At 70.4% G+C, this 56072-nt stretch carries 54 protein-coding genes and 2 riboswitches (2 of these 56 only partly in view); of the genes, 18 read left to right on the top strand and 36 right to left on the bottom strand.

The features are described from left to right. The 3 genes from ABT009_RS21210 to ABT009_RS21220 form a co-directional block, all read left to right on the top strand. Window positions 1–1816, top strand: the 3' portion of a protein-coding gene (locus ABT009_RS21210) for a YhgE/Pip family protein (protein ID WP_351296832.1). It extends 293 nt beyond the left edge of the window; only the last 1816 of its 2109 coding nucleotides appear in the window; the start codon falls outside the window, past its left edge; the stop codon is at window positions 1814–1816. 11 nt (window positions 1817–1827) lie between these two features. Then, on the top strand, window positions 1828–2511 hold the full coding sequence (locus tag ABT009_RS21215) for a TetR/AcrR family transcriptional regulator (protein WP_351296834.1): 684 nt from the start codon (window positions 1828–1830) through the stop codon (window positions 2509–2511). Window positions 2512–2989: 478 nt separating this feature from the next. Beyond that, window positions 2990–4489, top strand: a complete 1500-nt coding sequence (locus ABT009_RS21220) for a phytoene desaturase family protein (RefSeq protein ID WP_351296837.1) — start codon at window positions 2990–2992, stop codon at window positions 4487–4489. Between the two features lie 46 nt (window positions 4490–4535). On the opposite strand, the gene ABT009_RS21225 is transcribed toward ABT009_RS21220, so the two are convergent. From ABT009_RS21225 to ABT009_RS21250, 6 genes are all read right to left on the bottom strand, one after another. After that, window positions 4536–5465, bottom strand: a complete 930-nt coding sequence (locus ABT009_RS21225) for an SCO2102 family sporulation regulator (protein WP_351296840.1) — start codon at window positions 5463–5465, stop codon at window positions 4536–4538. A 46-nt stretch (window positions 5466–5511) separates the two neighbouring features. Further along, window positions 5512–6432: a methylenetetrahydrofolate reductase [NAD(P)H] gene (gene metF, locus ABT009_RS21230; RefSeq protein ID WP_351296843.1), complete on the bottom strand. Its 921-nt coding sequence runs from the start codon at window positions 6430–6432 to the stop codon at window positions 5512–5514. Window positions 6433–6530: 98 nt separating this feature from the next. Then, on the bottom strand, window positions 6531–7208 hold the full coding sequence (thiE, locus tag ABT009_RS21235) for a thiamine phosphate synthase (protein WP_351296846.1): 678 nt from the start codon (window positions 7206–7208) through the stop codon (window positions 6531–6533). 120 nt (window positions 7209–7328) lie between these two features. Further along, window positions 7329–7694 carry an Rv2175c family DNA-binding protein gene (locus ABT009_RS21240; RefSeq protein WP_067272589.1) on the bottom strand — a complete coding sequence of 122 codons (366 nt, stop codon included), beginning with the start codon at window positions 7692–7694 and terminating at the stop codon, window positions 7329–7331. Between the two features lie 264 nt (window positions 7695–7958). Then, window positions 7959–9122 (bottom strand): NAD(P)/FAD-dependent oxidoreductase, encoded by a 1164-nt coding sequence (locus tag ABT009_RS21245; RefSeq protein ID WP_351297075.1) that lies wholly within the window; start codon window positions 9120–9122, stop codon window positions 7959–7961. Between the two features lie 131 nt (window positions 9123–9253). Next, window positions 9254–9631, bottom strand: coding sequence for an avidin-fold protein (locus tag ABT009_RS21250; protein ID WP_351296850.1), 378 nt, complete (start codon window positions 9629–9631; stop codon window positions 9254–9256). Between the two features lie 47 nt (window positions 9632–9678). Then, a riboswitch (TPP riboswitch) is annotated at window positions 9679–9791 on the top strand. On the opposite strand from ABT009_RS21250, the gene thiO reads away from it, so the two are divergent. The 5 genes from thiO (at window position 9789) to ABT009_RS21275 (ending at window position 15136) form a co-directional block, all read left to right on the top strand. Beyond that, the gene (thiO, locus tag ABT009_RS21255; RefSeq protein ID WP_351296853.1) at window positions 9789–11087 is read left to right on the top strand and encodes a glycine oxidase ThiO; all 1299 of its coding nucleotides are present in this window, start codon (window positions 9789–9791) and stop codon (window positions 11085–11087) included. Its footprint overlaps the riboswitch before it by 3 nt. Further along, window positions 11084–11308, top strand: a complete 225-nt coding sequence (gene thiS, locus ABT009_RS21260; RefSeq protein ID WP_351296856.1) for a sulfur carrier protein ThiS — start codon at window positions 11084–11086, stop codon at window positions 11306–11308. The genes thiO and thiS overlap by 4 nt, the downstream gene beginning before the upstream one ends. 8 nt (window positions 11309–11316) lie before the next feature. Further along, window positions 11317–12111, top strand: a complete 795-nt coding sequence (locus ABT009_RS21265; RefSeq protein ID WP_351296859.1) for a thiazole synthase — start codon at window positions 11317–11319, stop codon at window positions 12109–12111. A 117-nt stretch (window positions 12112–12228) separates the two neighbouring features. Next, complete coding sequence (pknB, locus tag ABT009_RS21270; protein ID WP_351296862.1) at window positions 12229–14172, top strand: Stk1 family PASTA domain-containing Ser/Thr kinase; 1944 nt, start codon at window positions 12229–12231, stop codon at window positions 14170–14172. Window positions 14173–14266: 94 nt separating this feature from the next. Then, on the top strand, window positions 14267–15136 hold the full coding sequence (locus ABT009_RS21275) for a deoxyribonuclease IV (protein ID WP_351296865.1): 870 nt from the start codon (window positions 14267–14269) through the stop codon (window positions 15134–15136). A 22-nt stretch (window positions 15137–15158) separates the two neighbouring features. Here the strand turns inward: ABT009_RS21275 and ABT009_RS21280 are convergent, their stop codons facing one another. After that, window positions 15159–15791: a sulfite oxidase-like oxidoreductase gene (locus tag ABT009_RS21280; RefSeq protein ID WP_351296868.1), complete on the bottom strand. Its 633-nt coding sequence runs from the start codon at window positions 15789–15791 to the stop codon at window positions 15159–15161. A 155-nt stretch (window positions 15792–15946) separates the two neighbouring features. Between ABT009_RS21280 and bfr the strand changes: the two genes are divergently transcribed. Continuing rightward, on the top strand, window positions 15947–16426 hold the full coding sequence (bfr, locus tag ABT009_RS21285; protein ID WP_351296871.1) for a bacterioferritin: 480 nt from the start codon (window positions 15947–15949) through the stop codon (window positions 16424–16426). Between the two features lie 111 nt (window positions 16427–16537). Here bfr and ABT009_RS21290 read toward each other — a convergent pair whose 3' ends face one another. Together ABT009_RS21290 and ABT009_RS21295 are read right to left on the bottom strand one after the other, a co-directional pair. Next, entirely contained in the window at window positions 16538–16807 is a 270-nt protein-coding gene (locus ABT009_RS21290) for a (2Fe-2S)-binding protein (RefSeq protein WP_351297078.1), read from the bottom strand. A gap of 157 nt (window positions 16808–16964) precedes the next feature. Beyond that, the gene (locus ABT009_RS21295; protein ID WP_351296874.1) at window positions 16965–18317 is read right to left on the bottom strand and encodes a class II 3-deoxy-7-phosphoheptulonate synthase; all 1353 of its coding nucleotides are present in this window, start codon (window positions 18315–18317) and stop codon (window positions 16965–16967) included. 357 nt (window positions 18318–18674) lie between these two features. Between ABT009_RS21295 and ABT009_RS21305 the strand changes: the two genes are divergently transcribed. Further along, on the top strand, window positions 18675–20579 hold the full coding sequence (locus ABT009_RS21305) for an anthranilate synthase family protein (protein WP_351296877.1): 1905 nt from the start codon (window positions 18675–18677) through the stop codon (window positions 20577–20579). Here ABT009_RS21305 and ABT009_RS21310 read toward each other — a convergent pair. From ABT009_RS21310 to ABT009_RS21330, 5 genes are all read right to left on the bottom strand, one after another. Continuing rightward, complete coding sequence (locus ABT009_RS21310; RefSeq protein WP_351296880.1) at window positions 20522–21526, bottom strand: 2-hydroxyacid dehydrogenase; 1005 nt, start codon at window positions 21524–21526, stop codon at window positions 20522–20524. The genes ABT009_RS21305 and ABT009_RS21310 overlap by 58 nt on opposite strands. A gap of 90 nt (window positions 21527–21616) precedes the next feature. Continuing rightward, window positions 21617–22645, bottom strand: a complete 1029-nt coding sequence (locus tag ABT009_RS21315) for a 6-phosphofructokinase (RefSeq protein ID WP_351296883.1) — start codon at window positions 22643–22645, stop codon at window positions 21617–21619. Between the two features lie 166 nt (window positions 22646–22811). Then, the gene (locus ABT009_RS21320) at window positions 22812–23459 is read right to left on the bottom strand and encodes a response regulator (protein WP_351297084.1); all 648 of its coding nucleotides are present in this window, start codon (window positions 23457–23459) and stop codon (window positions 22812–22814) included. 77 nt (window positions 23460–23536) lie between these two features. Beyond that, window positions 23537–24763 (bottom strand): MacS family sensor histidine kinase, encoded by a 1227-nt coding sequence (gene macS, locus ABT009_RS21325; RefSeq protein ID WP_351296886.1) that lies wholly within the window; start codon window positions 24761–24763, stop codon window positions 23537–23539. Between the two features lie 40 nt (window positions 24764–24803). After that, on the bottom strand, window positions 24804–25574 hold the full coding sequence (locus ABT009_RS21330) for a lysophospholipid acyltransferase family protein (protein ID WP_351297087.1): 771 nt from the start codon (window positions 25572–25574) through the stop codon (window positions 24804–24806). 225 nt (window positions 25575–25799) lie between these two features. On the opposite strand from ABT009_RS21330, the gene ABT009_RS21335 reads away from it, so the two are divergent. After that, window positions 25800–26642 (top strand): alpha/beta hydrolase, encoded by an 843-nt coding sequence (locus ABT009_RS21335; protein ID WP_351296889.1) that lies wholly within the window; start codon window positions 25800–25802, stop codon window positions 26640–26642. Beyond that, on the top strand, window positions 26635–27270 hold the full coding sequence (locus tag ABT009_RS21340) for a hypothetical protein (protein WP_351296892.1): 636 nt from the start codon (window positions 26635–26637) through the stop codon (window positions 27268–27270). The genes ABT009_RS21335 and ABT009_RS21340 overlap by 8 nt, the downstream gene beginning before the upstream one ends. A gap of 12 nt (window positions 27271–27282) precedes the next feature. Here ABT009_RS21340 and ABT009_RS21345 read toward each other — a convergent pair whose 3' ends face one another. The 6 genes from ABT009_RS21345 to ABT009_RS21370 form a co-directional block, all read right to left on the bottom strand. Further along, window positions 27283–28056: an endonuclease/exonuclease/phosphatase family protein gene (locus tag ABT009_RS21345; RefSeq protein WP_351296895.1), complete on the bottom strand. Its 774-nt coding sequence runs from the start codon at window positions 28054–28056 to the stop codon at window positions 27283–27285. A gap of 97 nt (window positions 28057–28153) precedes the next feature. After that, window positions 28154–29107, bottom strand: a complete 954-nt coding sequence (locus ABT009_RS21350; protein ID WP_351296898.1) for an ROK family glucokinase — start codon at window positions 29105–29107, stop codon at window positions 28154–28156. A gap of 143 nt (window positions 29108–29250) precedes the next feature. After that, a complete protein-coding gene (locus tag ABT009_RS21355) occupies window positions 29251–29757 on the bottom strand; it encodes a DUF5304 domain-containing protein (protein ID WP_502989935.1) in 507 nt (168 codons plus the stop codon). A 24-nt stretch (window positions 29758–29781) separates the two neighbouring features. Beyond that, window positions 29782–30969 (bottom strand): ArsA family ATPase, encoded by a 1188-nt coding sequence (locus ABT009_RS21360; RefSeq protein ID WP_351296904.1) that lies wholly within the window; start codon window positions 30967–30969, stop codon window positions 29782–29784. Window positions 30970–31111: 142 nt separating this feature from the next. Further along, complete coding sequence (locus ABT009_RS21365; RefSeq protein ID WP_351296907.1) at window positions 31112–31549, bottom strand: SRPBCC family protein; 438 nt, start codon at window positions 31547–31549, stop codon at window positions 31112–31114. 130 nt (window positions 31550–31679) lie between these two features. Beyond that, the gene (locus tag ABT009_RS21370; protein WP_351296910.1) at window positions 31680–32477 is read right to left on the bottom strand and encodes a metallophosphoesterase family protein; all 798 of its coding nucleotides are present in this window, start codon (window positions 32475–32477) and stop codon (window positions 31680–31682) included. Window positions 32478–32779: 302 nt separating this feature from the next. Between ABT009_RS21370 and ABT009_RS21375 the strand changes: the two genes are divergently transcribed. Then, window positions 32780–34576, top strand: coding sequence for an AMP-dependent synthetase/ligase (locus ABT009_RS21375; RefSeq protein ID WP_351296913.1), 1797 nt, complete (start codon window positions 32780–32782; stop codon window positions 34574–34576). Window positions 34577–34618: 42 nt separating this feature from the next. On the opposite strand, the gene ABT009_RS21380 is transcribed toward ABT009_RS21375, so the two are convergent. Then, window positions 34619–35761, bottom strand: coding sequence for a glycosyltransferase family 4 protein (locus tag ABT009_RS21380; RefSeq protein ID WP_351296916.1), 1143 nt, complete (start codon window positions 35759–35761; stop codon window positions 34619–34621). 98 nt (window positions 35762–35859) lie between these two features. On the opposite strand from ABT009_RS21380, the gene ABT009_RS21385 reads away from it, so the two are divergent. Continuing rightward, the gene (locus tag ABT009_RS21385; protein ID WP_351297090.1) at window positions 35860–37146 is read left to right on the top strand and encodes a glycosyltransferase 87 family protein; all 1287 of its coding nucleotides are present in this window, start codon (window positions 35860–35862) and stop codon (window positions 37144–37146) included. Between the two features lie 44 nt (window positions 37147–37190). On the opposite strand, the gene ABT009_RS21390 is transcribed toward ABT009_RS21385, so the two are convergent. From ABT009_RS21390 to ABT009_RS21410, 5 genes are all read right to left on the bottom strand, one after another. After that, window positions 37191–38399 carry a hypothetical protein gene (locus tag ABT009_RS21390; protein WP_351296919.1) on the bottom strand — a complete coding sequence of 403 codons (1209 nt, stop codon included), beginning with the start codon at window positions 38397–38399 and terminating at the stop codon, window positions 37191–37193. 63 nt (window positions 38400–38462) lie between these two features. Continuing rightward, a complete protein-coding gene (locus ABT009_RS21395; protein ID WP_351296922.1) occupies window positions 38463–39506 on the bottom strand; it encodes a C40 family peptidase in 1044 nt (347 codons plus the stop codon). Window positions 39507–39750: 244 nt separating this feature from the next. After that, entirely contained in the window at window positions 39751–40782 is a 1032-nt protein-coding gene (locus ABT009_RS21400; protein WP_351296925.1) for a C40 family peptidase, read from the bottom strand. Between the two features lie 314 nt (window positions 40783–41096). Beyond that, window positions 41097–42446: an NYN domain-containing protein gene (locus ABT009_RS21405; RefSeq protein WP_351296928.1), complete on the bottom strand. Its 1350-nt coding sequence runs from the start codon at window positions 42444–42446 to the stop codon at window positions 41097–41099. A 35-nt stretch (window positions 42447–42481) separates the two neighbouring features. Next, a complete protein-coding gene (locus tag ABT009_RS21410; RefSeq protein WP_351296931.1) occupies window positions 42482–42721 on the bottom strand; it encodes a hypothetical protein in 240 nt (79 codons plus the stop codon). Between the two features lie 174 nt (window positions 42722–42895). Here ABT009_RS21410 and ABT009_RS21415 point away from each other — a divergent pair, with 174 nt between their 5' ends. The 3 genes from ABT009_RS21415 (at window position 42896) to ABT009_RS21425 (ending at window position 44421) form a co-directional block, all read left to right on the top strand. Further along, window positions 42896–43657 carry a rhomboid family intramembrane serine protease gene (locus ABT009_RS21415; RefSeq protein WP_351296934.1) on the top strand — a complete coding sequence of 254 codons (762 nt, stop codon included), beginning with the start codon at window positions 42896–42898 and terminating at the stop codon, window positions 43655–43657. After that, a complete protein-coding gene (locus tag ABT009_RS21420) occupies window positions 43654–43935 on the top strand; it encodes an Lrp/AsnC family transcriptional regulator (RefSeq protein WP_351296937.1) in 282 nt (93 codons plus the stop codon). The genes ABT009_RS21415 and ABT009_RS21420 overlap by 4 nt, the downstream gene beginning before the upstream one ends. A gap of 105 nt (window positions 43936–44040) precedes the next feature. Next, on the top strand, window positions 44041–44421 hold the full coding sequence (locus ABT009_RS21425; protein WP_351296939.1) for a hypothetical protein: 381 nt from the start codon (window positions 44041–44043) through the stop codon (window positions 44419–44421). A 42-nt stretch (window positions 44422–44463) separates the two neighbouring features. Here the strand turns inward: ABT009_RS21425 and ABT009_RS21430 are convergent, their stop codons facing one another. From ABT009_RS21430 to ctaE, 6 genes are all read right to left on the bottom strand, one after another. After that, window positions 44464–45843 carry an aminotransferase class V-fold PLP-dependent enzyme gene (locus ABT009_RS21430; RefSeq protein WP_351296942.1) on the bottom strand — a complete coding sequence of 460 codons (1380 nt, stop codon included), beginning with the start codon at window positions 45841–45843 and terminating at the stop codon, window positions 44464–44466. Between the two features lie 174 nt (window positions 45844–46017). After that, a riboswitch (SAM riboswitch) is annotated at window positions 46018–46134 on the bottom strand. 131 nt (window positions 46135–46265) lie between these two features. Then, on the bottom strand, window positions 46266–47330 hold the full coding sequence (gene trpD / locus ABT009_RS21435) for an anthranilate phosphoribosyltransferase (protein WP_351296945.1): 1065 nt from the start codon (window positions 47328–47330) through the stop codon (window positions 46266–46268). A 205-nt stretch (window positions 47331–47535) separates the two neighbouring features. Then, the gene (gene qcrB, locus ABT009_RS21440) at window positions 47536–49167 is read right to left on the bottom strand and encodes a cytochrome bc1 complex cytochrome b subunit (protein WP_351296948.1); all 1632 of its coding nucleotides are present in this window, start codon (window positions 49165–49167) and stop codon (window positions 47536–47538) included. After that, on the bottom strand, window positions 49164–50222 hold the full coding sequence (qcrA, locus tag ABT009_RS21445; RefSeq protein WP_351296951.1) for a cytochrome bc1 complex Rieske iron-sulfur subunit: 1059 nt from the start codon (window positions 50220–50222) through the stop codon (window positions 49164–49166). Before qcrA ends, qcrB begins: the two co-directional genes overlap by 4 nt. Beyond that, a complete protein-coding gene (gene qcrC / locus ABT009_RS21450) occupies window positions 50219–51028 on the bottom strand; it encodes a cytochrome bc1 complex diheme cytochrome c subunit (RefSeq protein ID WP_351296954.1) in 810 nt (269 codons plus the stop codon). The genes qcrA and qcrC overlap by 4 nt, the downstream gene beginning before the upstream one ends. 69 nt (window positions 51029–51097) lie before the next feature. Beyond that, entirely contained in the window at window positions 51098–51718 is a 621-nt protein-coding gene (gene ctaE, locus ABT009_RS21455; protein WP_351296957.1) for an aa3-type cytochrome oxidase subunit III, read from the bottom strand. A gap of 203 nt (window positions 51719–51921) precedes the next feature. Here ctaE and ABT009_RS21460 point away from each other — a divergent pair, with 203 nt between their 5' ends. Then, entirely contained in the window at window positions 51922–52323 is a 402-nt protein-coding gene (locus tag ABT009_RS21460) for a hypothetical protein (RefSeq protein ID WP_351296960.1), read from the top strand. Window positions 52324–52371: 48 nt separating this feature from the next. On the opposite strand, the gene ABT009_RS21465 is transcribed toward ABT009_RS21460, so the two are convergent. The 4 genes from ABT009_RS21465 to ctaC form a co-directional block, all read right to left on the bottom strand. Continuing rightward, the gene (locus tag ABT009_RS21465; RefSeq protein ID WP_351296963.1) at window positions 52372–53628 is read right to left on the bottom strand and encodes a L,D-transpeptidase; all 1257 of its coding nucleotides are present in this window, start codon (window positions 53626–53628) and stop codon (window positions 52372–52374) included. Window positions 53629–53757: 129 nt separating this feature from the next. Further along, a complete protein-coding gene (locus ABT009_RS21470) occupies window positions 53758–54156 on the bottom strand; it encodes a cytochrome c oxidase subunit 4 (RefSeq protein WP_351296966.1) in 399 nt (132 codons plus the stop codon). Continuing rightward, window positions 54153–55883 (bottom strand): aa3-type cytochrome oxidase subunit I, encoded by a 1731-nt coding sequence (ctaD, locus tag ABT009_RS21475; protein WP_351296969.1) that lies wholly within the window; start codon window positions 55881–55883, stop codon window positions 54153–54155. Before ctaD ends, ABT009_RS21470 begins: the two co-directional genes overlap by 4 nt. Continuing rightward, window positions 55880–56072, bottom strand: partial view of an aa3-type cytochrome oxidase subunit II gene (ctaC, locus tag ABT009_RS21480; protein ID WP_351296970.1) — the end only. It continues 767 nt past the right edge of the window; the window shows 193 of its 960 coding nt (coding positions 768–960); its start codon lies beyond the right edge, outside the window — the gene reads right to left on this strand; it ends in the stop codon at window positions 55880–55882. Before ctaC ends, ctaD begins: the two co-directional genes overlap by 4 nt.

Below are 56072 nucleotides of genomic sequence, written 5' to 3' on the forward strand. Positions count from 1 at the left end.
GGGTGTCGAGGACGGGACGTACTACCTGTCGCTGACGATGCCGTCCGACTTCAGCCGGCGCATCGCCTCCAGCGCCGACACCGACTCCGGCTCCCGTTCCGGTACCGGCCCTGAGACCGGCGCGCTGCAGGTGCGCACGAACGACGCGAACAACTACATCGTCGGGCAGATCTCCCGGACGGTCTTCTCCGAGGTGCGCTCGGCGGCCTCCACCAGCGCCTCGCGGACGTTTCTCGACGGGATCTTCATCTCGTTCTCGGACATCCATGACGCGACCGAGAAGGCCGCCGAGGGAGCCGACGACCTGGAAAGCGGCATCGGCAAGGCCAAGAAGGGTGCGAAGGATCTCGCGGACGGGCTGAAGGACGCCAAGGACGGCAGCTCCAGGCTGGCCAAGGGCATCAAGAAGCTCGACAAGGGCGCGGGCGATCTCGAGGACGGCTCGAAGCAGGTCGCTGCGGGTACCCGGAGGCTCGCCGACAAGGTCGACACGGCCGCGGACCAGGTCCGCCCGTTCCTCAAGGCCAACGGAATGACCATCGCGGACACCGCCCGGATCGTCGCGGACTCGGCGGGCGTGGTCCGCGGTCACCTCGACACGTTCGTCAAGACCGCGCCGCTCGCGGAGCAGGGCACCCGTCAGGCGTCCGCGACCCTGAACGCCGTCTACGAGAGGCGCTGCGAGAAGGCGCTGGTCGCCGACCCGGCCTGCGGGGACCTCAAGAAGGCGAACGACGCGGCCGCCGACGCCGCGAAGCTCGCCAAGGACGTCAACACGGTGGTGCAGGGCTACGACGGCGACGTCGCCGCCCTCGACAAGGACCTCGCGACGCTGCAGAAGCAGGCGGACGCCCTCGCCAAGGCCGCACCGCACCTCAGCGAGGACCTCGACACGGCTGTGTCCAAGATCAACCAGCTCAACCGAGGGGCCGCCCGGGTCGCCAAGGGCGCCGCGGCGCTGCACTCCGGTCTGACCACCGCGAAGTCCGGCTCCGCCGATCTCGACACGGGCGTAGGCGAGCTGAAGACGGGCGCGAGCGACCTCGACGGCGGCCTGTTCAAGCTGGCCGACGGCTCCGGGGAACTCGCCGGCGGCCTCCACGACGGCGCCGACCAGATCCCCGACTACGACAAGAAGGACCGCGCCCAGCGCACCGCGGTCATGGCCGACCCGGTCCAGCTCGCCTCCCAGTCGCTCCACAAGGCGCCCAACTACGGCACGGGCTTCGCCCCGTACTTCATCCCGCTGTCCCTCTGGGTCGGCGCGATGGTGGCGTACATGCTGATCCAGCCCCTCAACCGGCGCGCGCTCGCCGCGGGCGCCTCCGCGTGGCGCATCACGCTGGCGGGCTGGCTGCCGGTGGCCGCGCTGGGGGTCCTGCAGACGGCCGCCCTGATGTCGGTCCTGCACTGGGGGCTGGGTCTGGAGATGGTACGGGCGGCCGCGACCGTCGGCTTCCTGTGCCTGGTGACGGCGTGCTTCGCGGCGATCGTGCAGTGGCTCAACGCCCGCTTCGGGCCGGCCGGGCGCATCCTCGTACTGGCGTTCCTGATGCTGCAGCTGACGTCGGCGGGCGGCACGTACCCCGTACAGACCAGCCCGCACTTCTTCAACGCGATCCACCCCTTCCTGCCCATGAGCTACGTCGTCGAGGCGCTCAGAAGACTCATCACGGGTGGCGGCCTCGGCCCCGTCTGGGAGGCCTGCGCCGTGCTCGCCGCCTTCACGGCGGGCGCCCTCGCGCTCACCGCGGTCGCCGCGCGACGCAAGCAGGTCTGGACGCTGGACCGGCTGCACCCGGAGCTGAGCCTGTGAGAATCAAGGTCATGGAAAGCAGCAAGGCCATGGAGGGCGGCAGCGCGGTGGACGTCAGCAGAGCCCCGGGGGGCGGCAAGGCCGCGGACAGCAGCGGGACGCGGCGCCAGGCCACCCGGCAGAAGCTCTACGAGGCGGCCGTGGGCCTCATCGCCGAGCAGGGCTTCTCGGCCACCACCGTGGACGAGATCGCCGAGCGGGCCGGGGTCGCCAAGGGCACGGTCTACTACAACTTCGCGAGCAAGTCGGTCCTCTTCGAGGAGTTGCTGCGGCACGGCGTGGGTCTCCTCACCGCCTCCCTTCGGGAGGCGGCCGAGAAGACCGCGCAGGGCGGCGGCAACAAGGTCGACGCACTGGACGCGATGGTCCGCGCAGGGCTCGTCTTCATCGACCGTTATCCGGCCTTCACCCAGCTGTACGTCGCCGAACTGTGGCGCACCAACCGGGCCTGGCAGTCCACGCTCATGGTGCTCCGCCAGGAGGCCATCGCCGTCGTGGAACGCGTGCTGCGCGACGGCGTCGACAGCGGCGAGCTGAGCGAGGAGATCGACGTCCCGCTGACGGCGGCGGCACTGTTCGGGATGGTGCTGGTGGCGGCCCTGGACTGGAAGGCGTTCCAGCCCGAGCGCTCGCTCGACGATGTGCACGCCGCGCTGTCCCGGCTGCTGCAGGGGCGCGTGGCCGGAGGGCGCTGAACCGGGGTCAGCGCCGGCGGCCCGGCGTCGCCGGCGGCCCGGACATCGGACAGAAAAGCGCCGGTCCGGCGTGGCCTCATCCCCCCTGAGACCTCGCCGGACCGGCGCATCCCCCGTGCTTTCCCCCGTCCCCCGATCCCCCGTCTGTTCCCCCGTCGGTTTCCCTCCCCGTGCTCGCCCTGCCCTCGCAGGAGGGGCGGCCAAGGGCGCCGCACCGTTCCGCCGCCCCGTGTCGGCGGTACCGGCGCCGGCGCCCCTTTCCGTGCCCCCACTCTTCCGTCTGCGCCGGTCGCGCCCCATCCGCATACCTACTCAACTCGCCGACTAGGTACGGATACTCAGACATGTGTGCTCATCCTCAGGATGAACCGTGCCTGCTGGTGTCCATCGCGTCCGTTCCCGTACTCGCCCTCCGCGGGTCGGCGCCCTCCGCGGCCGCCGGTCGGGACTGTCGGTGGGGGCCGATAAAGTCCCTGACATGGCACGGATTGCGGTGATCGGCGCTGGGATGGGCGCCATGGCGGCGGCTGCCCGGCTGGCCGTCGCGGGCCACCGGGTGGTGGTGTACGAGCGCGCGGCGACGTACGGCGGGGCCCTGGGCCGCGTCGAGCGCGCCGGCTTCGCCTTCGACACGGGCCCGGGCCTGCTGCAGCTGCCCGCAGTGTTCCGCGATCTGTTCCTCAAGACGGGCAAGGAGCCCCTGGAGCAGTGCGTCGAGCTGTCCCAGGTCGAGCCTGCGGTGCGGCATGTCTTCGCGGACGGCACCGAGGTGTCCTTGCCGAACGCGTCACGCGCGGGTGTAGGCGAGGCGCTGGACGCCGCGCTGGGCGAGGGCGCGGGGGCCCGCTGGGCGGCGTTCATGAACCGTGCCCGGGAGGCCTGGGACCGCTCGCGCCGCCCGCTGCTCGAAGAGCCGCTGTGGCCGAACTGGCAGGTGCTGGCGGACCGCGAGCCGTATCCGGCAGCCGTGCAGCGTCGCCTGCTGCGCAGGGACCGGATGGCCACGACGCTCACCGAGGTCGCCGATCTGGAGCTGGGCGGCGAGCCGCGGCTGCGCGCACTGCTGGAGCACTACGCCCTGGCGTACGGCCTGGACCCGCGCACCGCACCTGCGAGCGCGGCCGTCCTGCCGTACATGGAGCAGACCTTCGGCGTCTCGTCCGTGCGCGGCGGCCTGAGAGCGCTGGCCGATGCGGTGTACGAGCGGTGTCTGGCCCGGCGGGTGGAGTTCCGCTTCGGCGCGGAGGTGGTCCGGGTCGTCGAGAAGGACGGCCGCGCGGCGGGCGTGGAGCTGTCGGACCGGTCGGCCGAGGACGCCGATTTCGTGGTTGCGGGCGTCGCGCCGGGTGTGCTCGACGGCCTGCTGCCAGGGCCTCCGATACGGGCGGCGGGCGAGGTCCCGCCGCAGACCGGGCTGCCGAGCCGGCTGACGGTGCTGCTCGCCCTTCGAGGCGGCCGTCCCGAGGACACTGCGTACCGGACGGTGGTGCACGCGGGTGACCGTCAGGACGAGCTCGACCGCCTCTTCGGATCGCGGCCCGGCCTCGCCGTCTCGCCGACCGTGACGGTGCTGCGCCCCGGCGACCCGGCGCTGGTGCCCGACGCGGAGCACGAGGCCGTGACGCTGACCGTCACGGTCCCGGCGCACGCGGAGGTCTCGGAGGCCGGCGTGGAGCGGATGCTGGTGGTCGCCGAGCGGGCGGTGCCCGGCCTGCGGGACCGGCTTCTGTGGCACGAAGTGCGCACCCCGGCCGACATCGCCGCGGCCACGGGCGCCGACGGCGGCTCCGTCCCGCCACCCGCACTCGCCTCGGCGGGCGGCCGCCTGCTGCACCCGTCGAACAGCACACGCATACCGGGGCTTTACGCGGTGGGCGGCTGGGCGCACCCGGGCGGCGGCCTGCCGCACGCGGGCATGTCGGGCGCGCTCGTCGCCGGACTCATCGTGGAGGGGCCGGAGTTCCGCGGTTCGCAGTGAGCCCGGGTGGCTTCGGGGCGGGGACGGCCGTCGGGAGCGCCGGAGCTCAGTAGCGGTACTGCTGGTTGTACCCGGTGTCGTAGCCGCCCTGGTCCTGCTGCGGATAGGCCTGCTCCGGCGGGAGTTCACCGCCGTACTGCTGCTGGTCGCCGTCGCGCTGCTGGGGCACCCACACTCCGCCGGGCGGCGTCTCCGTGCCGTATGCCGTAGCCGCGTACGGATCCTGGGTGTAACCGCCCTGGTACTGCTGGCCGTATGCGTCGTACTGCGGCTGGCCCCCGTACGTGCCCGTCGCGGCGTACGGGTCGGAGTACTCGGCGTACTGCTGCTGGTTTCCGTACGCGTCGTACTGCTGCTGGCCGTAGCCGTCGTAGCCGTAGCCCGCGTTCTGCTGCGCGGACGCGGCGGGCTCGTATGCCGAGTTCGGGTGGCCGTACACGCCGTACTGCCCGGTGTCGTCGGGCATCGGCTGCGGCTCGTACACGGGCGCGCCGTCGCCGCCCTGGCGGTACGTTCCGTCGCCCGGCTGCTGGTACGTTCCGTCGCCCGCGTACGCGTACGCGAAGGCGCCCTCGTCCGCCTGTGCGGGGGCCGGGGCATCGGCGTCCGTGTCCGCGTATCCGTAGCCGTGTTCAGCGTGCTCCTCGGCCTCGAGGCCGGTCACCTCGAGCGTCGGTTCCTGACGGGACGGCTCCCCCTTGCGGGACTTGCCGACGCCCGGTACGCCGCTGAGCGCCCAGCCGGTCGAGAAGCCGCGGCGGAACGAGAGCGTGACGTACGTCTGTCCGACGGCGAAGGCGGCCGCACCCACGCCGATGACGACAACCGAGGGCATCAGCACACCGAGGACGACCCCCAGGAAGCCGACGAAGGCGAGCAGCCGCCAGCGCAGCCGTGCCTTGTACTGCAGCAGCACCTCGCCGAGCAACCAGAGTGCGACGATGCCGAATGCGATGTAGAGGACCGTCCAGCCCATGTACGCCCCTCTCCCTGCGGCCGCCGCCCCGACGGGTGCGGCCGGTCTAGCCCTGTGGGTGGTGCAGGCCCAGATTCTCGTAGATTTCCAGCGTCGCCGTGGAGTTGTTGAGGGTAATGAAGTGCAGTCCTGGAACGCCCTCGCTCAACAGCCTCGCGCAGAACTCCGTTGCGAACTCGATGCCAATGGAGCGTACAGCGGCAGGATCGTCTTTTGCTGTGAGGATCCGCTCTTTCAGAGAGTCCGGGATGGCGGCGTTGCTGAGCTGGGGCAGTCGTTCGAGCTGCTTCACGCTGGTGACGGGCATGACCTCCGGGATGATCGGGGTCGTGCAGCCGGCTGCCTCGACCCGGTCCCGCAGGCGCAGATAGGACTCGGGCCGGAAGAACATCTGCGTGATCGCGTAGTCGGCGCCGGCGCGGCACTTGTCGATGAAGTGCTGCACGTCAGAGTCCTCGTCCGCCGAGCGTGGGTGCATCTCGGGGAAGGCGGCGACGCCCACGCAGAAGTCGCCGGACTCCTTGATCAGCCGCACCAGTTCGGCCGCGTAGGTCAGGCCCTGGGGGTGCGGGATCCAGTCGCCCATGGGGTCGCCGGGCGGGTCGCCGCGGACCGCGAGCATGTTCCGGATCCCGGCGTCCGCGTACTGCCCGATGATGTTGCGCAGCTCCGCGATGGAGTGACTGACCGCGGTGAGGTGGGCGACCGGGGTGAGCGTGGAGTCGGCGGCGATCTGCTCGGTCGCCTTCACGGTGCCGGCGCGCGTGGAGCCGCCCGCACCGTAGGTGACGGAGACGAAGCTGGGTGCGACGGCCTCGATCCTGCGCAGCGCGTTCCACAGGTTCCGCTCGCCCTTGGGGGTCTTCGGCGCCCAGAACTCGAACGAGTACGTGGTTTTGCCGGTGGCGAGCATGTCGCGCACGGTCCGTGCGCGATCAGTCCTGGTGGAAGCAGTTCCGAGGGCCATACCCGCAGGTTAGCCAGGCCCTGGCGGTCCCCCAACCGGAGCAGGGTAAATTGACCTTTTTGCCCGATTGTTGTCCACGTATCGGACGGACGGGAGGGTCAGGCCGCCCGCACCCGCTTCGCGAACGCCGCCGCGGCTTCCGCCGGGTCGTCGGCCTCGGTGATCGCGCGTACGACGACGACGCGGCGGGCTCCGGCTTCGAGCACCTCGTCCAGGTTGCCCAGGTCGATCCCGCCGATGGCGAACCACGGCCGGTCCGTGCCGAGCGACGCCGTGTACCGCACGAGGTCCAGGCCAGGTGCGCGCCGGCCCGGCTTGGTGGGCGTCGGCCAGCACGGGCCCGTGCAGAAGTAGTCCACGCCGTCCTGGACGGCGGCCGCCGCGGCCTCCGACTCGGCGTGCGTCGAGCGCCCGACGAGTACGCGGTCCCCGAGGATCGCGCGGGCCGCGGGGACGGGCAGGTCGCCCTGGCCCAGATGGAGCACGTCGGAGCCGATGGCGTGCGCGACGTCCGCACGGTCGTTCACAGCGAGGAGCCTCCCGTGCCGCTGGCACGCGTCGGCGAAGACGGCGAGGTGCTCCAGCTCCTCACCGGCCTCCATGCCCTTGTCGCGCAGCTGCACGATGTCGACGCCGTTCTCGAGGACGGCGTCGAGGAACTCCGGGAGGTCCCCCTGGCGCTTGCGCGCGTCGGTGCAGAGATAGACCCGGGCGTCGGCGAGCTGCGCCCGCAGGGCGGCCGCGGGGGCGGTGACTGGGCGAGAGGTGTCGTTCATGGGCGTACGTGTCCCCCGAGACGGCGGCGTGATGGCGTGGCGGCGATCAGGGTACGGGCCGCGGGCTCCCGGGCCTCGGGCGCGGTGGCACCGGGCTCGGGGCTCGGGAGCCCCCAGGGGTCAGACGGCGAGCGCCTGGGCGCGACGCTTCACCTCCGTGCCGCGGTTCTCACTCAGGGCCTGGGCGGGTGTGCCGGGCAGGCTCGGGTCGGGGGTGAACAGCCACTCCAGCATCTCTTCGTCGGTGAAGCCGTCGTCCCTCAGGAGCGTCAAGGTGCCGGTCAGGCCCTTGACGACCTTGTCGCCGTCGATGAAGGCGGCAGGCACGTGCAGTGCCCGGTTCTCACCGCGGCGCACCGCGATGAGCTGGCCCTCCTTGACCAGCTGCCGGACACGCGTCACCTCGACACCGATCCTTTCGGCGATGTCGGGGAGGGTGAGCCAGGCGGGGACGAGAGCATCGATCTTTGTGTCAATCTCGGTCACGGGACAAGCGTGCCATCCCCGACTGACACTCGGAAGCCAGACGCCTCCCTGCGGGGGGCCGTCGTGCCGGCGAGGGGTGCTTTTGACCGGGGCGTACGGTGCGCCATGCGCTGCCCGCGGACGTGGGCGCGTCGCCTGGCACGGGGCGGTCCGTACAACGCAATCGCACCGCCGTCGTGGGTTGTGCCCACCTCCCCCAAGCTCTGGGCTCCGCTCGAGCAGGGGACCCCACCGCCCTGCGGAACGCCTGCCCACAACGGGGGGTCAAGCCGTCGCGGCCTTGAGAGGCCGCGACGGGTCCGTCAGCAGTGTGGTGTTCATGCGGGTTCCCGACTCGATGAGTCTGCGGCCCTGGGCGAGGTCCCGTGGGCGGCCCACCGCGAGGAGGGCGACGAGGCGCTCGTCGCGGAGCCAGCACACCGTCCAGGCGGGCCCGGAGGGGTCGCCGCGCCACACCATCGCGTCCGCGGCGGCATGGTGGCCCGCGTACTGCACGAAACGGCCGAACTGCTCCGACCAGAAGTAGGGCACGGGGTCGTACGTCTCGGGGGTCTCCCCGATGATGTTGGCTGCCACCGTGCGCGGCCCCTGGAGGGCGTTGTCCCAGTGGTGGACCATGAGGCGCTCTCCGTACCTTCCCGAAGGGAAGGAGGAGCAGTCGCCGACCGCGTACACGTCGGCGGCCGAGGTCCGCAGACGGTCGTCCGTCACGATCTCCCGGTGGCTGCCGAGCTCGATCCCGGATCCCTCGAGCCACCGCGTGGCGGGCCGCGCGCCGATGCCGACGACGACGGCGCCGGCGGGCAGCCGGCTGCCGTCCGCAAGGACGACCGCTCCGGGTTCGATGTGCTCCACGCGCGCGTGGGTGCGCAGTTCCACGCCGGCGTCGGCATACCACGCCGTCATCGGCGCCGCGACCTCGGCGGGCAGCGCCCCCGCGAGCGGCCGGTCGGCGGCCTCGACCACGGTCACCGCGCAGCCCGCCTCGCGTGCGGCCGTGGCGAACTCCGCACCGATCCAGCCCGCACCGACGACGACGATGTCGTGCTGTTCGGCCAGTACGGGCCGCAGCCGCTCGGCGTCGTCCAGGGTGCGCAGCAGATGGACGCCAGGGACGCCCTCCGCGCCGGGCAGCTGGATCGGTTCTGCGCCGGTGGCCACGACCAGCACGTCGTACGGGACGGGCCCCTGCCGCGTGTCCAGTTCGTGCTCGGCCGGCCGCAGCCCGGTGACCTCGCGGCCCAGGTGCAGTTCGAGGCCGAGCGCCTCGAAGTCCACGTCGAAGGCGGATCCCTCTGCCGTCCCCAGCAGCACGGCCTTGGACAGCGGCGGCCGGTCGTACGGCTGGTGCGGCTCCGCGCCGATCAGCGTGATCTCGCCGCCGAATCCCTGCTCGCGGAGTGCGACGGCGGTCTGCACGCCGGCCATGCCCGCGCCGGCGATGACGACGTGGCGCTGCGCCTGCGCGGAGCGCCCGGCCGGGGCGTCCTGTGCTGTCCGGCTGCCCGCCGGGGTCTGCTCGTTCACCCGATCACCATAATCAACTGACGTTCTGTCAGTCAGCGGGCCTGCAGGGCGGCTTCCTCGGCCGGTATCTGCTCCACGACGCTGGTCCCGCTGCCGTCCTGCGACTCCCACTCCCAGGTCTCCTCCAGCCGCACCCTGCCGTCCGCCAGCTCGACGACGGCCGACACGCAGTGGCCCGAGGAGGTAGTGCCGTCCCGCTTCAGCTGCACGTACCGGAAGTCGAGGCGCTCGCCTTCACGCGTACCCACCAGATGGCCGCGCACGACATCGCCGCCCGCGTACTCCGCCCAGATCTCACCGTCCTTCTCGTGGTACGTGAACCGGGTCCGCGTACCGACCTGACCTGGGGCCTGGTCGGCGACCGGGGCGAGGACGAGACCGTCGAGGGACCGTACGGACGGGCGTGCCATGAGCGGAGGCTCCCTTACTGAGGTGCGGAACGAAGGGCTAGGGTGGCCACCGTACTCGCGGGAGCCCGGCGCACCGGGCTGAGAGGGAGGCTGCGACGGCCTCCGACCGTCCGAACCTGATCCGGGTCATGCCGGCGAAGGGAGGGGCTCGACGCCCATGCCAGCACGCGATGTGCGCAATTCACCCGAATCATCCGATCCCGGTTCCGCGCCCGACGTCCTTGTGGTCGGCGGCGGCATCATCGGGCTCGTCACGGCCTGGCGGGCCGCGCAGCGCGGGCTGTCCACCGCCGTCGTGGACCCCGAGCCGGGCGGCGGGGCCGCCCAGGTGGCCGCGGGCATGCTCGCCGCCGTCACCGAGCTGCACTACGGCGAGCAGACGCTGCTCGGCCTCAACCTCGAATCCGCCCGCCGCTACCCGGACTTCGCCGCGGAGCTCACCGAGGCGACCGGACAGGACCTCGGCTACCGCCGGTCGGGCACACTCGCCGTCGCGCTGGACGCCGACGACCGCGCCCACCTGCGGGAACTGCACGCCCTGCAGCGCCGGTGCGACCTCGAGTCGGAGTGGCTCACGGGGCGCGAGTGCCGCCGCCTGGAGCCGATGCTCGCGCCGGGCGTGCGCGGAGGGCTCAGGGTCGACGGCGACCACCAGGTCGATCCACGGCGCCTCGCCAAGGCCCTCGTGACGGCCTGCGAGCGGGCCGGGGTGATTTTCCACCGGCTCTGGGCGGAGCGGCTGACGGTGGTACGCGACCGGGCCACCGGAGTCGTCCTCGACGACGGCACCCGGATCGCCGCCGGTCAGGTGGTCCTCGCCGGGGGAAGCCTCAGCGGCAGGCTTGGTGGGGTCCCCGACGACGTCCTGCCGCCCGTGCGGCCGGTGAAGGGGCAGGTACTGCGGCTGACCGTGCCGGGGCAGTACGGGCCCTTTCTGAGCCGCACGGTGCGCGCCGTCGTCCGCGGCAGCCAGGTCTATCTCGTACCGCGCGAGAACGGCGAGCTGGTCGTGGGCGCGACCAGCGAGGAGCTCGGCTGGGACACGACGGTGACCGCGGGCGGCGTGTACGAGCTACTGCGCGACGCCCACGAGCTGATGCCCGGCATCACCGAGCTGCCGCTCACCGAGACCCGCGCCGGACTCCGGCCCGGCTCCCCCGACAATGCGCCGCTGCTCGGTCCGACGGACCTGCCCGGGCTGCTGCTGGCCACCGGCCACCACCGCAACGGCGTGCTGCTCACACCGGTGACCGGCGATGTGCTGGCGCACGCCCTGACGACCGGCGAACTGCCCGAAGAGGCACGCCCCTTCACACCCACCCGCTTCGGCCCGGCGCTCGCTGCCCGCACGGCCCTCACGGAGAGCACCGCACGCACGGACTTCACGGGGAGCACCGCACGCACGGACTTCACGGGGAGCACCGCACGCACCGACTTCACGGAGCAGCCCGCATGAACGGCCCGGTCACCACGCCGATCCGCATCTCCGTCAACGGTGAGCCGCGGGAGGTCCCCGCGGGCACCCCACTCGGCACGCTCGTCGCGACGCTCACCACCGCGCCGTCCGGCGTCGCCGCCGCCCTCAACGAAACCGTCGTCCCGCGCGCGGAGTGGCTCACGACCGCGCTCGCCGAGGGGGACCGCATCGAGGTCCTCACCGCAGTCCAGGGAGGTTGATCAGACTCATGGCAGACGATCCCTTCGTCATCGGCGGCCTGACCCTCTCATCGCGCCTGATCATGGGCACCGGCGGCGCGCCCAGCCTCGACGTGCTGGAGCGGGCCCTCGTCGCGTCCGGTACGGAGCTGACGACGGTCGCCATGCGCCGCGTCGACCCGGGCGTGCACGGCTCGGTGCTGTCCGTCCTCGACCGGCTCGGCATCCGCGTACTGCCGAACACGGCGGGCTGCTTCACCGCAGGGGAAGCCGTGCTGACCGCCCGCCTCGCCCGCGAGGCCCTCGGCACCGACCTGGTGAAACTCGAGGTCATCGCCGACGAGCGCACGCTGCTGCCCGACCCGGTCGAGCTCCTGGACGCCGCCGAGACGCTCGTCGACGACGGCTTCACCGTCCTGCCGTACACGAACGACGACCCGGTGCTCGCGCGGAAGCTCGAGGACGTCGGCTGCGCGGCGATCATGCCGCTCGGCTCGCCCATCGGGTCCGGCCTCGGCATCCGCAATCCGCACAACTTCCAGCTGATCATGGAGCACGCGCGCGTGCCGGTGATTCTGGACGCGGGGGCGGGTACGGCGTCGGACGCGGCACTGGCGATGGAGCTGGGGTGTGCGGGTGTGATGCTTGCCTCAGCCGTCACCCGTGCGCAGGAGCCGGTGCTCATGGCCGAGGCCATGCGGCATGCCGTAGAGGCGGGGCGGCTGGCGCGGCGGGCGGGGCGGATTCCCCGGCGGCACTTCGCTGAGGCGTCCTCTCCCACCGAGGGTCTGGCCCGGCTGGACCCGGAACGGCCGGCGTTCTAGCAACAGTGGACCAACAGTGGACAGAGTCCGGCGGGAACAGTCACAGCTGTGCTGCATTCCACGCTCGGAAATCGCGCAGCGGAGAGGGTTGACAGTACCGGCTCGTACACTCGCTCCGTGGACACGACCCTTCAGGACCCCCTCGTCGGGCAGGTGCTCGACGGCCGGTACCGCATCGACGCCCGTATCGCGGTCGGCGGGATGGCCACGGTCTACCGGGCCGTGGACACCCGCCTCGACCGCGTCCTCGCACTCAAGGTGATGCACCCGGCGCTGGCCGCCGACGGGTCGTTCGTCGAGCGCTTCATCCGTGAGGCGAAGTCGGTGGCACGTCTCTCGCACCCCAATGTGGTCGGCGTCTACGACCAGGGCACGGACGGCGGCTACGTCTACCTGGCCATGGAGTACGTCGCCGGGTGCACCCTGCGTGACGTGCTGCGCGAGCGCGGCGCGCTGCAGCCCCGCGCCGCGCTGGACATCCTGGAGCCGGTGCTGGCCGCGCTGGGCGCCGCGCACCGCGCCGGGTTCGTGCACCGCGACATGAAGCCGGAGAACGTCCTGATAGGGGACGACGGGCGGGTCAAGGTCGCCGACTTCGGTCTCGTACGGGCCGTGGACACCGTGACCAGCACCACCGGAGCCGTCCTCGGCACCGTCTCGTATCTCGCGCCCGAGCAGATCGAGCACGGCACCGCGGACCCGCGCGTCGACGTGTACGCGTGCGGTGTCGTCCTCTACGAGATGCTGACCGGCGGCAAGCCGCACTCCGGCGAGTCGCCGGCCCAGGTGCTCTACCAGCACCTCAACGAGGACGTGCCGCCGCCGTCGGCGACCGTGCCGGGCCTGCCCTTCGTGCTCGACGAGCTCGTCGCGTCCGCGACCGCCCGTACGCCCGATGTGCGCCCGCACGACGCGGTGGCGCTGCTGGCCGCCCTCAGGGAGGCACGGGCGGGGCTCACCGATGAACAACTGGACGCGGTGCCGCCGGGGGCCCGCGGCGAGGGGCAGGACGCGCGGAACATCTCCGGGGACCGTACGAGCGTGATTCCCCGTGGCCTCTCCGTGGCGCGGCCGCTGCCCGTCAACGACGACGACCCTGACGGCGGCGAAGCCGTGCTCAACCGCACGAGCCGGTTCGAGAGCCCGCCTCCGGCTGATCCGCGGCGTACGCGGCGCGGACGGCGCGGCATGTTCGCGGTGATCGCCGCGGTGCTGCTGGCGCTGGGGCTCGGTGCCGGCGTCTGGTACATCAACTCCGGCCAGTTCACGAAGGTGCCGCCGCTGCTGACGAAGACCGAGGCCCAGGCCAGGGAACGGCTCGCGGACGCCGGTCTCGACGTGAACGGCGTAAAGCGCAGCTACAGCGACACCGTCACGCGCGGCACCGTCATCAGCAGCGATCCCGCGCCCGGCGCACGCATCCGCAACAACGACGGCGTGACGCTGACGATCTCGCTGGGCCCGGAGACCGTGAAGGTCCCCGATCTGCAGGGCCTCCCACTGGCGAAGGCCAAGTCCGAGCTGAAGGACGCCGGGCTCGAGCCCGGCATGGTCACCCGGGCGTTCAGCGAGGAGATCGACAGCGGCTCCGTGATCAGTACTGACCCGGATGCGGACACCGTACGCAGGGCGGGCTCGGCCGTCGCGCTGACCGTCAGCAAGGGCAGGCCCGTGGACGTGCCCGATGTCACGGGCGAGTCCGTCGAAGAGGCGACCGCCGACCTGGAGGACGAGGGACTGAAGGTGAAGATCGCCTCGGCCCGGGTCAACTCCGAGTTCGACGCGGGCACGGTCGCGAGGCAGTCACCGGCCGCGGACCGCCAGGTCGCGGAGGGCGACACGATCACGCTCACGATCTCCAAGGGCCCGGTGATGGTCGAGGTCCCCGACGTGGTGGGCGACAAGGTCGACGACGCCCGGCAGAAGCTCGAGGACGCCGGATTCCAGGTCGAGGAGGACCGCGGCCTGTTCGGGCTCTTCGGCGACACGGTGAAGAGCCAGTCGGTGGAGGGCGGCGACGAGGCCCCCAAGGGATCGACGATCACCATCAAGATCGGCTGACGGCGGCGCGCCACCGGGGGCCCATCAGGCACGTCCGCTCCCGGGGGCCCATCCGCCGCCGAGGCCCGTCCGGCCTCATGACACCCTGAAGGGTGTGACAAGCCAGCAGTCCCGCAATCCCGTCGGCAGCCATGTCCCCGTCGCCGGCGGTCTGTCCACCATCGGTCTGTCGTACGCGCGCGAGATCGGCGCCGAGACCGTCCAGGTCTTCGTCGCCAATCCGCGCGGCTGGGCGACGCCCGTCGGCAATCCGAGGCAGGACGAGGAGTTCCGCGCGGCCTGTGCCGCCGAGTCGGTTCCCGCGTATGTGCACGCCCCGTATCTGATCAACTTCGGCTCGCACACCGAGGCGACCGTCGAGCGGTCCGTGGAATCGCTGCGGCACTCGCTGCGCCGCGGCCGCGAGATCGGCGCGCTGGGCGTCGTCGTGCACACCGGCTCGGCGACCGGCGGCCGGGAGCGCCCGGTCGCGCTCAAGCAGGTACGCGAGCACATGCTGCCGCTGCTCGACGAGCTGACCCACGACGACGATCCGTACCTCCTGCTGGAGTCCACCGCGGGCCAGGGCGCCTCGCTGTGCTCACGCACCTGGGACTTCGGCCCGTACTTCGAGGCCCTCGACGCCCACCCGAAGCTCGGCATCTGTCTGGACACCTGCCACATCTTCGCGGCGGGCCACGATCTGACCGGACCGAGCGGGATGAAGCAGACCCTCGACCTCCTCGTGGACACGGTCGGCGAGGGGCGTCTCCGGCTCATCCACGCCAACGATTCCAAGGACGTGGTGGGCGCCCACAAGGACCGTCACGAGAACATCGGCAGCGGCCACATAGGCGAGGACCCGTTCCGCGAGCTGTTCAGCCATCCCGCGACCGAGGGCGTACCGCTGGTCATCGAGACACCGGGCCGCAAGGAAGGCCACGCGGCGGACGTGGCGCGCCTGAAGAAGCTCAGGGACGGCTGAGACCGGTCCGACCGCCGGCGATTCAGAGCTCGGGGCCGTCCCCGGGCTCCTCCTGGTACGAGTAGCGCTGCTCACGCCAGGGATCGCCGATGTTGTGGTAGCCGCGCTCCTCCCAGAAGCCGCGCCGGTCGGCGGTCATGTACTCGACGCCGCGGACCCACTTGGGCCCCTTCCAGGCGTACAGATGGGGCACGATGAGCCGCAGCGGAAAGCCGTGCTCGGCGGTGAGGAGCTCGCCGTCCTTGTGGGTTGCGAAGATCGTCCGGTCCGACATGAAGTCGGTCAGCCGCAGATTCGAGCTGAAGCCGTACTCGGCCCAGACCATCACATGGGTGACATTGGGCGCGGGCGGGGCGAGCTCCAGGATGGTCGCGGCCGGGACTCCGCCCCATTCCGCGCCGAGCATGCTGAACTTCGTGACGCAGTGCAGATCGGCCACGACCGTCGCGTACGGCAAGGCCGAAAACTCCTCGTGCGTCCAGCAGTGCTTGTCCCCGTCGGCGGTGGCGCCGAAGACCCGGAACTCCCAGCGCTCGGGCCGGAACTTGGGTACAGGACCGTAGTGCGTGACCGGCCAGCCCCTCTGCAGTCGCTGTCCCGGCGGCAGCTCGGACTGCACAGCTTCCCGAGATTCGCGACCCGACGGATGACCCATGCCTCCATCCTGACAGACCGGAGGGGGTGCAAATGACCGGCCCCGAACCGATACCGGACAACTACTACTAAGCGTGCACTTACTGGACGACCCACCGTCGCGGTGCAAGGATGCGCGCCATCTGCCCAGTCACGCACTTGGAAGGAGCCTCTGCGATGCAGGGCGACCCCGAGGTCATCGAATTCCTCAACGAGCAGCTGACCGGCGAGCTCACAGCGATCAACCAGTACTTCCTGCACGCGAAGATGCAGGAGAACTACGGCTGGACGAAGCTCGCGAAGTACACCCGGGCCGAGTCGTTCGACGAGATGAAGCACGCGGAGGTGCTCACCGACCGGATCATCTTTCTCGAGGGTCTGCCCAACTACCAGCGGCTCTTCCATGTGCGCGTAGGGCAGACCGTCACGGAGATGTTCCAGGCCGACCGGCAGGTCGAGGTGGAGGCGATCGACCGCCTCAAGCGCGGGATCGAGGTGATGCGCTCCAAGGGCGACATCACTTCTGCGAACATCTTCGAGTCGATCCTCGCGGACGAGGAGCACCACATCGACTATCTGGACACACAGCTGGAGCTGGTCGACAAGCTCGGCGAGGCGCTCTACATCGCGCAGGTCATCGAGCAGCCGGAGAGCTAGGCCGGGGCCAGCGGTCAAGCCGGGGACCGGGCGGTCAAGCTGCAGAAAGGCTTCTGCGGCGCCCTGTCACTACGGGCGGACGGGGAGGTCGAACGGCCGAGCCGACGGGCTCTACGCCGCGTCCTCGAGTTCCTCGAGCGGCTGGTCGAGCACCGGCTCCGCGGTCAGCGCGGCGGCGGCCATGCCCTGGTCCACCAGCTCGCGACGCGGGCACGCGCCCCGGCCGAGCAGTGCCTGGATCCGGCGTACGCACGAACCGCAGTCCGTGCCCGCCTTGCAGGCCGACGCTATCTGGCGGGGGGTGCAGGCACCGTCCTCCGCGTGCTTCTTCACCTGCGCCTCGGTCACACCGAAGCAGTTGCAGACGTACACGCGGTTCACCTCCCCGGTGATCTCGGGATCGCTTGGCAGTGCCACCCCGATTCCGTCGGTGAGGCTAACCTAACCTTACCCGGGACCCCGGGGGCGCAAAAGCCCCGGATGTGCCAGTGGGGCGCGGATCACACGGATCCGCGCCCCACCCCTGAGTAGAAGGCCCTTACTGGTCCCGGTACATCTCGGCGACCAGGAAGGCCAGATCCAGCGACTGGCTGCGGTTGAGCCGCGGGTCGCAGGCCGTCTCGTAGCGCTGGTGCAGGTCGTCGACGAAGATCTCGTCGCCGCCGCCCACGCACTCGGTGACGTCGTCGCCGGTCAGCTCCACGTGGATGCCGCCCGGGTGCGTGCCCAGCGCCTTGTGGACCTCGAAGAAGCCCTTGACCTCGTCGAGCACGTCGTCGAAGCGGCGCGTCTTGTGGCCGGAGGCCGCCTCGAACGTGTTGCCGTGCATCGGGTCGGTCACCCAGGCCACTACGGCGCCCGAGGCCGTGACCTTCTCGACCAGCTCCGGCAGCCGGTCGCGGATCTTGTCCGCGCCCATCCGCACGATGAAGGTCAGGCGGCCCGGCTCGCGCTCGGGGTCGAGGCGCTCGATGTACTGCAGCGCCTCCTCGGCCGTCGTGGTCGGGCCGAGCTTGATGCCGATCGGGTTGCGGATCTTCGACGCGAACTCGATGTGGGCCCCGTCGAGCTGGCGGGTGCGCTCACCGATCCACACCATGTGGCCCGAGACGTCGTACAGATTGCCGGTACGCGAGTCCACGCGGGTCAGCGCGGACTCGTAGTCGAGCAGCAGCGCCTCGTGCGAGGAGTAGAACTCGACGGTCTTGAACTCCTCCGGGTCCGTGCCGCAGGCCCGCATGAAGTTCAGCGCGTTGTCGATCTCGCGCGCCAGCTGCTCGTAGCGCTGGCCCGAGGGGGACGACTTCACGAAGTCCTGGTTCCAGGCGTGCACCTGTCGCAGGTCGGCGTAGCCGCCGGTGGTGAAGGCGCGCACCAGGTTGAGCGTCGAGGCGGATGCGTTGTACATCCGCTTCAGGCGCTCGGGGTCCGGGATGCGGGCCTCCTCGGTGAACTCGAAGCCGTTGACGGAGTCGCCGCGGTACGTCGGCAGCGTCACGCCGTCGCGGGTCTCGGTCGGCTTGGAGCGCGGCTTGGAGTACTGGCCGGCGATCCGGCCGACCTTCACGACCGGCACCGAGGCGGCGTACGTCAGCACGGCGCCCATCTGGAGCAGGGTCTTGAGCTTGTTGCGGATGTGGTCGGCGGACACGCCGTCGAAGGCCTCGGCGCAGTCGCCGCCCTGGAGGAGGAACGCCTCGCCCTTGGCGACGGCTCCCATCCGGGCGCGCAGCTGGTCGCACTCGCCTGCGAAGACGAGCGGCGGATACGACTCGAGCTCCGCGACGACGTCGCGCAGAGCCTCGGCATCGGGGTACTCGGGCTGCTGCGCCGCGGGAAGGTCTCGCCAGGTGTTGCCACCGTCAGCGGTGGACTTAGCGTTCACGGTCACGTCCCCCACATTACGGGGTCGTGTCGGGCACCCCCGACCCCGCTCAGCAAGTGAGACGGTGCCCGCTCGTTCGGCGACACCCCGGACCGCGGGAGACAGGGGCCTCGACCTGGGCGTACGGGGAGATCACGAGCTGGTCTTGTCCGGATCCCGGCGTGCCGGGACGCGGCGCCGTCACGTCGGGTAGGGTGCCGGGCATGTTCGCGCACACGACCCGTAACTGGTGGTGGACCGCTCGCTCGGCGGCCCACTGACTGCGCGTACTCAGAGACTCGCGAAGGCCGCCCGAGGGGCGGCCTTCGGTGTTTCCACGGGCTGTTCCTCTCCATCAGAAAGTCCGAGGGAAGGAACCCCGCCGTGGACCTGCACAGACTGCTCGACGCCGACTGCCCGCCCTTCGCCCTGCTGCGCCGCCGCACTCCGGGCCGTGATCACGACACGGTCGAGGTGCTGCTCGGCCCGGTACGCGAGGTCGAGCGCCTCGCCGACATCCCCGTGGGCGACCGGCCCTCGCTCGCGCTCGTCCCCTTCCGGCAGATCCGGGAGCGCGGCTTCGACGTACGCGACGACGGCACCCCGCTCGCGGTGCTGACCGCCGAGGAGACGTACGAACTGCCGCTCACCGAGGCCCTGTTGCGGCTGCCCGCCCATGACGTACGCGTCGAGGGCGGGGCCTTCGACGTGGCGGACGAGGAGTACGCGGAGATCGTCGACCGGGTGCTGCGCGAGGAGATCGGGCAGGGCGAGGGCGCGAACTTCGTGATCCGCAGGATGTACGAGGGTGAGATCCCGGGCTTCAGCAGGGCTGACGCACTCGCGCTGTTCCGGCGGCTGCTGGTCGGTGAGCGGGGCGCGTACTGGACGTTCGTCGTGCACACCGGCGACCGGACGCTGGTCGGGGCCAGCCCGGAGGTGCATGTGCGGATGTCCGGCGGCACGGTCGTGATGAATCCGATCAGCGGGACGTACCGCTACCCGGCCGAGGGGCCGACCGCCGAGAGCCTGCTGGAGTTCCTCGCCGACGGCAAGGAGATCGAGGAGCTCTCGATGGTCGTCGACGAGGAGCTCAAGATGATGTGCACGGTCGGCGACATGGGCGGTGTCGTCATCGGGCCGCGGCTGAAGGAGATGGCCCATCTCGCGCACACCGAGTACGAGTTGCGGGGCAAGTCGTCGCTGGACGTCCGCGAGGTGCTGCGCGAAACCATGTTCGCAGCGACCGTCACCGGGTCACCCGTGCAGAACGCGTGCCGGGTCATCGAGCGCCATGAGGTGGGTGGGCGCGGCTATTACGCGGGGGCTCTGGCCCTGATCGGCCGGGATACGGGCGGTGCCCAGACCCTCGACTCCCCCATCCTCATCCGTACCGCCGACATCGACCCCGCCGGGCGGTTGCGGGTCCCGGTCGGCGCGACGCTCGTGCGCGGCTCCGACCCGGTGAGCGAGGTCGCGGAGACGCATGCCAAGGCGGCGGGGGTGCTGGCCGCTCTGGGGGTGCGCCCGGGACGGCCGCGCGAGGAGCGGGAGGGGCCGGGGCTGGCGGACGACCCGCGCGTCCAGGCGGCGCTCGACGGCCGACGGGCCGGGCTCGCGCCGTTCTGGCTGCGGATGCAGGAGAGGTCGGCGGCCCTGGAGGGGCACGCGCTGGTCGTCGACGGCGAGGACACCTTCACGGCGATGCTCGCGCATGTGCTGCGTGCGTCGGGTCTCGAGGTGACGGTGCGGCGGTACGACGAGCCGGGGCTGCGCGATGCGGTGCTCGCCCACGAGGGTCCGCTGGTGCTGGGCCCCGGGCCCGGCGATCCGGGCGACACCGGCGACCCCAAGATGCGGTTCCTGCGGGCACTCACCGCCGAGGTGATCAGCGGTCACCGGTACGGCGTGCTGGGCGTCTGCCTGGGCCATGAGCTGATCGCGGCAGAGCTGGGCCTGGAGATCGTGCGGAAGGAGGTGCCGTACCAGGGCGCGCAGACGGACATCGATCTCTTCGGGCGCCGGGAGACCGTCGGTTTCTACAACAGCTTCGTGGCGGCCTGCGACGACGATGCGGCCCTGGAGCTGGCGGCGCACGGCATCGAAGTCAGCCGGGACACGGCCACGGGCGAGGTGCACGCGCTGCGCGCAGCGCATTTCGCCTCGTTGCAGTTCCACCCCGAGTCGGTGCTGTCGCTGCGCGGGGCGGCCATCGTGCGGGAGCTGGTGGGTCAGCTCTTGGGGGCCGACGGCACCAGCACGTTGTCGGAGCGGCGGCCCGCCTTGTAGTCGAGGACGTTCTGCAGGGTGGTGTCGATGATCTGGCCGACGGCGTCCTCCGTGTAGTACGCCTGGTGCGAGGTGACCAGCACGTTCGGGAAGGTCACGAGGCGGGCCAGGGTGTCGTCCACGACGATCTCCAGGGACTTGTCGAGGAAGAACAGCCCTGCCTCCGCCTCGTAGACATCGAGGCCGACGCCTGTGAAGCGGCCCTTGCGCAGCTCGTCGACGAGGGCCTGGGAGTCGATGAGTCCGCCGCGGCTGGAGTTCACCAGGATCGCGTCGTTCTTCATGTTCTTGAGGGCCGACGCGTCGATGAGGTTCTGGGTCGCGGGCAGCAGCGGCACGTGCAGGCTGATCAGGTCGGCCTCGGCGAAGAGCCGCTCCTTCTCGACGTAGTCCATGCCGAGCTCGAGGCAGGCGGGGTTCTCGGCGACGTCCCAGCCGAGCAGATTCATGCCGAAGCCGTGCGCGATCCGCGTGAAGGCCTCGCCGATCTTGCCGGTGCCGAGCACTCCGACGGTGCGGCCGTGCATGTCGCGGCCCATCAGGCCGTCCAGCCGGAAGTCGAAGTCGCGGGTGCGGGTGGAGGCGCGGACGATGCGCCGGTTGATCGCCATCGCCAGCGACCAGGCGAACTCCGCGACCGAGTACGGCGAGTAGTACGAGACCCGGGCCACGGTGATGCCAAGGCGCTCGGCGACCTCCAGGTCGATGTTGTTGAAGCCGGTAGAGCGCTGGGCGATCATCTGCGTTCCACCGGCGGCGAGGGTCTGAAGGACGCGGTTGTTCAGATCGGCGTTGACGCTCGTGGAGATGATCTCGTGGCCCGCCGCGATGGGGGCGGTGTCCTCGTTGAGGAAGACATCGAGGCATCGGATGTCGTGATGGCCGGCGAACGCCTTCTCGATCAGTGGCTTCTCATCGGACTGCACCCCGAAAGCGATGATTTCCACGACTTCTCCGATGTTGCTGGGCTATGGGCCGATATCGCGAATATACGGCCCATAGCCCGGGCCTGCCGCGCGAGGAGAGAGCGCCGCAGGTCAGCCGAAGAACACCCCGACCTCCGCATACAGCTTCGGGTCCACCGTCTTCAGCTTGGCCGTGGCCTCCGAGATCGGGACGCGGACGATGTCCGTGCCGCGGAGGGCGACCATCTTGCCGAAGTCGCCGTCGCGCACCGCGTCGATCGCGTGCAGCCCGAAGCGGGTGGCGAGCCAGCGGTCGAAGGCGCTGGGCGTGCCGCCGCGCTGGACGTGGCCCAGCACGGTCGTACGTGCCTCCTTGCCGGTGCGGTGTTCGATCTCCTTCGCCAGCCACTCGCCGACGCCGGAGAGCCGGACGTGGCCGAAGGAGTCGAGCGAGCCGTCCTTGAGCACCATGTCGCCGTCCTTGGGCATCGCGCCCTCGGCGACGACCACGATGGGTGCGTACGACGCCTTGAAGCGGGAGGTGACCCAGGAGCAGACCTGGTCGACGTCGAAGCGCTGCTCGGGGATGAGGATGACGTTGGCGCCGCCCGCGAGGCCCGAGTGCAGCGCGATCCAGCCCGCGTGACGGCCCATCACCTCGACGACGAGCACGCGCATGTGCGACTCGGCGGTGGTGTGCAGGCGGTCGATCGCCTCGGTGGCGATGCCGACGGCCGTGTCGAAGCCGAAGGTGTAGTCGGTGGCGGACAGGTCGTTGTCGATGGTCTTCGGTACGCCCACGCAGTTGATGCCGTACTCGTCGGCGATGCGCGCCGCGACGCCCAGGGTGTCCTCGCCGCCGATCGCGATCAGGGCGTCCACCTCGTACTTCGCGAGGTTCTCCCGGATCCGGCGGATGCCGTTCTCCTCCTTGAGGGGATTTGTGCGCGATGAGCCGAGGATGGTGCCGCCCCGGGGGAGGATGCCGCGCACGGCGGGGATGCCGAGCGGCACGATGTCGCCCTCCAGCGGACCGCGCCAGCCGTCGCGGAAGCCGGTGAAGTCGTAGCCGTACTCCTGAACGCCCTTTCGGACGATGCCCCGGATGACGGCGTTGAGCCCGGGGCAGTCGCCGCCCCCGGTCAGTACTCCGACCCGCATGGAAATGTCCCTTCGCTCCGAATTGAGCCGATGCAGGCCACGCTAATGGTGACCCACGTCACTCCGGGACAGGGCGGCGCGTCAATTCCGGTGAAACATCGAGGGGTTGATCGAAAACTCTTCACCCTAACGAGGGGTTTGCCTGGCGGGCGCAGTTGACGGGCGGTCAGGCGTCGTCGTCGAGACCGCGCTCTATCGCGTACCGGACGAGTTCGACGCGGTTGTGGAGCTGGAGCTTGCCGAGGGTGTTCTGCACGTGGTTCTGCACGGTCCGGTGCGAGATGACGAGCCGTTCGGCGATCTGCTTGTAGCTCAGGCCCTTGGCGACCAGCCGCAGCACCTCGGTCTCGCGCTCGGTGAGCTGCGGTGCCTTGGGCTCGTCCGGCGCGGTCGGTGCGGGCTCGGAGGCGAGGCGGCGGTACTCGCCGAGGACCAGGCCCGCGAGGCCGGGCGTGAACACGGCGTCGCCGACCGCCGTGCGGCGCACCGCGTCGATCAGCTCCTCCGTGGAGGCCGACTTCAGCAGATAGCCCGTGGCACCGGACTTGACCGCCTCCAGGACGTCGGCGTGCTCGCCGCTCGCGGACAGGACGAGCACCCGCAGGGCCGGGTCGGCCGCGACGAGCTCCTTGCACACCTGGACGCCCGGCTTGACCGGCAGGTTGAGATCCAGCACGAGCACATGCGGCTCGACCGCGCGGGCGCGGCGCACCGCCTGCTCGCCGTCCCCCGCCGTGGCGACCACGTCGAAACCGGACTCCGTGAGATCGCGGGCGACGGCGTCCCGCCACATCGGATGATCGTCGACGACCATCACCGTGATCCGCCCCTGCCCCTGCGCGCGCTCCTGCGTCAACTCCTGTGCCTGCGCGGCCGGTTCGTTCTTCTGGCTCATCGTTGTGCCGCCTTCCCCCGTGGAACCTTCGGAACCTTCAGTTCGACCTCTGTGCCCTGGCCCGGTACCGAGACCAGCTCGGCCGTGCCGCCTATGTCCCGCAGCCGGCCCCGGATCGACAGGGCCACGCCGAGGCGGCCCTCCCCCTCGGCCTGGGCAAGCCGTCCCTCGGGGATGCCGGGGCCGTCGTCCCGCACCGTCACGATCACCGCGTCCGGCTCCTCCTCGACCAGGATCCAGGCCCGCGCGCCGTCACCGGCATGGTTGCGGACATTGTCCAGGGCGGCGCTGACAGCGGCGGCGACCTCCCTCGCCGCGACGGGTGCCAGCAGTACCGGGGCGCCCGGCTCCGAGAAGGTCACCCGCGCCCCGGCGTGCGGTGCGAGCAGCGACCGCAGGTCGCACGGCTCGCCCGCCGCGTCCTCGTCGTCCGGTACCTCCACCACCCGTACGACCGCTCCCTGGGAGGCGTCCTCCGACGCGTGCGATGCGGTCACCAGGCCGCCGGCGACCAGTGCCCGCAGGGCGGCCTCCTGCTCTCCGGCCATGCGGCCGAGCTCCGCGGCCTCGCCGCCGAGTGCCGTGCCGCGGCGCTGCACCATGGCGAGGACCTGCAGCACGCCGTCGTGGATGTCGCGGGCGAGCCGTTCCCGCTCGCGCGTCGCCGCTTCGATCTCCAGGGCGCGGGCGAGGGTGCGCTCGGAGGCACGCGCGACCTCGACGACGTATCCGATGGCGATGGAGGCGACCCAGACCAGCAGGACGTTGTGGAAGGTGTCCCGGCTGAGCGCGCCGCGCTGCACGATGTTGGCGACGCCGACGAGCGCGGAGGCGACGGCCGCCCAGCGCCAGCCGCCCTTCAGGGCGTACGCGAGGACGGCGCCGGCCGTCCATATCGTCGGCAGCGTCGGCCCGCCGGCCACGATCCGTTCGTGCGCGTCGGCGACCGGCGTGAGCAGGATGCCGGTGAGCGCGATCGTGAGGTCGACGGCGAGGAACCGCTTGGTGCAGCTCGCGGCGCCCGCGACCCGGGGCAGCGTGGCCAGGGTCCAGACGAGCAGCACCGCGAAGTAGGCGACGGCCACCCAGGGGCGGGCGAACTCGTCGTACGCGGAGACGAAGAGCGCGATCGCGTACACCATCGTGAGAAGCCGGTACGCGGTGAGCGCACGCCACAGCGGCTGCTCGACCGACATCCTCATGACTCGCTCGCGCTTGGCCATGTTTCCCCCACCCCCGGCGCCCGCCGTTGCGACGACGCCCCTACGAGCCGGCCTTGTCCTGCTCCGCCGTGTCCTTGCCGCCGGCCTCGGTCCCCGCCGGGGCCTGCGCCTTCGCCTTTGCCGCTTCTCTCTCGGCCTTCGCGGCCTCCGCGATCTGCCGCTTCGCGGCGGTCGCGTAGATGTCCACGTACTCCTGGCCGGAGAGCTTCATGATCTCGTACATGACCTCGTCGGTCACCGCGCGGAGCACGAACCGGTCGTGCTCCATGCCGCTGTAGCGGGTGAAGTCCAGCGGCTTGCCGATGCGGATGCCGGGGCGCATCAGCTTCGGGATCGCCTTCCCCGGCGGCTGGATCTTCTCGGTGTCGATCATCGCGACCGGGATGACCGGAGCGCCGGTGGCGAGCGCCACGCGCGCGAGGCCGCCCGGCTTGCCGCGGTAGAGACGCCCGTCGGGCGAGCGGGTGCCCTCCGGGTAGATCCCGAACAGCTCGCCGCGCTCGATGACCCCGATGCCGCTCCTGACGGCCGCCTCGCCCGCGCCCCGCGCGCCCGAGCGGTCCACCGGCAGCTGCCCGACGCCCTTGAAGAAGGCGGCGGTCAGCCGTCCTTTGACGCCGGGCGTCGTGAAGTACTCGGCCTTGGCGATGAACGTGATCTTCCGGTCGAGGACGGCGGGTAGGAAGAAGGAGTCCGAGAACGACAGGTGGTTGCTCGCCAGGACGGCGGGGCCCTCGGCGGGTACGTTCTCAAGCCCTTCCACCCAGGGCCTGAAGGCAAGCTTCAGCGGCCCTCCGATGGAGAACTTCATTGCCTCGTAGATCACCCGAGTGCCTCCTGTTTCCGTGGATCAGACCTTAACCCGTGCCGGGCCCGGGCTCCGCCTGAAGCGGGCGGGGTCCGGCACGGTACGGATCTGGTCGGTGTCAGTGCGGTCGCGTACGGTGAAGTACGCCTCCGAAGCAGGTCCACGCACGCAGTCGCCGGACTACTGCCGGGGGTACCCCGTCCAAGCCTCATGAACAGGAGACCGAAGGTGCCGGTCCTTCCTGGAGCCGAGCCGTACCGCCATGAGGGCGGAGAGGTCGGCGTCCTCCTCTGTCACGGCTTCACCGGTTCCCCGCAGTCGCTGCGTCCCTGGGCGGAGTACCTGGCCGGTCGCGGTCTGACCGTCTCGCTGCCACTGCTGCCCGGGCACGGCACGCGCTGGGAGGACATGCAGCTCACCACCTGGCAGGACTGGTACGCGGAGGTGGACCGCGAGCTGCGCGCGCTCCTCGAGCGGTGCAAGCAGGTCTTCGTCGCCGGCCTGTCCATGGGCGGCGCGCTCGCGCTGCGGCTCGCGGCCAGGCACGGGGACGCGGTCAGCGGCGTCGTCGTGGTCAATCCGGCGAACAAGGTGCACGGCCTCTCGGCGTACGCGCTGCCGGTCGCCCGGCACCTCGTCAGGACGACGAAGGGCATCACCAGCGACATCGCCAAGGAGGGCGCCGAGGAGATCGGCTACGACCGGGTGCCGCTGCACGCCGCGCACTCCCTGCGGATCTTCTTCCGGCTGGTCGACGGCGAGCTTGCGCAGGTCACACAGCCGTTGCTGCTGCTCCACAGCCCGCAGGACCATGTGGTGCCGCCGGCCGACACGGCCCGCATCCTCAGCCGGGTGTCGTCCACGGATGTCACGGAGATCCTGCTGGAACAGAGCTACCACGTGGCGACGTTGGACCATGACGCGGACCGGATCTTCGAGGAGAGCCACGCCTTCATGGGCCGGCTCGCGCCCGGCGCCACCGACGGCGCCGAGCGGTCCGGCGAGGGCGAGCAGGCCGGCGGGACCAAGGAGCCGGTCGGGGACAGGGAAGGGACGGCCACCGGTGGCTGAGCACGACGCTGACCGCGACGAGGGCCGCGAGCCGGAGGAGCGGGGCGTGCCGTTCGACGAGGAGGCCGCCTGGGCGGCGATCGTCGCCGGGTACGGCGAGGAGCCGGCGGACCCGCCCGGCGCGAAGCCGTTCAAGTCCGTGGAGGACCTGGCGCTGCTGGAGATCGAGCACAACGGCCAGGGTCCGGCCGGCGCGGACACGGACAGGGATGCCGACGCGGACCCGGATGACGAGGACTCGTCGGACGCGCGGAACAAGGCGGGTGGAGCCGACAGGTCCGGCAGGCCCGTGGGCAGCTCCATCTCCTTCGCGCCCGGTGTCGGCCCCCGCGACTACGCGGCGCCGGAGCCGTCCGACGACGACTTCGACGGGGACGACGAGGGGCATTTCGTACCGCCGGAGCCGCCGCCCCTGCCCGCCGCCGACACCACGGCCAAGTTCGCCTGGCTGGCCGTCGTCGGCGGCCCGGTGCTGCTGCTCCTCGCCATACTGCTCGGCTGGGACATGACCTGGTGGCTGGCGACACTCGGCGTCGGCGGCTTCCTCGGCGGCTTCGCCACGCTGGTGGTGCGGATGAAGGACGACGATGAGGACGACGACCACCCGGGGCGCGGGGCTGTCGTCTGAATCGGCGCCGGTTCAGGCGCAATAAGGGGGAATTCTGAGGGCGGCCAGGACCGGTAGATGGTCCGTGGCCGCCCTCAGGTCCCTCTCGTGCACACCAGGGTGACCCACGGGAACCCCGCAGCCGAGGATTTCCACGCCGGCCGTCGCGAAGATCGCATCGATGCGCTGGTGCGGATCGGCCGGTGTCGACGTGTACTCGGCGCCCCAGGGCTTGGCGGCCCAGCAGTCCCGCAGTTCACCGGCGAGCCGCCGGAAGGTGCGCCCGTCGGGCCGCTCGTTGATGTCGCCGCCCGCGACGGCGCACGGGACGCCCATCCCGGCGAGCCGGTCGAGCAGCATCCCGCCCTGGTCGTACCGCTCGTCCTTCTGCAGGCTCAAATGGCAGCTCAGTACGCCGAGCCGGGCGGCGTCCCCGAAGCGTACGACCGCGGTCGCGAAGCCGCGGCGGTGCAGGCCGGGAGTGAGGGGCAGCAGGATGTCCTCGGTCCGCTCGACCGTGGCGCGCAGCGAGCACAGCAGCGCCGGGCCCGCCGCGGTGGCCCCGCCGGAGAGGGTCACCAGACCGGAGGCGGCCGCGAGCCGGGCCAGCTTCTTGCGCCAGCGGAAGAACCGCGGGGCCTCCTGGACGAGCACGAGGTCGGGCGCGCAGGCGCTGATCACCCGGGCGAGCGCGGTGGTGTCGTCGCGCATGGACCGGATGTTGTAGCTGAGCACCCGGATGACGGCCGAACCGTCCGGCTCGGTGCGGGAGTTGGGCAGCGGACTGGCGGGCGGGCTCGTCGGCATGGCGATCAAGATACGGCAGGGCGCGCCGTCCCCGACACGGCAGCGCCCGCCGTGGCCCCCATGGGGCGCGGCGGGCGCTGCCGGGCGACGCGTGGTGTCACATGATCGGGTCCGGCTCGCGGGCCAGGTCCGCGGCGCCGACCAGGCCGGCCTTGTTGCCGAGCTGGGCGGCGATGACCTCGGCCTGCGGGCGCCAGTTGCCGCCGACCAGCCAGCGCTTGAAGGACTTACGGATCGGGTCGAGGACCAGCTCGCCCTCGTCCGAGAGCCCGCCGCCGACGATGAACGCCGACGGGTCGAAGAGCGACGCCAGGTCGGCGAGTCCCGCACCGGCCCAGCGGGCCAGCTCACGGTACGAGTCGACGGCGACCGGGTCGCCCTGGCGGGCGGCCATCGAGATGTGCTTGCCCTCGATGCCGTCGGGGGTGCCGTCGCCCATCGAGAGAAGGGTCGTGGCGTTCTCGGGCGTGGCGTTGGCGCGCTGCTTCGCGTACCGCACGAGGGCGCGCCCCGATGCGTACTGCTCCCAGCAGCCCTGGCTGCCGCAGCCGCACAGCAGGCCGTCCGGCACCATGCGGATGTGCCCGAACTCGGCGGCCACGCCGAAGTGGCCGCGCCGCAGCTTGTTGCCGATGATGATGCCGCCGCCGAGGCCGGTGCCCAGGGTGATGCAGATGACGTTGCGGTGGCCCTTGCCCCCGCCGAACTTGTACTCGCCCCAGGCGGCCGCGTTGGCGTCGTTCTCGACGACGACCGGGAGGCCCACGCGGTCCTCCACCTCGGCCTTCAGCGGCTCCTGCCGCCAGTCGATGTTGGGCGCGAAGTAGACGGTGGAGCGCTGGCGGTTGACGTATCCCGCAGCGCCGATGCCCACGCCGACGATCTCGTGTCCTGCCCGTGCGCCCTCGACGGCGGCGGCGATGGCGTCCACGATGGCCTGCGACGTGGTGGGGGTCGGCACCTTGAAGGTCGAGAGGATGTTGCCTTCCTCATCGACCACGCCGGCCGCGATCTTCGTGCCGCCGATGTCGACGCCGATGGTGAGTCCCATGTGTCCCTCAGTTTTCGGTCGAGCCCCGCTAAGGCCAACCGTACCCCCTGCGAGGGACGCCCTCAGTCCAAGTCGATCAGCCCGGCTTGATCATTCCGAGGTGATCATTCCGGGCGATCGGTCCGGGTTGTCGGTCCGGGGGATCAGTCCAGGTCGATGTGTTCTCCGGGCCCGGGACCGTCGTCCTTGGAGTGGGGCCCGCGGGTCCACCGCCGCTCCTGCGCCTCGACGGCGGTGCGGTAGGCGGCGAGCAGCTCGGATCCGGCGGCCGCCAGGTGGTCGAAGACCTCCGGATTGCGCTCTATCACGGGCTCGACGGCGGCCTTGGCCTGCTGCACGAACTGGTTGACCATCTGCTGCGCCGCACCTCCCGCGGCCGCGCCGAACAGCGGCGACTGGAGGCCGGAGAGCTTGTCGGCCACGGCGTCGACGAGCTTGCGCAGCTCCTCTGCGGCCGAACCGGGCTGCGCCCCGTGCGTGGCGCGGCGGCGCGCCTTCTCGGCCTCGAGATCCTCGGCGCAGGCCTTCGCCCAGGCGTCGGCGTCGAACGGTCCTGCGGCCTGCGCATCCTCGCCGGGGACGTGCGCCTCGTCGGCGGGTCCGGATGCGGGGCGTTCGGTGGCATCACTCATGGGGACAGACTCCTGCAGGGCCAGGGGCTTCTCTCTTCGACGTTACCCGAACGGCGGTACGCCGTTCACCGCACTGGGCCACAGATCCGGGTCCGGGGCGAACCGGATGCGCAGCTCGTCGTCGCGCAGCCCCGCCCCGGCCACGGTGCAGCGGCGCAGCGCCGACGGAAGCGGAACGATCCGGCGGAACTGCCCGGAGGTGACGACGAGTTCGTCGCCCCGGCGGATCAGCTCGAGCTCGTCCCGTACGGCGCCAGGGAGCGGGATGTGCCAGACCAGCACGCCGTCGTCGGCCAGGTGGTCGCCGACGGGCCAGCTCACGGGTGCCGGGGCGGGCGAGGGCGACGGCGCGTCGAGGGCCGCGAGGTCGTCGGCGCCCCGCGGGTCGCCGCCCAGGTGCGCCACTTCGCGGACCGTGTACGACCCGTCCCACTCGGCGAGCACCTTGCGCTGCTGGGCGGCGAGGCCGGCGAGCCAGGGGTCGGCGGACGCCTCGGGCAGTACGCGGTTGGCGAGCAGCGCGTCCGTGCGCAGTCCGTGCAGGGCGAGGCCGGTGGCGGCGGTGCGCACGGCGTCGGCGCCCGCGGGGCCCGGCTCGGCGACCAGCCACACCGTCGTGGCCGGGTCCTCGATGACGGCCTGGACGCCTGCGAGTTCGAGGTCCCAGCGGGCGGCAGTCTCGTACAGCCAGGTGCCGGGCATGGGGACGCCTGCGAGGCGGCCGAGTACGGGGCGCAGCGCGCGGGCCGCCTGCCGCTCCGGGGGCAGCAGCCGGCGCAGATAGCGGCGCAGCTGCTCCGGCAGCGCTAGGACGGCGAGGGCCTCCGGGGCCGGGGGGAGGTCCACGACGAGCAGGTCGTACGGGGCCGCGGCCGCGTCACGCAGGGCGCGCAGCAGGGCCAGTTCGCCGCTGCCGGGGAGCGGCGTGAGCTCCTCCTCGTCGAGGCGGGCGGCGCCCAGCAGGTCCAGCGCCTGGGCGGCGCGGTCCTGGAAGGCCAGCAGATCGTCCCGGAACCCTTCCGCCGGGTCGGTCCGCACCGCCGTGAGGCCCGGCTCTGGCTGGACCGGGTCCGCGCCGGTGGGCACGCCGAGCGCGGCGCCCAGGGTGTCGGTCCGGTCGGCGGAGATCACGAGTGTGCGGGTGCCGCTGCGGGCGGCTTGCAGCGCGGTGGCCGCCGCGAGGGTTGTGCGGCCTGAGCCGCCGGGGCCTGTGAGGAGGATTGTGCGCATCGATGGGCGCCTTTGCAGTTTCGGGGCTCGGGTACTACTCGGACGCGCCCGCCGTCGTGGCGCTGTGCCCACCCGTTCCTCCCCCAGTGCCTCAAGGACCTGGGGGGACCCCCAGCGGAACGCCTGCCACAACGCGTTACGGCTACTTCGACTCGACGCGCTTCTTCAGGCCTGCCAGGGCTCGGTCGATGATGACCTTCTCCGCCTTGCGCTTGATCATGCCGAGCATGGGGATCTTGACGTCGACGGTCAGCTGGTAGGTGACCTCGGTGGCGCCCGCGCCCGCGGGCTTGAGGATGTACGAGCCGTCCAGGGACCGGAGCATCTGGGACTTGACGAGCGTCCAGCTGACCTCGTTCTCGCCGGTCCAGGTGTACGCCAGCGTCTGGTCGTCCTTGATCGCGCCCGCGTCCATGACGAGGCGGACCTGCTCGGCGCGGCCCCGGTCGTCGGAGGCGAGGACCTCGGCCTCCTTCACCTCGCCCGTCCAGTCCGGGTAGCGGGCGAAGTCAGCGATCACCGCCATGACGTCGGCCGGTGCCGCCTCGATGGTGATGCTCGAGCTGGTGTGTTCCGCCATCGCCGTGGCTCCTCCAGTTACGGTCCGGTCAGGGCATATGTCCATGCAGCGTGAAGGCTACCGCGCACACGTCCGCATGCCGTCCGTCACCCCTCCCTCGCGTCACGTCCCCGGCCCACCGGGGCGAGCCTCACCACTCCAGTGCGAAGGGCTGTCCGGAGCCCGCGAAGTGCCCGACGTTCACGCACTCCGTGGCGCCGATGCGCATGCGCCGCACCAGCGGCTGGTGGACGTGGCCGAAGAGCGAGTAGCGGGGCCGGGTGCGCCGGATCGCGTCCAGGAGGGCGCGGCTACCGCGCTCGAAGCGGCGCGCCACGGTGTCGTAGACGAGTTCGGGGACCTCCGGCGGGATGTGCGTGCACAGCACGTCGACCTCGCCGACGGCCTCGATCTTGGCGGCGTACTCCTCGTCGCTGATCTCGTAGGGCGTGTTCATCGGGGTGCGCAGTCCGCCGCCGACGAAGCCGAAGACCAGGCCGCCGATCTCGATCCGCTCGCCGTCGAGCACGGTGGTGCCGGGCCCTGCGTACTCGGGCCAGAGGTCCGGCATGTCGACGTTGCCGTAGGTGGCGTACGTCGGCGTGGGGAAGGCCGCGAACATCTCGGCGTACTGCCTGCGTACCGCCTTCTCGATGGCCGTCGCGCGGTCCGTGCCGATGCCCGCCCACAGCCGGGCCCCGAAGGCGCGGGCCTCCTCGAAACGGCGGGCGGTGCGCAGCTCGACGATGCGGTCGGCGTTCTCCCGGCCGAAGAGGTCGGGGAAGATCCCGCGGGAGTGGTCGGCGTAGTCGAGGAAGAGGACGAGGTCGCCCAGGCAGACCAGCGCGTCGGCGCCGTCACCGGCTCTCGCCAGGTCGCGGGCGTTGCCGTGCACATCACTGACCACGTGGATTCTGGTCCTGCTGTAAACGACGCGTGAAGCTGCCATGGTGATCACCCTAGAGTCGCGGGTCAAACGTGGGTAGAGGCGTCCGACCTGCGGTTTACTTCCCAGTCGGGAATTGCTTGGACTACTGTGCGCGAAGCGTCGCCATGCATGTGTGACGCAGCGAACATCTGGCCCTGACCCCCTATCGGAGAGGCCGTACCGATCGGTAACGTCCGGGCAGTCCAGTTGTGCTCAGGGTTTCAACTACTGACTCCCTATGAGCACGCCCTGCCCTAGCCTTGGACCGCACCGTCGCATACGCACACCGTCGTGGCGCCAGTGCCCTATGAGGAGCAGCAGTCTTGCGCGAGTTCAGCCTTCCGGCCCTGTACGAGGTCCCTGCGGACGGCAACCTGACCGATATCGTCCGCAGAAACGCCGCACAGCATCCGGACGTCGCCGTCATCGCCCGCAAGGTCGACGGTGTCTGGCAGGACGTCACCGCCGCGGCCTTCCTCGCCGAGGTGCAGGCCGCCGCCAAGGGCCTGATCGCCTCCGGTGTGCGGCCCGGCGACCGCGTCGGGCTGATGTCCCGCACGCGCTACGAGTGGACCCTCCTGGACTTCGCGATCTGGAGCGCGGGCGCGGTCACCGTGCCGGTGTACGAGACCAGTTCGCCGGAGCAGGTGCAGTGGATCCTCGGTGACTCGGGCGCGGTCGCCTGCATCGTGGAGCTCGACACGCACGCGGCTGCCGTGGAGTCCGTACGCGACCGGCTGCCCGCCCTGGGCCCGGTCTGGCAGATCGAGGCCGGTGCCGTCGACGTACTGCGGCGCCAGGGCAAGGACGTCGACGACGCGACCGTCGAGCAGCGCAGCTCGATCGCCAGGGCGGACGACCCGGCGACGATCGTCTACACCTCGGGCACGACCGGCCGCCCGAAGGGCTGTGTGCTGTCGCACCGCAGCTTCTTCGCGGAGTGCGGCAACCTCGTGGAGCGGATGCGGCCTCTGTTCCGCACCGGCGAGTGCTCGGTGCTGCTCTTCCTGCCGCTGGCGCACGTATTCGGGCGGCTGGTGCAGGTGGCGCCGATGATGGCGCCGATCAAGCTGGGCTGCGTGCCGGACATCAAGCACCTGACCGACGAACTCGCGGCGTTCCAGCCGACGTTGATCCTCGGCGTGCCGCGCGTCTTCGAGAAGGTCTACAACTCGGCGCGCGCCAAGGCGCAGGCGGACGGCAAGGGGAAGATCTTCGACAAGGCCGCGGACACGGCGATCGCGTACAGCCGCGCGCTCGACACCCCGTCGGGCCCGTCGCTCGGCCTGAAGATCAAGCACAAGACCTTCGACAAGCTCGTCTACAGCAAGCTGCGCGCTGTGCTCGGCGGGCGCGGCGAGTACGCGATCTCGGGCGGTGCGCCGCTGGGCGAGCGCCTCGGCCACTTCTTCCGCGGCATCGGCTTCACGGTCCTGGAGGGCTACGGCCTGACGGAGTCGTGCGCGGCCACCGCCTTCAACCCCTGGGACCGGGCGAAGATCGGTACGGTCGGGCAGCCGCTGCCGGGCTCTGTCGTGCGGATAGCGGACGACGGCGAGGTGCTGCTGCACGGTGAGCACCTGTTCAAGGAGTACTGGAACAACCCTGGCGCGACCGAGGAGGCGCTGGCCGACGGGTGGTTCCACACGGGCGACATCGGCACGCTCGACGAGGACGGCTACCTGCGCATCACCGGCCGCAAGAAGGAGATCATCGTCACCGCGGGCGGCAAGAACGTCGCCCCGGCGGTGATCGAGGACCGCATCCGGGCGCACGCGCTCGTCGCCGAGTGCATGGTCGTCGGCGACGGCCGCCCGTTCGTGGGCGCGCTCGTCACCATCGACGAGGAGTTCCTGGGCCGCTGGGCCGAGGACCACGGCAAGCCGGCCGGTTCCACGACGGCGTCCCTGCGCGACGACCCCGACCTCGTCGCCGCCATCCAGAGCGCCGTGGACGACGGCAACGCGGCAGTCTCCAAGGCCGAGTCCGTCCGCAAGTTCCGCATCCTCGCAAACCAGTTCACGGAGGACTCGGGCCACCTCACGCCTTCGCTGAAACTGAAGCGGAACGTGGTGGCGAAGGACTACGCGGACGAGATCGAGGCGATCTACCGCGGCTAGCCGCCGTGACAGGGCCCCTTACGGGGCCCTGTCTGCTGCCGCCTAAAGCAGCGCCTCGAGCCGCTCAGCCAGCAGATCCCACCGCCACCGCTCCTCGACCCACTCCCGCCCCCGCTCCCCCATCCGCTTCCGCAGCTCCGCATCCCCGAGCAGCGTGATGATCCGCTCAGCGGCGGCGCCCGGGGCGCCGCCGGGGACGACCCACCCGGTCTCCCCGTCGAGCACCGCGTCCGGCGCCCCTCCGGAGTCCCCGGCGACGACGGGAAGCCCGGTCGCGGAAGCCTCCAGGTACACGATCCCGAGCCCCTCGACGTCGAGCCCCCCGCGCCGCGTACGGCACGGCATGGCGAAGACGTCCCCGGCGCCGTAGTGGGCGGGCAGCTCCGCCCACGGCACGGCCCCGGTGAACCGCACGGACCGGGCGACGCCGGTCTCGTCCGCGAGCCTCCGCAGCTCCTTCTCGTACGGCCCGCCGCCCACGATGAGCAGCACGGCCTCCGGCTCCGCGGCCAGGATCCGCGGCATCGCGCGGATGAGGGTGTCCTGCCCCTTGCGCGGCACGAGGCGCGAGACACAGACCACGACCGGCCGGTCGGTCAGGCCCAGTCGGGCGCGGACGGCGTCCCCGCCCGAGCCGGGGTGGAAGGTCTTCTCGTCGACGCCGGGCGGCAGCTGGACCATGCGCGCGGCTGCCTCCGGAGACAGCGCGGCGGCGATCCGCGAGCGCGTGTACTCGCCGAGGTAGGTCAGTGTGTCCGTCGAGTCGCCGATCCGGCGCAGCAGCCCGCGCGACGCGGGCAGCTGGGCCCACCCGGCCTCGTGACCGTGCGTGGTGGCCACCAGCCGCTCGGCCCCGGCCCGGCGCAGCGCGGGCGCCATCAGCCCGAGCGGCGCGGCCGCACCGAACCACACCGACGTACACCCGTGCTCCCGCAGCAGCGACACGGCGCGCCGCGTCACCCGCGGCGTCGGCAGCAGCATCGTCGTACGGTCGCGTACGACGGTGAAGGGCTGATCGGCGTCGAAGGCCGCCGTGGCCTCGACGCCCTCGCGGCTCCGCTTCCAGGTGGAGGCGTAGACGACAAGCCGCTCGGGGTCCAGGCGCAGCGCCATGTTGTGCAGGAATGCCTGGATACCGCCGGGCCTGGGCGGAAAGTCGTTGGTCACGATCAGCGTCTTGTGCATCGTGGCGACAGTACCGAACGGCCGAGCATCATGGCTCTGGCACAGGTAGCCCCGGCATCATGACTGCTCAGGCGCCGGAGAACACGGACGAGGTGGGCATGGCTGGAGCACGTTGGACACGGATCCCGGCGTACGTCTGGATCCTGACGGCCTGGGGGCTGAGCCGGACGCTCCTCCTGCTCTACGTCTTCAAGGTGTTCGTTTTCCCCGGGCCCGATGTGACGAGCGACATCTCGGTGATCTACCAGGGCTGGTACGAGGTGCTGCGCACCGGCACCTTCCCGCTCGACGACGTCACCTGGCAGTACCCGCCGGCCGCCGCCCTCGCCGTCCTCTCCCCCGCCCTGCTGCCCTTCCTCGACTACGCGTCGGCCTTCTTCGTGCTGGCCTTCCTGGCCGACGCGGTGGTGATGGCGCTTCTCCTCTATGCGGGCGGACGGCCCGGCAAGACGCTGCGCGGCGCCTGGGTGTGGGTCGCGGGCGTGGCCCTGCTCGGGCCCACCGCGTACGCCCGCTACGACCTGATGGTGACGGCCGTCGCGATCGCGGCCCTGCTGGCGGGCGCGCGGCGGCCCCGCGTGATGGGGGCGCTCGCGGGGTTCGGCGCGCTGTTGAAGGTGTGGCCGGTGCTGCTGCTGGTCGGTGCCGTGCGCGAGGTCTCCACGGGCGGCGATGAGCGCCCCCGGTGGCCTCGCGCCTGGTCCGCGGCGGCCGTAACGGGCGGCCTGATCGCGCTCGTGTTCATCGCCGCCATGCCGGGCGCGCTGGCGTTTCTGACCTTCCAGCGGGACCGCGGCACCGAGGTCGAGTCGCTCGGCGCGCTGGCCTTCCACACGGCGAGGCACTTCGGCTGGTCGGGCCAGGTGCTGCTCAACTACGGCTCGGTGGAGTTCCTGGGCCCGTACGTGCCGCTGGTGAGCCTGCTCGCACAGGCGCTGTCGGTGCTGGCCCTCGGCTGGCTGGTGCTGTGGCGGCTGCGCGCCCGCGTCTGGTCGCCGACCACGCCCGCGGACGCGGCCTTCGTGGCGGTCCTGCTCTTCACGGTCACCAGCCGGGTCATCAGCCCGCAGTACATGGTGTGGCTGGTGGGTCTCGCCGCCGTGTGCCTGGTCTTCCGCGGCAGCCGGATGACGGTCCCTGCCTTGCTGGTGCTGGCCGCGACCCTGGTCACGCTGCTGGAGTTCCCCGTGTGGTTCTCGCACGTGGTGGCCAGCGACGGGCTGGGCGTCACCCTGCTCTACGCACGCAACATCCTCCTGGTCGCCGCCACGGCCACCGCCGCCGTGCGCCTGTGGCGGGACACCGTGTCGCGGCCGCCGTCCCAGGAGGCCCGCCCGCTGCCCGCTCAGGCCGCACGCGACAAGGAGGTCCTCAGGCCGTCCTGAGGCCGCTCACAGGGCGTCCTGCGGCCCCCGGGCACCGTGTGGGGTCACGTGTCCAGTTGGGCCCGCAGATAGGCGCGCCACCGCTCGGTGAAGCTCTTCGGCGTGGTGTCGAGTACGTCCCGCAGGGCGTCCTCGACCGCGCCCTTTCGCTCCTTGTGCGCGCCCACCGCGCGGTAGAAGGCGTTCAGCCGGTCCTCGCCCCAGTCGCGGGCGATCATCCGGCAGGCCAGCCACCCGCCCTCGTACGCCTCCGCTAGGCGGTCCGCGTCGCCCCCGAAGCCGAAGTCCGCGTCGTCGGGCAGAGCGTCCGGCAGCCGCCCGGCGCGCACCGCGCGTGCCAGCTCCGGTGCGGCCTGCTCGGCCGTGCGTCCCGTGCCGCGGTAGCCGACCCAGTCGGCGTAGCCCTCGGAGAGCCACAGCGGGGTCGCGGCCGAGGTGTGCGCACGGGTGGCCACATGCGTCGTCTCGTGGGTGAGGACGACCCGGCGGCCGAATGCGCCGAGCACACCGAACGCCTCGGGGTTGATCAAGATCCGGTCGGCCGGCGTCTTTCCCGAGCTTCCGGCCTCGCCCGTGGTCACGGCCGCTATGCCGCGGTATCCGGACGCGGGCGCCCCGAGCAGTTCCGCCATGCCGTCCAGCGACTTCGGCACCAGGACGACGACGCGCCCGGCCCACTCGTCGCCCCAGGCGTTCTGCACCGCGGGCACCGCACGGTCGGCGACGTCCGCGTACCGCCGCAGTTCCTTCTCGTCCTGCCCCACGCCGAGGACGAGGCTGTGTGCGCCCCGTACAACCCGGACGGGCCCCTGCTCCCACAGCTGCTCGGCGGTGTCCTTCGCGGGACGGTCGGAGGCGACGTACCACCGGCCGTCGCGGCGCTCCAGCCGGAGGGTGCGGGCCGCGTCCACCGCCCCGCGGTCGTAGCCGTCCAGCCGATAGCGCAGGTCGACAGCGGCCGTGGCCCGTGAGCCGGAGCGGTCGAAGCGGGTCAGCCGGTACTCCCAGGACGCCAGCGGGACGTCCTGGAGGTTCTCGAACTCCGCGCGCCCCACGCCGCCCTGGCCGGTGGCCAGATAGGCCGCCTCGTCCCGGTCCAGCACCGCACCGGCTCGCCGGTCGAGGAGACGCTGCACCTCAACGGCGGCCGTGTCGCGCGCCGCAGGCCCGCCGCATCCGACGAGCCCGGTTACGAGGGCGAGCAGCGCGAACCACAGCACCACCACCCGGGAACCACGCCGTCGACCCGCCACCTTTCCGATCGTACGGGGCGGCATGGGATGGATCGGACCAGCGTGACGCCGGACGGAAGCGGCTCAGACCCGCGTCACCGAGGAGACGGGCATCATCCCCACGGGGTCGTAGCGCACGGGGGCGCCGGGGTAGGGCGCGTGAATGACCTGGCCGTTGCCCACGTACATCGCGATGTGGCTGGCGTCCGAGCGGTAGGCGACGAGATCGCCGGGCTGTGCCTCGGCGAGGGACACCCGCCGGCCCGCGTACCGCTGCTCCTGAGAAGTACGCGGCAGCGCGACGCCTGCCTGCGCGTACGACCACTGCATCAGGCCCGAACAGTCGAAGCCCGACGGGCCGTTGGCGCCCCACACATAGGGCAGCCCGATGGCCGAGCGGGCGGCGGTGACGGCGGTCGCGGCCCGCGCCGACGACGGCAGGGCGGAGCCGACCAGATCCAGAAGCGGGGTCCGACCGGTGTCGCGCGAGGCCCTGTCGTAGACCTCCCGCTCCGCGGCCGGCAGCGCGTCGAGCAGCCGCCTGGCCTCCGCGAGCTTGTGCTCGACGGTGCGCTTGTGGCGTGCCACGTCCTTGCGGCTCCTCTCCAGCTCGGCGAGCCGGCCGGCGGCCTCCGTGCGCTCCTGGGCGAGGGTGCGCTGGGCCTTCTGGACGTCCTTGAGCCGGCCCGCCTGCCGGGCGCTCACGCGGTCCAGGGTCGCCGCCTTGTCGAGATAGCCGTCCGGGTCCGCGGAGAGCACGAGCGCGAGCGCGGGATCGATACCGCCCGACCGGTACTGCGCGCCGGCGAGGGCCCCGAGAGCGCCGCGCATGGTGTTGATGCGCTCCTGCCCGCGGGCGATCCGGTCCTGGGCGTTCCTCACCTGGGCGCGCAGCTTGTCCATGCGCTCGTCTGCGCTGTTGTACGCCTCGGTGGCCTTCTCCGCCTGCTCGTACAGCCGGTCCACCTCGGCGCCGACGTCCGCCGGGGTCTCCCGGGGTGCGGCGCCGGCCGGTGCGGCGGCGAGGGCCGCCGCCGCGGTGGCGGCTGCGGTGGACAGGACGGTGACGGTGGCTCCGCGCCCACCCCGGTCTGGGCCGGAGTGTGCGCGGCGGCGATGGGACCCCACGGGTGACCGCTCTCCCTTCCGCTGACGGACCCCCGGTGCCCGGGGGAAACGAGGGCAGACAGTAGCCCGGCGACTACGCTCGGACAAAAGGCCCGCGGCGGTTCGAACAGCGCGACGCCCCGCCGGAGACGCAGGTCACCGACGGGGCGCGGGATAAGCGGGAGGTGCCGGAATTCCCCCGATCGGGGGCCCGTCCGACTCGGATACGGACGGCTCAGCCCCGGACGGCTCGGATACGGACGCCTCAGATACGGACGCCGAACTGGAACGGCATGTTGTTGATCGACTCGTAGCGGACGACCGTGCCGGTCCTGGGGGCGTGCAGGACCTGGCCGTTGCCCGCGTAGAAGCCGACGTGGTGCAGGTCGCCGTAGAAGAGAACCAGGTCGCCGACCTTGAGGTCGGCCTGCGAGTAGATGCGGGTGCCGGCGTTGGCCTGCGCCTGCGAGGTGCGGGGTATGGAGACGCCGGCCTGGGCGAAGGCCCAGGAGGTGAGGCCGGAGCAGTCGAAGGAGCTGGGGCCGCTGGCGCCGTAGACGTAGGGCGAGCCGAGCTTGCTCTGGGCGGCCGAGTAGGCCGCGGCGGCACGGCCGGAGGCTGCCTGGCCGCTGCCGAGGGCGGTGCGCGCGCTGGCGCGGCTGGCGCGGTCCTCCTCGGCCTGCATGGCTGCCTTCTCCGCGGCCGTCAGGGTGTTGAGGAGCTTCTGCGCATCGGCGAGCTTGCCCTGGACCTTCTCCTTGTTCTCGCGGAGCTCCTTGCGGGTGGTCGCGAGGTCGGCCAGCTTGTCGGCGGCTTCCTTGCGCTGCTGGGCGAGCGAGCGCTGCTTCTCCTGGATCTTGCGCAGCGACTCGACCTGCTGGCTGCTCAACTGGTCGAGCGTGGACGCCTTGTCGAGGTAGTCGTCCGGGTCGGAGGAGAGGAAAAGCTGGACGGAGGGGTCGATCCCGCCCGAGCGGTACTGGGCGCTGGCCAGCGAACCGAGGCCGTCCCGCAGGTCGTTGAGCTCGTCCTGGCCGCGTGCGACCTTGTCCTGCAGATTGTCGATCTGCTTCTCGAGCTTCTGCTGCTTCTCTTTCGCGCCGTTGTACTTCTCGGTCGCGCTCTCCGCCTCTTCGTAGAGCTTGTCGACCTTGGCCTTGACCTCGTCCTTGCTGGGCTTCGCGCTCGGGGCCGCGTTGGCGGCCTGCGAGGTCAGCGCCACGGCTGCGGCGGCGGTTGCGGTGAGCACGGTCACACGGGTGCGGCTCGGCTGCTTGGGTCGACGGTGGGACGCCACGAAGGCGAGCTCCTCTTCCTCCAGCCGCCTACCGAACGAGGTGGGCGGTGCCCCTCCGCCGTCGCTTCCGATAAGCGATCACCCGAGCGGAGGTTCGAGGCCAGACCCTAGTGACCTGACTGTGATCAGTTCAAATCATCCTCATAAAAAACTCCGTCACCCAGCGCATTCTTTGCCGTGAACTCACGTGCAGTAATGCCCGACTGACACTACGTTGCGTGAAGGTTCCGCGAATTCGGTCATCTCGCCCAGAGGTTACGGATGGGATGTACGCGACCTACGTCGCCTACGGGAACAGGACTCGCTTATTCCGCTTAGCCGTGCGAAAAGCGCTTCAGAAGCACCGCGGAGGCGACCGGCCGAGCCCCCACCTTCGCGACGCCGTCGGCCACTTCGCGGTCGGTCGAGACGACCACCACGGGCCGGCCCGGCGGCTCGGCGCGCACCAGCTGGCGGATCAGCTCGTCGGCCGTCACGCCGGGCTTGGAGAACAGCACCCGCACCCCGCGCGGCGGCGCGAGCAGCACGGGCGCGGCGAGCTCGGCCCCGTCGAAGACGCACGTGACCTCGGCACCGGTCTGCGCGGCGAGCAGGGAGAGCTGGCCGAGCAGCCTCAACCGCTGCTTCTCGAGCGGCATCTGGGGATAGCCGGTCTTGGTGACGTTGTAGCCGTCGATGACGAGATGCACCTGGGGCAGCGCGAGGAGCTGGTCGAGGACGGCCGGGTCGCTGTCCGACAGCGCGCGGGCCGCGATGTCCTTCGGGGTCATCCGGCCCGGCTCCACCGCGTCCACGGTCTCGGCCGGCCGTACGGAGACGGGCGGCAGCGCCAGTTCGCGGCGGAGCCCCTGGGCCGCGTCGAGGACGGTGTCGAGCAGCAGCCGTACGCGCATGTCCTCCACGCTGCGGCCCTCGCGCGCCGCCCGGCGGCTCGCCTCCAGCGCCGCCTCGGTCTCGCCGAGCCGCGCCTTCAGCCGCCGCGCCTCGCTCTCCGCCGCGGACAACTGCGCCTGGCTCTCGGCCCGTACGGCGTCGTTCTCGGCGCGTGCCTTGCGCAGTGCGGCCTCGCCGCGCTTGACGTCGCTGAGGGCCGCGCGCAGCTTGCGCTGCAGCGACTCGGCCTCCTTCTTGGCCGACTCCAGCTCCGTGCGCAGCCGTTCCGTGTCGATCCTGGTCTGGTCGCGGGCCGCGGCGAGCTCCTCGCGCAGCCGCTCCAGCTCGACCCGGGTCTCCTCGTCGGCGCGCTCGGCGTCCGCCCGCTGGGCCTCCTCGCCCGCGGCGGTCACCAGCTTCACCCAGCCCGCGGGGCGCAGCACGTAGGCCGCGGCCGCGACGTCGAGCGGGTCCGCGGCGGGGGGCGGTGCGCCCGAGTCGAGCGCTCCGGTGAGTTCGGGCTGGGCCTCGCGAAGCCGTTCCGCGATGCGCTGACGGAAGATCGGGTCCGCTTCCACGGCCGCCGCCATCGCGTTGCCCGCGAACTTGGCGCGCCGGCTGGGGGTGAAGCGTGCGTACTGTCTGAGCTGCGCAGGCAGTTCAGTGAAGGTCAGCCCGCCGAAGCCGTCCGAGACGATCTGGACGACCCGGCGGCGCACGCCGTCGGGCAGCGGGCGGTCGAGCACCTCAGCGGTGCCGTCGGCCGGCTCCCCGCCTGTGGTCTCCACCATCCGTCACCCCAAATGATCGTGCGGGGCCCGCTCCGTCAGGAGCCGGCGCCCGGCCTGTCGACGAGTTCCACCTGGTCCACCGCGTTGCACCAGCGGCAGCGCACCGACTCGATGGTCTCACTGACCACCTCGCGCTCCTCCACGGTCGGCTCCCCGGCCAGATCGAGGTGCATGTACTCGACGACCTTCGACGAACGGGTCACGTCGAAACGCGTGAGATTGCCGCAGAGTGTGCAGCGCCAGCGGGTCTGGGCCGTCGGCAGGGGAACCGTCATCGTGCCGTCGCTTTCGTTCGAGCTTCACGGGTGCACCTGTATCCATGGTGCGTCCGTTTACCTGGTGCGGATGGCACGTAACCCTACGGCCTGCCGGGTACCCCGTGCTCGGGCCCCAGTCGGCGGCGAGGCGGTCCGCACGGCTTGCTCCCGTTACGTCATGCTCTGACCGTGATGGGAAAACGGCGTGGTGTCCTGGGCGCGGCGATTCACCGGTCGGTGCGGGGCCGGACCGCCCCCGTGACATACGGCGTGATGGTCCTGTGCTGCCTGATCTTCGTCACCGGACCGGCATCCGCACTGAACCCCGTGTACGGCAGCGGACAGGAGCTGATCGCCGCCCAGGTGGCGTACTTCGAGCGCTGGGGGGTGGTGCCCGCGGAGCTGTTCAGCGGGGCGCCACGGGCCGCGATCACGCCCGCCACGGCACTCTTCGTGCACGGCAGCTGGCTGCACCTGCTGGGGAACATGCTCTTCCTGTACGTCTTCGGCGCGATGGCCGAGGAGCACATGGGCCACATCGAGTTCGCGCTCTTCTATGTGGGCTGCGGCTATCTGGCCCTGGTCGGCTACGCCACCGCGCATGCGGGGTCGCAGCAGACGCTGGTGGGCGCCTCCGGGGCGATCTCCGCGGTCCTCGGCGCGTTCCTGTTCCTGTTCCCGCAGGCCCGCGTCACGAGCCTGTTCCCGTTCCTGTTCTTCCTGCCGCTGCGCTTCCCGGCCTGGGTGGTCCTGCCCTTCTGGGTGGCGCTGCAGTGGCTGGCGATGAGCCGCCCGAGCCAGGGCCCGGGCGTCGCGTATCTGGCCCACCTCGTGGGCTTCTCGCTGGGGTTTCTCTATGCGTGGGCGCGGTACGGACGGCGGGAGAAGGCGTACGGCCGGACGGATAGAGTGAAACCCCAGCCCACGGCCACCGAGGGAGACAGTCACTCGTGATCACCGCGATCGTGCTCATCAAGACCAGCGTGGACCGGATCCCGGAGATCGCCGAATCCATCGCCGCGCTGGAGAACGTCAGCGAGGTCTTCTCGGTGACGGGCACCTACGACCTGATCGCCATGGTCCGGGTCAAGGACCACGACGACCTGGCGGACGTGATCCCCGGCCGGATCAGCAAGATCCCGGGCGTGGAGGCCACGGACACGCATGTCGCGTTCCGTACGTACTCGCAGCACGACCTGGAGGCGGCGTTCGCGATCGGCCTCGATTCGTAGCCCCTGCCGCGGTGCGGGGTCGTGCGGTGGCCCGGGACTCGGAGATGAAGCGTTCTTCATCTCCGGCTCATCCCCGCGGCGCATAGGCGCGCGCAGGATCGCCCCATGGTCTTCTCCCACCACATGGCCGCCCTGGCCGCCGTCGTGGCGATACCGCTGGGCGTCGCCGCGACCAGCTACGCCCTGACGGACAGCCCGGACGCGCCTTCGGTGCCGCCCATGGTGGTGCTGGACAGCGGCTCACCATCGGCCACCCCCACCAGTCCGGAGCCGACACCGAGCGACGAGGTCGTGTCCCGGCCTCCGGTCAGCGACAACGCCCGGTCCTCGTCCTGGCCGACACGATCGGTGAGGGGGCCCACCAGGTGCGGGCCTCGGGCATGGACGCGTACAGCGCGATCCTGCCCGCACCGGTCCCGCTGCACGAGGCGCTCGGCCCCGGCGGCGAGTTCCTCACCGATGCGACGGAACGCGCCCTCCGCATGATCCTTCTGGGTGCCCGGCTGCCGTACCGCCGGACCCTCTGCCTCAGGCGGAGGTGTCAGGGACGCAGCGCCCGTCCTCGGTGCGGTAGTTCCACTTGGCGCCGTCCCGGACGAGTTCCTTGACGGCCCGTACGAACCGCTCGACATGCTCGTCCGGCGTGCCCGCGCCGAAGCTCACCCGGATGGCGTTGAGCGACTTCTCGCCGGGCGCCGCCTCGGGGGCACCGCATTCGCCCTGCGTCTGCGGCTCGCTGCCGAGCAGGGTGCGCACGAGCGGGTGGGCGCAGAAGAGTCCGTCGCGTACGCCGATGCCGTACTCCGCGGACAGCGCGGCCGCGAAGTGCGAGCTGTTCCACCCGTCGACGACGAATGAAAGAACACCCACCCGCGGGGCGTCGTCCCCGAACAGCGAGAGCACCCGCACCTCGGGCACCTCGGCGAGGCCTGCACGTACGGCCGAGATGAGCTGCTGCTCCCGCGCGACCAGGGCGTCGAACCCGGCCTCGGTGAGCGCCTTGCACGCCGAGGCGATCGCGTAGGCGCCGATGACGTTGGGCGAACCGGCCTCGTGGCGCGCGGCGGTGGTGTGCCACTCGACGTCGAGTCCACCGTCCGTGCGCCGTGCGACCTTGCGGCTGGCGCCGCCACCCGCCAGGTACGGCTCGGCGTCCTGCAGCCAGTCGGCACGGCCGGCGAGCACGCCGGAGCCGAACGGTGCGTACAGCTTGTGCCCGGAGAAGGCGACCCAGTCGACGTCCAACTCCCGTACGGACACAGGGTGGTGCGGTGCGAGCTGGGCGGCGTCCAGCACGATCCGCGCACCGTGCGCATGCGCGGCGGCGGCCAGCTCCCGTACAGGCCACAGCTCACCGGTCACGTTGGACGCCCCGGTGACGCAGACCAGCGCAGGCCCGTAAGGGTCCCGGTCGGCCAGGGCCCGCTCCAGCGTCCGCACAGCCTCTTCCGGCGTACGAGGCGCGTCGAGATACGTCACCCGCGCCTCGCGCCACGGCAGCAGGGACGCGTGGTGCTCGGTCTCGAAGACGAAGACCTGGCACCCCTCGGGCAGCGCGGCGGCCAGCAGATTGAGCGAGTCGGTGGTCGACCGGGTGAAGACCACCTGGTCCCCTTCCCGGCAGCCGAGGAACTCCTCGACGTCGTGACGCGCGTTCTCGAAGAGCTCCGTCGACAGCTGCGACAGGTACCCGGCGCCGCGGTGCACGCTGCCGTAGTACGGCGCGTACGCCGCCACGTCGTCCCAGACGCGCTGCAGGGCCGGGGCGCTCGCGGCGTAGTCGAGGGCGGCGTACGTGACCTCGCCGCCGGTGACGAGCGGGACGAGGACATCGCGCCCCAGAACGGGTAGGGCCCCGGAAATGTCACGGCAAACGGACTGGTCGGCGACAGCAGTGGAGACAGACATGGCGAACTCCCGTGAGAGCTAAGCGAATTGACTGCGCGAGCAGGCGTGACAGCTCAAGCGCAGAAAAGGGTGAAAGGTGAAAAGGGGTGTGCGAGAAGGGGCTTGGCGCCCTATCGCATTCGCTTGCTCACGAGACAGCTCCTCGAGGACCAGGACCCCAGGAACCTGACAAGGGGTCCGCGCTTGCCGCAGACCTCTCTGCCTGCGGCCAGGTCTTCACCCGGGGCACCCCGCCACGGACGGAGGGTTGCCGGACAGCGGGCCGGGGCCTAGTCGCTGTCGCTCATGACCTGCCGAGAACTATGCCAGATGATCGCGCCGGTGCAACTGCTGTCCGCATCGCGGACAGCAGTTGCACCGGGGGAACCGGCCACCGGCTGCAGGTGAGGGCACCCGCTCAGCCCGCGGCCAGGCGAACCTCGCTACGAGTTACTCGCCGCCACCCACCGCTCCAGCACCCGCCGAGCCGCCCCCGAGTCGATCGACTCCGCGGCCCGCTCCATCCCGGCACGGATCTGCTCCGCCAGCGCTCCCTCGCCCGGCGAGAAAGCGACCAGGGCCGCCGCCGAGTTGAGCAGCACGGCGTCCCGTACGGGCCCGGGCTCGCCGGCCAGCAGCCGGCGGGCCACGTCGGCGTTGTGGGACGCGTCGCCGCCCCGCAGCGCCTCCACCGGTACCAGCTCGATCCCGACGTCCCGCGGGTCGAAGCTCTCCTCGCGCACCGCCCCGTCCCGCACGACCCACACCCGCGAGGTGGAGGTCGTCGTCAGCTCGTCGAGCCCGTCGTCGCCGCGGAACACCAGCGCGGACGAGCCGCGCTCGGCCAGTACACCGGCCATGAGCCCCGCCATCCGGGTGTCGAAGCAGCCGATCGCGGAGGCGGTGACCCGGGCGGGGTTGGTCAGCGGGCCGAGGATGTTGAACGAGGTCGCGATCCCCAGATCCCGCCGGACCGCACCGACGAACCGCATCGCCGGGTGGAACTTGGCCGCGAAACAGAAGGTGATCCCGGCCTCGTCCACCACCTGCGCCACACGCTCGGGCGACATGTCCAGGTTGATGCCGAGCTTCTCCAGCACGTCGGACGAGCCGCTCGCCGAGGACGCCGCCCGGTTGCCGTGCTTGATGACCTTGGCCCCGGTACCCGCGATCACGATGGCGGACATCGTCGAGATGTTGACCGTCTTGGCCCGGTCGCCGCCCGTACCGACGATGTCGACGGCCGGCCCGGGGATGTTCAGCGGCTGCGCGTGCGCGTACATCGCCTCGACGAGACCGGTGATCTCCTCGACGGTCTCTCCCTTGGCCCGCAGCGCCACCATGAAGCCCGCGATCTGGGCGTCAGTGGCCTCGCCGCTCATGATGCGGTCCATCGCCCACGCCGTGTCACCGGAGCTCAGGTCCTGCCCGCCGAGCAGTGCGCTCAGTACCTCGGGCCAGGAACGGCCCGCCGCGGTGTTGCCTCCTGCGGGGGTCACAGCGCTCATATGCCGCTCCTGGGGTGCTGCCCGGGCGGACGCTCGTAGACGGAGATCCCGGCGCAGACATCGCACAGGGTCCCGCACGAGGCCGCGCCCCGGGTCTCGTATACGGATGGGACCCACCCTATCCAGGCCCGGGCACGGCAAAGAGCCCCGTCCATGCAATGGACGGGGCTCCTGCCGTGGCGACCTTCAGGTCAGAGCTCGATGATCAGTGGTGGCCGTGGCCGCTGGTGATCTCCTTGAACTCGTCGACGGTCGGCTTGGGAATCTGGTGGCCCTCGCCGTAGTAGTTCTCGGAGAGCTTGGCCCGCAGCTTCTCCGAGGCCGGGATCTTGCGCTCCACGCCGTGCTCGTCGACGGCCGGGCCGATCTCGACCGGCTCGTACTGCTCGTGCGCCGTGAGCGTGTGCAGCTGCTCCTGGCTGAGCGGCTCGTGGATCTCGATGAACTCACCGTGCGGCAGGCGCTTGATGATGCCGGACTCGCGTCCGTGCAGCACCTTCTCGCGGTCGCGGCGCTGCAGGCCGAGGCAGATCCGCTTGGTGACGATGAACGCGATGACCGGTGCGACGAAGAACGCGATCCGGACGAACCAGGTGACGGCGTTGATCGACAGGTGGAAGTGCGTGGCGAACAGGTCGTTGCCACCACCGATCAGCATCACGCAGTACCAGGTGATCCACGCGACGCCGACGCCCGTTCGGGTCGGGGCGTTGCGCGGGCGGTCCAGGATGTGGTGCTCGCTCTTGTCGCCGGTGACCCAGGACTCGATGAACGGGTAGACCGCGATCGCGAGCAGGACCAGCGGGAAGATCATGAGCGGCACGAAGACGCCCAGGACGAGCGTGTGGCCCCAGAGGTTGATCTCCCAGCCCGGCATGGCACGGATGAGGCCCTCGGAGAAGCCCATGTACCAGTCGGGCTGCGCACCGGTGGACACCTGGTCCGGCCGGTACGGACCCATGGCCCAGATCGGGTTGATCTGCACCAGCGCCGCGATGACCGCGATGACACCGAAGACCAGGAAGAAGAAGCCTCCGGCCTTGGCCATGTAGACCGGCAGCAGCGGCATGCCCACGACGTTGTTGTTGGTCCGTCCGGGGCCCGCGAACTGCGTGTGCTTGTGGTAGAAGACCAGGATCAGGTGGGCGACCACCAGGCCGAGCATGATGCCCGGCAGCAGCAGGATGTGGACCGAGTAGAACCGGGCCACGAAGTCGCCGCCGGGGAACTCGCCGCCGAACAGGAAGAACGACAGGTACGTGCCGACGATCGGCACGGACAGGACCGCGCCCTCCATGAAGCGGACACCGGTGCCGGAGAGCAGGTCGTCCGGCAGCGAGTAACCGGTGAAACCGGTGAACATGCCGAGGACGAACAGCAGGAAGCCGAACACCCAGTTGATCTCACGCGGCTTACGGAACGCGCCCGTGAAGAAGACGCGCATCATGTGCACGAACATGCCCGCGAGGAAGACCAGCGCCGCCCAGTGGTGGATCTGCCGGATGAGCAGACCACCGCGGACGTCGAAGCTGATGTGCATCGTCGAGTTGAAGGCCTCGGACATCAGCTGGCCCTGCAGCGGGACGTAACTGCCGCTGTACTCCACCTCGTTCATCGACGGGTGGAAGAACAGCGTCAGGTACACACCCGTGAGGATGATGATGATGAAGCTGTAGAGGCAGATCTCGCCCAGCATGAAGGACGGGTGGTCCGGGAAGATCTTGCGCATGTTGGCCTTGGCCAGGGAGTAGATCCCCAGCCGGCCGTCGGCCCAGTCGGCGACCCGCTCGCCGGCCGGTGCCTTGCCTCGTGCGTCTTTGGTCGTCGTAGTACTCATCCGCGCTCCCAGAAGGCAGGACCGACGGGCTCTTCGAAGTCGTCGAGCGCCTCGAGGTAGCCCTCGTCATTCACACCGATCCGCAGCTGCGGCAGGGGGTGACCGGCCGGGCCGAAGATTACTTGGCCACCGTCGGAAAGGTCGAAGGTGGACTGGTGGCACGGGCAGAGGACGTGGTGCGTCTGCTGCTCGTACAGGGAGATCGGGCAGCCCACGTGGGTGCAGATCTTCGAGTACGCCAGGATCCCCTGGTGCGACCACTCAAGGGTCTGCTTGCTCTTGATGTTGTCCGGCTGGATCCGGACGAGCATCAGGGCCGCCTTGGCGATCTGGGTCTGGTAGTCGTGGTCGTGCTCCTCCAGACCCTCCGGCTGGGCGAAGGTCAGCGAACCGACGGCGATGTCCGAGGGACGCATCGGCTCGTTGGTGTTCTGGTTGATCAGGAGCTTGCCCTTTTTCCACAGCGTGTGGCGCAGCTTGTCCTCGGGCAGCGGGCCCAGGTCGCGCAGCAGGACGACGCCGGAGAGCGGGAACAGAGCCAGCGCACCGAACATCGTGTTGCGGATCAGCTTGCGGCGCCCGATCGCCGACTCCTTGGCACCCTGCTTGAAGTCGGCGAGGACCTTGGCCTTCGTCTCGGGCGAGGCCTCGATCGCGTGACGCTCGTCGACGAGCTCCTCGTCCGACATCAGGGTGCGGGCCCAGTGGACCGCGCCCGCGCCGATGGCGAACAGCGCGATACCGAGGGTCAGGCCCAGCGCGAAGTTGAGGGCGCTGATGTGACCGATCGGGAAGACGAAGATGCTCTTGTCCACCGGGATGGTCACGTACGAGGCGATGAAGCCGACGGTGGCCAGCATGGACAGCGTGAACATGAGGGCGACCGCGCGCTCGGAGCGCTTGGCTGCCCGTTCGTCGATGTCCTGGATGCGGTGCTCGTGCGGCGGCATCCCCGGGTCCGCGAACGGGTTCTCCTCGTCCGCGAGCGCTACGGCGGCACCGTGCTCGTCCTGCACTGTGGGCAGCTTCTCTTCTGGAATGTCTTGGCTACTCATGACTTCTTGGCCTTTGCGGTCCGAGCGGCAACCCAGATGGCGACGGCGACCAGGGCGCCGAGACCGAAGATCCAACCGAACAGGCCCTCAGTGACCGGCCCGAGGCCGCCCAGGTTGAGGCCGCCCTGGTTGACGGTCTTGTCGCTGTTGACCGCGTCGAGGTACGCGACGATGTCCTTCTTGTTCTTCTCGGTCATCGTGGTGTCCGGGAAGGACGGCATGTTCTGCGGGCCGGTCAGCATGGCCTCGTAGATGTGCTTGGGGTCCACGTCCTCGAGGCTCGGAGCGTACTTTCCGTGCGTCAGCGCGCCACCCTCACCGGTGAAGTTGTGGCACTGCGCGCAGTTGGTACGGAAGAGCTCACCGCCCCTGGCGATGTCCGCGCCCTCGGGGCTGTACTGCTCCGCGGTGGGGATGGCCGGGCCGGCTCCCAGGGAGGCGATGTACGCCGCGAGCTGGTCGATCTCAGCCTGCGTGTAGATGTTCTTCTTCTTCGGCACCTGGGCGCCGGGCTGCTGGGCCGGCATACGGCCGGTGCCGACCTGGAAGTCGACCGCCGCGGCACCGACACCCACGAGGCTCGGGCCGTCGGAGGTGCCCTGACCGCCCGTCCCGTGGCAGCTGGCGCAGCCCACCGAGTAGAGCTTCTTGCCCTCGTCGATGGCGAGGGACTGGGAGGTTTCTTCGGCCTGTGCCTTGTCCGCCGGAGCGAACACGGCGTACAGCCCCCCGGTGGCCGCCAGCGCGAGGAGTAGGACGACGACTGCCGCCAGCGGATGGCGTCGTCGTGCGGAGAGCTTTTTCACGGATTACCCCGGTGTCAGGATTTTCTGCGTCGATGCTTCTGGATGGATCGGTTGTCGAGAACGATCCGATTACTTGATCAAGTAGATCGTGGCGAAGAGACCGATCCAGACGACATCGACGAAGTGCCAGTAGTAGGACACGACGATCGCGGCGGTCGCCTGCTCGTGGGTGAACCTCCGGGCCATGTACGTCCTGCCGAGGACCAGCAGGAAGGCGATGAGACCGCCCGTCACGTGAAGGCCGTGGAAGCCGGTGGTCAGGTAGAACACGGAGCCGTACGGGTCGGAGGAGAGCGAGAGCCCGTCCTTCTTGACCAGCTCCGTGTACTCGAAGACCTGACCGCCGATGAAGATCGCACCCATGATGAAGGTGACGATGAACCACATCCGGAGCTTCTTCACGTCACCGCGCTCGGCGGCGAACACGCCGAGCTGGCAGGTGAGGGAGGAGAGCACCAGGATCGTGGTGTTCGTCGCCGAGAACGGAAGGTTCAGCGCGGACGCCATTTCCTTCCAGTGGTCGGGACCGGTCACCGATCGCAGGGTGAAGTACATCGCGAAGAGGGCCGCGAAGAACATCAGCTCGGAACTCAGCCAGATGATGGTTCCGACGCTGGTGAGGTTCGGCCGATTGACCGACGGGTGCGCGTGCCCGGTTTCTACTGTCGTTGCTGTCGCCACGACCGACATTATGTCGGTCGCTTATCCCGCCCTCACTACGGGGGGTGCCGTTCGGAGTGTCCCCCGCGTGTGTGCAGCCCATATGGCCCATTGGAGGGCCCCTCGCGACAGGTGTTGACGGGCGGTTGCAACAGGTGTTGACGGGCGGTGCGAGGGAGTAGCATCCGGCGCATCGGTACCGAAGAGTTCCCGACCAAAGACGCGGAGGAACAATGCAGCCGACGGCCACGGTGCTGGTCTACAGCAACAACGCGAGCACCCGCGAACAGGTCCGGTTGGCGACCGGCCGCAGGCCGGCCACAGACGTTCCCGCCGTCGAGTTCATCGAGTGCGCGACGCTTCCCGCGGTCCTGAAGGAGCTGGACCGGGGCGGGATCGACGTGTGTGTGCTGGACGGCGAGGCCGTCCCGGCGGGCGGCATGGGCGTGTGCCGCCAGATCAAGGACGAGATCTTCCGCTGCCCGCCGGTGCTGCTGCTGATGGGCCGCCCGCAGGACGCGTGGCTGGCCACCTGGAGCCGTGCGGACGCGGCGGTGACGCTGCCGGTCGAGCCGGTGGAGTTCGCCGAGGCGCTGGCCGGTCTGCTCCGCAGCAGGCGGGCTGTGGGGGCCTGACGGCCCCCGTCTAGGTCATGGCCCGCGGGCGGCACGCGCCCGCGGGCGTCATACGCCCGGGCGCAGCCGTGCCATCTCCGCCGGACCGGGGGCTTCGGGCGTCCCTCCCAGTACGGCGCTTCCGGCGCGCCAGTTCTTCCAGCTGACGTTCCAGTCGCCAAAGCCGTTGCCGAACGGGTCCATCTCCTGGCCGTTGCTGTTGACGACCTTGACGATGTCGCCCGGGTTGAAGGTCCGGAAGAACCAGGCGGCGTTGGATGTGCTCATGCCAGTGCATCCGTGGCTGACGTTGGCCGAGCCCTGGGAGCCCACGGACCAGGGCGCGGCGTGCACGTACTCACCGCTCCAGGTGACCCGCGTCGCGTAGTACACGGGCAGGTCGTACGACTCCGAGCTGCCCGCCGCGATGCCGACGGTGCTGCTCCGCATGCGGACGTAGTAAGCCTTCTCGAGCACCACCTTGATGCCGTTGCGGGTCTCGAAGCCCGGCTTGCCGGTGGTGACCGGGATGGTGTTGATCACTTTGCCGTTGCGGTACACCGTCATGGTGTGGGTCGCGGCGTCCGTGATGGCCTCCAGGCGGTCGCCGATCGTCAGTTTCAGCGGCGTCGACGCGGCGCCCCAGAGCCGGTCGCCGACCTTGATGCCCTCGAGGGCGCTGCGCACGTCGATGGTGGTGCCCGGGGCCCAGTACTGCTCCGGCCGGTAGTGCAGCGTCTTGTCGTCGACCCAGTGCCAGGCTCCTTGCATGGCGGGGCGCGCGTCGACCCTGAGGGCACGCTCCACGACGGCTCTGGCGGCCTTGTCCTTCACCGGGGCGCTGAGCTCCGCGGTGATCGGCTGGCCCACGCCGTAGGTTCCCGACTCGGGTCCGAAGGTGACCTGCAGCCGTTTCTTCTGGTCGGCCGGGCCTGTGTCGAAGGTGAGGGTCTTGCGGCCCGGTGCGCCGTCACCGTTCTCGGTGCTCACCCGGACCGTGTAGCGGGTGCCGGCGGCCAGGGGGGTGGTGCTGTGCCAGCGTGTGCCGTCGGCGGACAGCTCCCCCGGCACGTAGCGTCCTGACGCATCGGTGGCGGTGACGTCGGTGATGCGTCCTGCCCCGCCCTGGGTGGTGATCTCCAGAGGCTTGTCAGGGTCTGCCTTCTCGTTCCCCGAGGGACCGTTGAAGACGATCTGGTCCGCTGCGTCGTACGGCTGCTCGGAGAGCGGGTTGCTGTCGAAACTGCAGGAAACGACGGTGGCGCCGAACGCGACCACCAGCGCGGTGCAGCTTATGACCGAGCGGATTCGCGAAGTGTGGCTCATGGGCCAACGCTAGAAAGCTTCGTCATCCGCAGCTCGTCATGTAACCCGTACGGGTGTGTTCGTTACTGCAAACGAGGGGGCCCGGACACTCTTGACGGTGTGTCCGGGCCCCTCTGCGTTGTGATCGTGTTATTGGTTCTGGTTCTCGCCGCGGTAGTACTCGAAGACCCAGCCCCACAGGCCGACCATGATGATCGGCGCCGAGAAGTACAGCAGCCACCATCCGAAGATGACGCCCAGGAAGGCGAGCGAGCCGCCGATGCCCAGCGCGAGCGGCTGCCAGCTGTGCGGGCTGAAGAAGCCCACCTCACCGGCGTCGTCCGCGACGTCGGCCTCCTTGTTGTCCTGCGCACCCGCGTCGACCCGCCGGGCCGTGAAGGCCAGGTAGTAGCCGATCATGATGGACAGGCCGAAGGCCAGGAAGAGCGCCGTGGTACCGGCCGGCTCCTTCGACCACACGCCATAGACGATCGCCATGACGAGGATGAAGACGCTCAGCCAGATGAACATCTTGCCCTGGATCTTCACTTGCCGGCCCCCTTCTCAGCGGAGATGGCACTGGCACCGTGACCGGCGTGACCGAGCGGCTCGAGAGCGGCGATCTCCGGATGGTGCAGGTCGAACGCCGGGGATTCGGAACGGATCCGGGGCAGCGTGAGGAAGTTGTGCCGGGGCGGCGGGCAGGAGGTCGCCCACTCGAGCGAGCGGCCGTAGCCCCACGGGTCGTCGACGCCGACCGGCTTGCCGTACTTGGCCGTCTTCCACACGTTGTAGAAGAACGGCAGGATCGACAGGCCCAGCACGAACGAGCTGATCGTGGAGATGGTGTTCAGCGCGGTGAAGCCGTCGGCGGCGAGGTAGTCCGCGTAACGACGCGGCATACCCTCGGCGCCCAGCCAGTGCTGGACCAGGAACGTGCCGTGGAAGCCCACGAACAGCGTCCAGAAGGTGATCTTGCCGAGCCGCTCGTCCAGCATCTTGCCGGTGAACTTCGGCCACCAGAAGTGGAAGCCGGCGAACATCGCGAACACCACGGTGCCGAACACCACGTAGTGGAAGTGAGCCACCACGAAGTACGAGTCGGAGACGTGGAAGTCCATCGGCGGCGAGGCCAGGATGACGCCGGTCAGACCACCGAAGAGGAAGGTGATCAGGAAGCCGATCGACCACAGCATCGGCGTCTCGAAGGACAACGAGCCCTTCCACATCGTTCCGATCCAGTTGAAGAACTTCACACCGGTCGGGACCGCGATGAGGAACGTCATGAAGGAGAAGAACGGCAGGAGCACACCGCCCGTGACGTACATGTGGTGCGCCCACACCGTCACCGACAGACCCGCGATCGAGATCGTCGCCGCGATCAGGCCGATGTAACCGAAGATCGGCTTACGCGAGAAGACCGGGATGACCTCGGAAATGATGCCGAAGAACGGCAAGGCGATGATGTACACCTCTGGATGGCCGAAGAACCAGAAGAGGTGTTGCCATAGCAGTGCGCCGCCGTTGGCCGCGTCGAAGATGTGCGCTCCGAACTTGCGGTCCACCTCGAGGGCGAACAGCGCCGCCGCGAGCACCGGGAAGGCCAGCAGCACCAGCACACCGGTGAGCAGCACGTTCCAGGTGAAGATCGGCATGCGGAACATGGTCATGCCCGGGGCACGCATGCAGATGATCGTGGTGATGAAGTTGACCGAGCCGAGGATGGTGCCGAAGCCGGAGAAGGCCAGACCCATGATCCACATGTCCGCGCCGACACCCGGTGAGCGGACCGCGTCCGACAGCGGGGAGTAGGCGAACCAGCCGAAGTCGGCCGCACCCTGCGGGGTGAGGAAGCCGGCCACCGCGATCAGCGAGCCGAACAGGTAGAGCCAGTAGGCGAACATGTTCAGCCGCGGGAACGCCACGTCGGGCGCGCCGATCTGCAGCGGCATGATCCAGTTCGCGAATCCGGCGAACAGTGGCGTCGCGAACATCAGCAGCATGATCGTGCCGTGCATCGTGAACGCCTGGTTGAACTGCTCGTTCGACATGATCTGCGTGCCGGGACGGGCCAGTTCGGCGCGCATGAAGAGCGCCAGCAGACCGCCGATGCAGAAGAACGCGAACGACGTGACGAGGTACAGCGTGCCGATCGTCTTGTGGTCGGTGGTCGTCAGCCACTTCACCACGACGTTGCCGGGCTGCTTCTTCCGTACCGGCAGCTCGTTCTCGTACGAGTCGGCTGCGGCACCCTGGGGTTCGTTGAGGATGCTCACGTGGTCTTCGTCTCCCGGTTCTTTTCGTGCGTCGTCTGCTCGATGCCGGCCGGGACGTAACCGGTCTGGCCCGCCTTCGCGAGCTCTTCCAGGTGCTTCTGGTAGCGCTCCGGAGAGACGACCTTCACGTTGAAGAGCATCCGGGAGTGGTCGACGCCGCACAGCTCGGCGCACTTGCCCAGGAACGTG

Origin of the sequence: Streptomyces sp. NPDC002896 (assembly GCF_040295225.1) — a bacterium.
Classification (GTDB): Bacteria; Actinomycetota; Actinomycetes; order Streptomycetales; family Streptomycetaceae; genus Streptomyces.

What these genes read in the sequence shown, in the direction of transcription:
- trpD (WP_351296945.1), bottom strand. Translation starts at nt 47,330, where the DNA reads ATGAGCGCTGTGACCCCCGCAGGAGGCAACACCGCGGCGGGCCGTTCC.
- ABT009_RS21380 (WP_351296916.1), bottom strand. Translation starts at nt 35,761, where the DNA reads ATGCACAAGACGCTGATCGTGACCAACGACTTTCCGCCCAGGCCCGGC.
- ABT009_RS21320 (WP_351297084.1), bottom strand. Translation starts at nt 23,459, where the DNA reads ATGGTCGTCGACGATCATCCGATGTGGCGGGACGCCGTCGCCCGCGAT.
- thiE (WP_351296846.1), bottom strand. Translation starts at nt 7,208, where the DNA reads ATGAACGACACCTCTCGCCCAGTCACCGCCCCCGCGGCCGCCCTGCGG.
- ABT009_RS21345 (WP_351296895.1), bottom strand. Translation starts at nt 28,056, where the DNA reads ATGCCGACGAGCCCGCCCGCCAGTCCGCTGCCCAACTCCCGCACCGAG.
- ABT009_RS21360 (WP_351296904.1), bottom strand. Translation starts at nt 30,969, where the DNA reads ATGCGCACAATCCTCCTCACAGGCCCCGGCGGCTCAGGCCGCACAACC.
- ABT009_RS21385 (WP_351297090.1), top strand. Translation starts at nt 35,860, where the DNA reads ATGGCTGGAGCACGTTGGACACGGATCCCGGCGTACGTCTGGATCCTG.
- ABT009_RS21415 (WP_351296934.1), top strand. Translation starts at nt 42,896, where the DNA reads ATGGGAAAACGGCGTGGTGTCCTGGGCGCGGCGATTCACCGGTCGGTG.
- ABT009_RS21315 (WP_351296883.1), bottom strand. Translation starts at nt 22,645, where the DNA reads ATGCGGGTCGGAGTACTGACCGGGGGCGGCGACTGCCCCGGGCTCAAC.
- ctaE (WP_351296957.1), bottom strand. Translation starts at nt 51,718, where the DNA reads ATGTCGGTCGTGGCGACAGCAACGACAGTAGAAACCGGGCACGCGCAC.
- ABT009_RS21215 (WP_351296834.1), top strand. Translation starts at nt 1,828, where the DNA reads ATGGAAAGCAGCAAGGCCATGGAGGGCGGCAGCGCGGTGGACGTCAGC.
- qcrB (WP_351296948.1), bottom strand. Translation starts at nt 49,167, where the DNA reads ATGAGTACTACGACGACCAAAGACGCACGAGGCAAGGCACCGGCCGGC.
- ABT009_RS21465 (WP_351296963.1), bottom strand. Translation starts at nt 53,628, where the DNA reads ATGAGCCACACTTCGCGAATCCGCTCGGTCATAAGCTGCACCGCGCTG.
- ABT009_RS21370 (WP_351296910.1), bottom strand. Translation starts at nt 32,477, where the DNA reads ATGGCAGCTTCACGCGTCGTTTACAGCAGGACCAGAATCCACGTGGTC.
- ABT009_RS21245 (WP_351297075.1), bottom strand. Translation starts at nt 9,122, where the DNA reads ATGGCCGGCGTGCAGACCGCCGTCGCACTCCGCGAGCAGGGATTCGGC.
- ABT009_RS21220 (WP_351296837.1), top strand. Translation starts at nt 2,990, where the DNA reads ATGGCACGGATTGCGGTGATCGGCGCTGGGATGGGCGCCATGGCGGCG.
- qcrA (WP_351296951.1), bottom strand. Translation starts at nt 50,222, where the DNA reads ATGAGTAGCCAAGACATTCCAGAAGAGAAGCTGCCCACAGTGCAGGAC.
- ABT009_RS21430 (WP_351296942.1), bottom strand. Translation starts at nt 45,843, where the DNA reads ATGTCTGTCTCCACTGCTGTCGCCGACCAGTCCGTTTGCCGTGACATT.
- macS (WP_351296886.1), bottom strand. Translation starts at nt 24,763, where the DNA reads ATGGCCAAGCGCGAGCGAGTCATGAGGATGTCGGTCGAGCAGCCGCTG.
- ABT009_RS21250 (WP_351296850.1), bottom strand. Translation starts at nt 9,631, where the DNA reads ATGGCACGCCCGTCCGTACGGTCCCTCGACGGTCTCGTCCTCGCCCCG.
- ABT009_RS21425 (WP_351296939.1), top strand. Translation starts at nt 44,041, where the DNA reads ATGGTCTTCTCCCACCACATGGCCGCCCTGGCCGCCGTCGTGGCGATA.
- ABT009_RS21280 (WP_351296868.1), bottom strand. Translation starts at nt 15,791, where the DNA reads ATGGGTCATCCGTCGGGTCGCGAATCTCGGGAAGCTGTGCAGTCCGAG.
- ABT009_RS21410 (WP_351296931.1), bottom strand. Translation starts at nt 42,721, where the DNA reads ATGACGGTTCCCCTGCCGACGGCCCAGACCCGCTGGCGCTGCACACTC.
- thiS (WP_351296856.1), top strand. Translation starts at nt 11,084, where the DNA reads ATGAACGGCCCGGTCACCACGCCGATCCGCATCTCCGTCAACGGTGAG.
- ABT009_RS21405 (WP_351296928.1), bottom strand. Translation starts at nt 42,446, where the DNA reads ATGGTGGAGACCACAGGCGGGGAGCCGGCCGACGGCACCGCTGAGGTG.
- ABT009_RS21365 (WP_351296907.1), bottom strand. Translation starts at nt 31,549, where the DNA reads ATGGCGGAACACACCAGCTCGAGCATCACCATCGAGGCGGCACCGGCC.
- ABT009_RS21460 (WP_351296960.1), top strand. Translation starts at nt 51,922, where the DNA reads ATGCAGCCGACGGCCACGGTGCTGGTCTACAGCAACAACGCGAGCACC.
- ABT009_RS21350 (WP_351296898.1), bottom strand. Translation starts at nt 29,107, where the DNA reads ATGGGACTCACCATCGGCGTCGACATCGGCGGCACGAAGATCGCGGCC.
- ABT009_RS21265 (WP_351296859.1), top strand. Translation starts at nt 11,317, where the DNA reads ATGGCAGACGATCCCTTCGTCATCGGCGGCCTGACCCTCTCATCGCGC.
- ABT009_RS21330 (WP_351297087.1), bottom strand. Translation starts at nt 25,574, where the DNA reads ATGAAGTTCTCCATCGGAGGGCCGCTGAAGCTTGCCTTCAGGCCCTGG.
- ABT009_RS21225 (WP_351296840.1), bottom strand. Translation starts at nt 5,465, where the DNA reads ATGGGCTGGACGGTCCTCTACATCGCATTCGGCATCGTCGCACTCTGG.
- thiO (WP_351296853.1), top strand. Translation starts at nt 9,789, where the DNA reads ATGCCAGCACGCGATGTGCGCAATTCACCCGAATCATCCGATCCCGGT.
- metF (WP_351296843.1), bottom strand. Translation starts at nt 6,432, where the DNA reads ATGGCCCTCGGAACTGCTTCCACCAGGACTGATCGCGCACGGACCGTG.
- bfr (WP_351296871.1), top strand. Translation starts at nt 15,947, where the DNA reads ATGCAGGGCGACCCCGAGGTCATCGAATTCCTCAACGAGCAGCTGACC.